The 57671-nt window shown below is 62.6% G+C and carries 52 protein-coding genes and 1 pseudogene (1 of these 53 running past the window's edge); 29 read left to right on the forward strand and 24 right to left on the reverse strand.

Annotated features, from left to right (window positions below; genetic code table 11):
- Window positions 1–187 (forward strand): annotated as a pseudogene (locus tag E8F20_RS12445) (hypothetical protein); the annotation flags it as partial.
- Between the two features lie 88 nt (window positions 188–275).
- Here E8F20_RS12445 and tyrS read toward each other — a convergent pair.
- On the reverse strand, window positions 276–1475 hold the full coding sequence (gene tyrS, locus E8F20_RS12450) for a tyrosine--tRNA ligase (RefSeq protein ID WP_280283991.1): 1200 nt from the start codon (window positions 1473–1475) through the stop codon (window positions 276–278).
- A gap of 183 nt (window positions 1476–1658) precedes the next feature.
- Here tyrS and E8F20_RS12455 point away from each other — a divergent pair, with 183 nt between their 5' ends.
- Complete coding sequence (locus tag E8F20_RS12455; RefSeq protein WP_280283992.1) at window positions 1659–3098, forward strand: peptidoglycan DD-metalloendopeptidase family protein; 1440 nt, start codon at window positions 1659–1661, stop codon at window positions 3096–3098.
- Window positions 3099–3102: 4 nt separating this feature from the next.
- Window positions 3103–4194 carry an anhydro-N-acetylmuramic acid kinase gene (locus tag E8F20_RS12460; protein WP_280283993.1) on the forward strand — a complete coding sequence of 364 codons (1092 nt, stop codon included), beginning with the start codon at window positions 3103–3105 and terminating at the stop codon, window positions 4192–4194.
- A 62-nt stretch (window positions 4195–4256) separates the two neighbouring features.
- Here E8F20_RS12460 and erpA read toward each other — a convergent pair whose 3' ends face one another.
- The gene (gene erpA, locus E8F20_RS12465; RefSeq protein WP_028631048.1) at window positions 4257–4607 is read right to left on the reverse strand and encodes an iron-sulfur cluster insertion protein ErpA; all 351 of its coding nucleotides are present in this window, start codon (window positions 4605–4607) and stop codon (window positions 4257–4259) included.
- 151 nt (window positions 4608–4758) lie between these two features.
- Complete coding sequence (argC, locus tag E8F20_RS12470; RefSeq protein WP_280283994.1) at window positions 4759–5793, reverse strand: N-acetyl-gamma-glutamyl-phosphate reductase; 1035 nt, start codon at window positions 5791–5793, stop codon at window positions 4759–4761.
- A gap of 133 nt (window positions 5794–5926) precedes the next feature.
- On the opposite strand from argC, the gene hemJ reads away from it, so the two are divergent.
- From hemJ to E8F20_RS12495, 5 genes are all read left to right on the forward strand, one after another.
- Window positions 5927–6352: a protoporphyrinogen oxidase HemJ gene (gene hemJ, locus E8F20_RS12475; protein ID WP_280283995.1), complete on the forward strand. Its 426-nt coding sequence runs from the start codon at window positions 5927–5929 to the stop codon at window positions 6350–6352.
- A 20-nt stretch (window positions 6353–6372) separates the two neighbouring features.
- Window positions 6373–7335: a nitronate monooxygenase family protein gene (locus E8F20_RS12480; RefSeq protein WP_280283996.1), complete on the forward strand. Its 963-nt coding sequence runs from the start codon at window positions 6373–6375 to the stop codon at window positions 7333–7335.
- The gene (locus E8F20_RS12485) at window positions 7332–8591 is read left to right on the forward strand and encodes an alanine racemase (RefSeq protein ID WP_280283997.1); all 1260 of its coding nucleotides are present in this window, start codon (window positions 7332–7334) and stop codon (window positions 8589–8591) included. The genes E8F20_RS12480 and E8F20_RS12485 overlap by 4 nt, the downstream gene beginning before the upstream one ends.
- Window positions 8592–8685: 94 nt before the next feature.
- On the forward strand, window positions 8686–9723 hold the full coding sequence (locus E8F20_RS12490; RefSeq protein ID WP_280283998.1) for a DUF805 domain-containing protein: 1038 nt from the start codon (window positions 8686–8688) through the stop codon (window positions 9721–9723).
- Window positions 9724–9778: 55 nt separating this feature from the next.
- Window positions 9779–10567, forward strand: coding sequence for an SDR family oxidoreductase (locus E8F20_RS12495; RefSeq protein WP_280283999.1), 789 nt, complete (start codon window positions 9779–9781; stop codon window positions 10565–10567).
- Window positions 10568–10573: 6 nt separating this feature from the next.
- Here E8F20_RS12495 and E8F20_RS12500 read toward each other — a convergent pair whose 3' ends face one another.
- Window positions 10574–12055: an AAA family ATPase gene (locus E8F20_RS12500; RefSeq protein WP_280284000.1), complete on the reverse strand. Its 1482-nt coding sequence runs from the start codon at window positions 12053–12055 to the stop codon at window positions 10574–10576.
- Window positions 12056–12145: 90 nt separating this feature from the next.
- On the opposite strand from E8F20_RS12500, the gene E8F20_RS12505 reads away from it, so the two are divergent.
- Window positions 12146–12484: a histidine triad nucleotide-binding protein gene (locus E8F20_RS12505; protein ID WP_280284001.1), complete on the forward strand. Its 339-nt coding sequence runs from the start codon at window positions 12146–12148 to the stop codon at window positions 12482–12484.
- A gap of 118 nt (window positions 12485–12602) precedes the next feature.
- Window positions 12603–13250: a 2-polyprenyl-3-methyl-6-methoxy-1,4-benzoquinone monooxygenase gene (gene coq7, locus E8F20_RS12510; RefSeq protein ID WP_280284002.1), complete on the forward strand. Its 648-nt coding sequence runs from the start codon at window positions 12603–12605 to the stop codon at window positions 13248–13250.
- Between the two features lie 61 nt (window positions 13251–13311).
- On the opposite strand, the gene speD is transcribed toward coq7, so the two are convergent.
- Together speD and E8F20_RS12520 are read right to left on the reverse strand one after the other, a co-directional pair.
- Window positions 13312–14106 (reverse strand): adenosylmethionine decarboxylase, encoded by a 795-nt coding sequence (gene speD, locus E8F20_RS12515; RefSeq protein ID WP_280284097.1) that lies wholly within the window; start codon window positions 14104–14106, stop codon window positions 13312–13314.
- Window positions 14107–14354: 248 nt separating this feature from the next.
- Entirely contained in the window at window positions 14355–14777 is a 423-nt protein-coding gene (locus E8F20_RS12520) for an OsmC family protein (protein ID WP_280284003.1), read from the reverse strand.
- Window positions 14778–15003: 226 nt separating this feature from the next.
- Here E8F20_RS12520 and crp point away from each other — a divergent pair, with 226 nt between their 5' ends.
- Window positions 15004–15648: a cAMP-activated global transcriptional regulator CRP gene (gene crp / locus E8F20_RS12525; RefSeq protein WP_028631060.1), complete on the forward strand. Its 645-nt coding sequence runs from the start codon at window positions 15004–15006 to the stop codon at window positions 15646–15648.
- A gap of 60 nt (window positions 15649–15708) precedes the next feature.
- On the opposite strand, the gene trpC is transcribed toward crp, so the two are convergent.
- The 12 genes from trpC to E8F20_RS12585 form a co-directional block, all read right to left on the reverse strand.
- The gene (trpC, locus tag E8F20_RS12530) at window positions 15709–16545 is read right to left on the reverse strand and encodes an indole-3-glycerol phosphate synthase TrpC (RefSeq protein ID WP_280284004.1); all 837 of its coding nucleotides are present in this window, start codon (window positions 16543–16545) and stop codon (window positions 15709–15711) included.
- Complete coding sequence (gene trpD, locus E8F20_RS12535; RefSeq protein WP_280284005.1) at window positions 16542–17591, reverse strand: anthranilate phosphoribosyltransferase; 1050 nt, start codon at window positions 17589–17591, stop codon at window positions 16542–16544. The genes trpC and trpD overlap by 4 nt, the downstream gene beginning before the upstream one ends.
- Window positions 17591–18184: an aminodeoxychorismate/anthranilate synthase component II gene (locus E8F20_RS12540; RefSeq protein WP_280284006.1), complete on the reverse strand. Its 594-nt coding sequence runs from the start codon at window positions 18182–18184 to the stop codon at window positions 17591–17593. Before E8F20_RS12540 ends, trpD begins: the two co-directional genes overlap by 1 nt.
- 10 nt (window positions 18185–18194) lie before the next feature.
- On the reverse strand, window positions 18195–19682 hold the full coding sequence (gene trpE, locus E8F20_RS12545; protein ID WP_280284007.1) for an anthranilate synthase component I: 1488 nt from the start codon (window positions 19680–19682) through the stop codon (window positions 18195–18197).
- 91 nt (window positions 19683–19773) lie between these two features.
- The gene (locus tag E8F20_RS12550; RefSeq protein ID WP_280284008.1) at window positions 19774–20613 is read right to left on the reverse strand and encodes a phosphoglycolate phosphatase; all 840 of its coding nucleotides are present in this window, start codon (window positions 20611–20613) and stop codon (window positions 19774–19776) included.
- A gap of 1 nt (window position 20614) precedes the next feature.
- A complete protein-coding gene (gene rpe, locus E8F20_RS12555; RefSeq protein ID WP_274800885.1) occupies window positions 20615–21283 on the reverse strand; it encodes a ribulose-phosphate 3-epimerase in 669 nt (222 codons plus the stop codon).
- Window positions 21284–21422: 139 nt separating this feature from the next.
- Complete coding sequence (locus tag E8F20_RS12560) at window positions 21423–22250, reverse strand: ABC transporter permease (protein WP_028631067.1); 828 nt, start codon at window positions 22248–22250, stop codon at window positions 21423–21425.
- 10 nt (window positions 22251–22260) lie between these two features.
- Window positions 22261–23508: an ABC transporter permease gene (locus E8F20_RS12565; protein WP_028631068.1), complete on the reverse strand. Its 1248-nt coding sequence runs from the start codon at window positions 23506–23508 to the stop codon at window positions 22261–22263.
- Window positions 23509–23621: 113 nt separating this feature from the next.
- The gene (locus E8F20_RS12570; protein WP_280284009.1) at window positions 23622–24653 is read right to left on the reverse strand and encodes an ABC transporter substrate-binding protein; all 1032 of its coding nucleotides are present in this window, start codon (window positions 24651–24653) and stop codon (window positions 23622–23624) included.
- Between the two features lie 49 nt (window positions 24654–24702).
- Window positions 24703–25812, reverse strand: coding sequence for an ABC transporter ATP-binding protein (locus E8F20_RS12575; RefSeq protein ID WP_280284010.1), 1110 nt, complete (start codon window positions 25810–25812; stop codon window positions 24703–24705).
- Between the two features lie 151 nt (window positions 25813–25963).
- Entirely contained in the window at window positions 25964–26593 is a 630-nt protein-coding gene (locus tag E8F20_RS12580; protein WP_028631071.1) for a response regulator transcription factor, read from the reverse strand.
- Window positions 26590–28980, reverse strand: a complete 2391-nt coding sequence (locus E8F20_RS12585) for a transporter substrate-binding domain-containing protein (RefSeq protein ID WP_280284011.1) — start codon at window positions 28978–28980, stop codon at window positions 26590–26592. Before E8F20_RS12585 ends, E8F20_RS12580 begins: the two co-directional genes overlap by 4 nt.
- 134 nt (window positions 28981–29114) lie before the next feature.
- On the opposite strand from E8F20_RS12585, the gene E8F20_RS12590 reads away from it, so the two are divergent.
- Window positions 29115–30134 (forward strand): alpha/beta hydrolase family protein, encoded by a 1020-nt coding sequence (locus tag E8F20_RS12590; protein ID WP_280284012.1) that lies wholly within the window; start codon window positions 29115–29117, stop codon window positions 30132–30134.
- A gap of 15 nt (window positions 30135–30149) precedes the next feature.
- Here E8F20_RS12590 and E8F20_RS12595 read toward each other — a convergent pair whose 3' ends face one another.
- The 3 genes from E8F20_RS12595 to E8F20_RS12605 are packed head-to-tail and all read right to left on the reverse strand — an operon-like array spanning window position 30150 to window position 32612.
- On the reverse strand, window positions 30150–30917 hold the full coding sequence (locus tag E8F20_RS12595) for a TerB family tellurite resistance protein (protein WP_280284013.1): 768 nt from the start codon (window positions 30915–30917) through the stop codon (window positions 30150–30152).
- A gap of 1 nt (window position 30918) precedes the next feature.
- The gene (gene murU / locus E8F20_RS12600; RefSeq protein ID WP_280284014.1) at window positions 30919–31590 is read right to left on the reverse strand and encodes an N-acetylmuramate alpha-1-phosphate uridylyltransferase MurU; all 672 of its coding nucleotides are present in this window, start codon (window positions 31588–31590) and stop codon (window positions 30919–30921) included.
- A complete protein-coding gene (locus tag E8F20_RS12605) occupies window positions 31587–32612 on the reverse strand; it encodes a phosphotransferase (RefSeq protein WP_280284098.1) in 1026 nt (341 codons plus the stop codon). The genes murU and E8F20_RS12605 overlap by 4 nt, the downstream gene beginning before the upstream one ends.
- Before the next feature lie 126 nt (window positions 32613–32738).
- On the opposite strand from E8F20_RS12605, the gene E8F20_RS12610 reads away from it, so the two are divergent.
- The 12 genes from E8F20_RS12610 (at window position 32739) to E8F20_RS12665 (ending at window position 47366) form a co-directional block, all read left to right on the forward strand.
- A complete protein-coding gene (locus E8F20_RS12610) occupies window positions 32739–35516 on the forward strand; it encodes an LPS-assembly protein LptD (RefSeq protein ID WP_280284015.1) in 2778 nt (925 codons plus the stop codon).
- On the forward strand, window positions 35497–36789 hold the full coding sequence (locus tag E8F20_RS12615; RefSeq protein ID WP_280284016.1) for a peptidylprolyl isomerase: 1293 nt from the start codon (window positions 35497–35499) through the stop codon (window positions 36787–36789). The genes E8F20_RS12610 and E8F20_RS12615 overlap by 20 nt, the downstream gene beginning before the upstream one ends.
- 74 nt (window positions 36790–36863) lie before the next feature.
- On the forward strand, window positions 36864–37862 hold the full coding sequence (pdxA, locus tag E8F20_RS12620) for a 4-hydroxythreonine-4-phosphate dehydrogenase PdxA (protein WP_280284017.1): 999 nt from the start codon (window positions 36864–36866) through the stop codon (window positions 37860–37862).
- A 123-nt stretch (window positions 37863–37985) separates the two neighbouring features.
- Window positions 37986–38792, forward strand: a complete 807-nt coding sequence (gene rsmA / locus E8F20_RS12625; RefSeq protein ID WP_137822872.1) for a 16S rRNA (adenine(1518)-N(6)/adenine(1519)-N(6))-dimethyltransferase RsmA — start codon at window positions 37986–37988, stop codon at window positions 38790–38792.
- A gap of 31 nt (window positions 38793–38823) precedes the next feature.
- Entirely contained in the window at window positions 38824–39204 is a 381-nt protein-coding gene (apaG, locus tag E8F20_RS12630) for a Co2+/Mg2+ efflux protein ApaG (protein ID WP_028631081.1), read from the forward strand.
- Between the two features lie 12 nt (window positions 39205–39216).
- Window positions 39217–40044, forward strand: coding sequence for a symmetrical bis(5'-nucleosyl)-tetraphosphatase (locus tag E8F20_RS12635; protein ID WP_280284018.1), 828 nt, complete (start codon window positions 39217–39219; stop codon window positions 40042–40044).
- Window positions 40037–40366, forward strand: coding sequence for a thiosulfate sulfurtransferase GlpE (gene glpE / locus E8F20_RS12640; RefSeq protein WP_137822874.1), 330 nt, complete (start codon window positions 40037–40039; stop codon window positions 40364–40366). The genes E8F20_RS12635 and glpE overlap by 8 nt, the downstream gene beginning before the upstream one ends.
- A 288-nt stretch (window positions 40367–40654) precedes the next feature.
- Window positions 40655–42577, forward strand: coding sequence for a PrkA family serine protein kinase (locus E8F20_RS12645; protein WP_280284019.1), 1923 nt, complete (start codon window positions 40655–40657; stop codon window positions 42575–42577).
- A 98-nt stretch (window positions 42578–42675) separates the two neighbouring features.
- A complete protein-coding gene (locus E8F20_RS12650; protein ID WP_280284020.1) occupies window positions 42676–43947 on the forward strand; it encodes a YeaH/YhbH family protein in 1272 nt (423 codons plus the stop codon).
- A gap of 13 nt (window positions 43948–43960) precedes the next feature.
- A complete protein-coding gene (locus E8F20_RS12655) occupies window positions 43961–45526 on the forward strand; it encodes a SpoVR family protein (protein ID WP_028631086.1) in 1566 nt (521 codons plus the stop codon).
- A 65-nt stretch (window positions 45527–45591) separates the two neighbouring features.
- Window positions 45592–46101 carry a DUF4136 domain-containing protein gene (locus E8F20_RS12660; protein ID WP_280284021.1) on the forward strand — a complete coding sequence of 170 codons (510 nt, stop codon included), beginning with the start codon at window positions 45592–45594 and terminating at the stop codon, window positions 46099–46101.
- A gap of 32 nt (window positions 46102–46133) precedes the next feature.
- On the forward strand, window positions 46134–47366 hold the full coding sequence (locus E8F20_RS12665; RefSeq protein ID WP_280284022.1) for a multifunctional CCA addition/repair protein: 1233 nt from the start codon (window positions 46134–46136) through the stop codon (window positions 47364–47366).
- Here the strand turns inward: E8F20_RS12665 and folK are convergent.
- Together folK and folB are read right to left on the reverse strand one after the other, a co-directional pair.
- On the reverse strand, window positions 47339–47881 hold the full coding sequence (gene folK, locus E8F20_RS12670; RefSeq protein ID WP_280284023.1) for a 2-amino-4-hydroxy-6-hydroxymethyldihydropteridine diphosphokinase: 543 nt from the start codon (window positions 47879–47881) through the stop codon (window positions 47339–47341). The genes E8F20_RS12665 and folK overlap by 28 nt on opposite strands.
- Window positions 47872–48225: a dihydroneopterin aldolase gene (gene folB, locus E8F20_RS12675; protein WP_028631090.1), complete on the reverse strand. Its 354-nt coding sequence runs from the start codon at window positions 48223–48225 to the stop codon at window positions 47872–47874. Before folB ends, folK begins: the two co-directional genes overlap by 10 nt.
- 51 nt (window positions 48226–48276) lie before the next feature.
- On the opposite strand from folB, the gene plsY reads away from it, so the two are divergent.
- Entirely contained in the window at window positions 48277–48846 is a 570-nt protein-coding gene (gene plsY, locus E8F20_RS12680) for a glycerol-3-phosphate 1-O-acyltransferase PlsY (protein WP_028631091.1), read from the forward strand.
- Window positions 48847–48877: 31 nt separating this feature from the next.
- Here plsY and tsaD read toward each other — a convergent pair whose 3' ends face one another.
- Window positions 48878–49903 (reverse strand): tRNA (adenosine(37)-N6)-threonylcarbamoyltransferase complex transferase subunit TsaD, encoded by a 1026-nt coding sequence (gene tsaD, locus E8F20_RS12685; protein ID WP_280284024.1) that lies wholly within the window; start codon window positions 49901–49903, stop codon window positions 48878–48880.
- A 206-nt stretch (window positions 49904–50109) separates the two neighbouring features.
- Here tsaD and rpsU point away from each other — a divergent pair, with 206 nt between their 5' ends.
- The 4 genes from rpsU to E8F20_RS12705 all read left to right on the forward strand — a co-directional run.
- The gene (rpsU, locus tag E8F20_RS12690) at window positions 50110–50325 is read left to right on the forward strand and encodes a 30S ribosomal protein S21 (protein ID WP_010795989.1); all 216 of its coding nucleotides are present in this window, start codon (window positions 50110–50112) and stop codon (window positions 50323–50325) included.
- Window positions 50326–50514: 189 nt separating this feature from the next.
- Entirely contained in the window at window positions 50515–52503 is a 1989-nt protein-coding gene (dnaG, locus tag E8F20_RS12695; protein ID WP_280284025.1) for a DNA primase, read from the forward strand.
- 66 nt (window positions 52504–52569) lie between these two features.
- Window positions 52570–54423, forward strand: a complete 1854-nt coding sequence (rpoD, locus tag E8F20_RS12700; protein WP_280284026.1) for an RNA polymerase sigma factor RpoD — start codon at window positions 52570–52572, stop codon at window positions 54421–54423.
- A 141-nt stretch (window positions 54424–54564) separates the two neighbouring features.
- Window positions 54565–57671, forward strand: the 5' portion of a protein-coding gene (locus tag E8F20_RS12705; protein WP_280284027.1) for an EAL domain-containing protein. Its footprint extends 631 nt past the window's final position; 3107 of the gene's 3738 nt are visible here — the first part of the coding sequence; its start codon is at window positions 54565–54567; its stop codon lies off the right edge, out of view.

Below are 57671 nucleotides of genomic sequence, written 5' to 3' on the forward strand. Positions count from 1 at the left end.
TTTTTCGAAAATCTCTTTTCTACTCAACCGCTTGCGCCTTCGATCCGATCTCTCTTCTCGTCAGCGGGAGGCGCATTCTACAGCGCTCAATCACGCTGTCAACACCTCCTTTCCAACTTCATTCGCCACCGGCGAACCTTGCGAAGCGGAACCTCCCGACACCTTCGCCAACCGCTTAACTCATTGATCTACAAGGAGTTTTGCTTGGCGACTGCGCCGGAAGAGGTGCGCATTATAGGGATGCAGATTTTGCCGTCAACACTTATTTGAAGACTTTACTCGACAGCCAGGGATACGCGAGCAAATGCCTTCTTGCCGGCCTGTAGCACATGAGTTGCACCCAGCTTGAAGGTAAAAGCACGATCCACAACCTGACCATCCACACGCACACCGCCAGAGCCAAGAAGGTCACGGGCAACCGCTGCATTCTTCGCCAGGCCAGCCTTATTAAGGACGGAGGCGATGGGCATGTCTTCAGCGGAGAACAGCTGAACCTCCGGTAGATCCATCGGCAGTTCGCCCTCCTTCATGCGATTGCCGGCGGAGCGGTGAGCGGTGGCCGCAGCTTCCTCACCATGGAAACGAGCGACGATCTCCTCAGCCAGCTTGATCTTGATGTCGCGAGGATTGGCGCCCGCCACTACGTCGCACTTGAACTGCTCGATTTCCTCCATGGAACGGAAGCTAAGGAGCTCAAAGTAACGCCACATCAATTGATCCGGGATGGACACCAGCTTGTTGTACATGACACCCGGCGCCTCCTGGATACCCACGTAGTTACCCAGGGACTTGGACATCTTCTTCACACCATCCAGACCTTCCAGCAATGGCATGGTCAGGATGCACTGGGACTCCTGCCCGTAGGCGCGCTGTAGCTCACGCCCCATCAGCAGGTTGAACTTCTGATCAGTACCACCCAACTCGACATCCGCGCGCAGCGCTACGGAGTCGTACCCCTGCACCAGCGGATAGAGGAACTCATGGATAGCAATAGGCTGATTGGTGCCGTAGCGCTTGCTGAAGTCATCGCGCTCGAGCATGCGGGCGACGGTGTACTGGGACGCCAGGCGAATAAAGTCCGCAGGCGTAAGCCGGTCCATCCAGGTCGAGTTGAACGCCACCTCGGTCTTGGCCGGATCAAGAATCTTGAACACCTGAGCCTTGTAGGTCTCAGCATTCTCTAGAACCTGCTCACGAGTCAGCGGCGGGCGAGTGGCGCTCTTGCCGCTGGGGTCGCCGATCATCCCGGTGAAGTCACCGATCAGGAAGATCACCTGATGCCCCAGCTCCTGAAACTGCCGCAGCTTATTAATAAGGACGGTGTGCCCCAGGTGAAGATCAGGGGCGGTCGGATCGAATCCTGCCTTGATACGCAGCGGCTGGCCACGCTTGAGCTTTTCGACCAGCTCGGACTCGACCAGAACCTCTTCCGCACCGCGCTTGATCAGCGCCAGCTGCTCTTCAACCGACTTCATGACAGGACTCGTAGACCGTTGGATGGACAAAAGGGGAACCAACCATACAAGATCGCGAACTAATTACAAGTTTTGAGCCCAGCCCCGTGCCAGTCAGCGGAAGGCTGCACTCCAAGGTTGCCTAGGGCGGATTTTGATTATATTTTAGGCAGTTAGTTCATATTCCAAAAAACACCACACGCCATGACGCACTCAGTACCCAAAGCGCCGCCCTATCCGAAGAGCCACCTGTTGGCTGCTAGCGGTGTGGCTGCGCTGCTCAGCCTGGCCCTGCTGGTGTTCCCGTCTCGCGAAGTCGAGGCGAAGAAGACCTACATAAACCTGGAGCTCGAGAACAGCTCGGAGATGGTAATCCAGGAGAAGGACGACCTCCGACCAGGTTCCATCACCGGGGATGAGGGTTTCTCGCCATTCACCAAGATCGAGAACCCTGCCGAAAACCAGAACAGCGCCGGAAAAGACGCGGATAAGAAGAAAGAAGAAGCTACTGACCTCGTTGCAACTCAGAAGCCTGCCGATCCCAGCCTCAAGGCCGTGACCGTGGGCAACGGCGATACTTTGTCTACAGTGTTCGCCAAGGTTGGTCTGTCCGCCAATGTCCTGCACGACGTCCTGAACAGCAGCAAGGACGCCAAGCAACTCAGCCGCCTGAAGGTTGGCCAGAACTTCGAGTTCAAGCTCACGCCCAGCGGTGAGCTCGAAAAAATCAGCACCAAGGTGAGCGGTCTCGAGAGCGTTCACCTGGAAAAGACCCCCAAGGGCTATGCGTTCAAGCGTGATGTGATCAAGCCGGAGCTGCGCTCAGCGTACGCCCGCGGTGTGATCGACAGCTCGCTGTTCCTGTCCGCTAAACGCGCCGGCCTTTCCCACGATCTGGCCATGGATCTTGCAAATATCTTCGGCTACGACATCGATTTTGCCCTAGACATCCGTGAAGGCGACGAATTCGAGATGATCTACGAAGAAAAGGTGGTCGAAGGCAAGAAAGTAGGTAGCGGGGAAATCCTCGCCGCACGCTTTATCAACCGCGGCAAGACCTTCTCTGCGGTCCGCTATGTCGACAAACAGGGTATTGCCAGTTACTTGCGCGGCGACGGCACAGCTATGCGCAAGGCCTTCATCCGCACGCCAGTGGACTTCGCCCGAATCAGCTCGCGCTTTTCCAACGGTCGCCGCCACCCAGTCCTGAACAAGATTCGCGCTCACAAAGGTGTGGATTACGCTGCTCCCCGCGGTACTCCGATCAAGGCCACCGGTGACGGCAAGATCGTCCTGGCAGGCCGCCGCGGCGGTTACGGCAACGCGGTGATCATCCAGCACGGCAGCAAATACAAGACGCTGTACGGCCACATGCAAGGCTTTGCCAAGGGCATTCGTACCGGCGGCAGCGTAAAGCAGGGCCAGATCATCGGTTATGTGGGTACTACCGGTCTGTCCACCGGCCCGCACCTGCACTACGAGTTCCAGGTCAACGGTGTGCATGTCGACCCGCTGGGCGTGAAACTGCCGATGGCTGATCCGCTGATCGCCAGCGAGAAGAAGCGCTTCCTGCGGATGAGCCAGCCGCTGATGGCACGCATGGATCGGGAAAAGGCCAGCATGCTGGCCTTGAACAAGCGCTGATCGCATGCAGCGCTATCTGGGGGTGATGTCTGGGACCAGCCTTGATGGCCTGGACATTGCCCTGGTCGAACAAACCGATCGAATCACCCTCCTCGACACCCACTACATCCCTATGCCCGGCCCGCTACGTGGCGAGCTGCTGGCGCTCTGCTCCTCGGGCCCTGACGAACTCGCCCGCGCAGCACTGGCGGAGAACGGTTGGGTCGAGCTGGCCGCCGCGGGTATCAACGCCTTGCTGGTTCGTAACAACCTGGGCGCCAGGGACATTCGCGCCATCGGAAGCCACGGACAAACCGTGCGCCACGAACCCGCGCGTGGTTTTACCATCCAGATTGGCAATCCCGCCCTGCTTGCTGAGCTCACCGGCATCACCGTGGTTGGCGATTTCCGAAGACGTGACGTCGCTGCTGGTGGACAGGGCGCGCCTCTCGTACCCGCTTTCCATGAGTCGTTGTTCGGCGACGCCAACAGCAATCGCGCCGTGCTCAATGTTGGCGGTTTCAGCAATCTGAGCCTGATCGAGCCGGGCAAAGCGGTGCATGGATTCGACTGTGGTCCTGGCAACGTTCTGCTGGACGCTTGGATTCATCTTCAGCGCGGCGAGAGCTACGACCGAAATGGTGACTGGGCCGCCAGCGGAACCCTGCAGCAGCGGCTGCTGGATGCTCTATACGGTGACACCTTCTTCACCACCCAAGGGCCCAAGAGCACTGGCCGCGAGCTATTCAACCTCGGTTGGCTGCAATCACGGCTGGCGCGCCTGCCGCTCTTCAAGCCCGAAGATGTACAGGCCTCCTTGCTGGAGCTCACTGCCCGCAGCATCACGGAAGCCCTCCGCGCCGCGCAGTCGAAGACTGACGCCCTGCTGGTCTGCGGCGGCGGCGTCCACAATCAACAGCTGATGCAGCGTCTCGCTGCCCTTTTGCCTGGCACTCGCGTGTGCAGTACTGCCGACTTTGGCGTGGACCCTGACTGGGTCGAGGCCATGGCGTTTGCCTGGCTGGCCCACTGCTGCCTGGAAGGTATTCCCACCAACCGCCCCAGCGTCACCGGCGCCCGTGGCCTGCGCATCCTCGGCGCCATTTACCCCGCCTGAACGAAGTCAGCAGAAACTAAAACGCCGTGCATATGCACGGCGTTCGCTGGACGAGCTGAAAATCAGATCGAGAACGAAGACCCACAGCCACAGGTGGTGGTGGCATTCGGATTCTTGATCACGAAACGCGACCCTTCGAGACCTTCCTGATAATCAACCTCGGCACCCGCCAGGTACTGGAAGCTCATCGGGTCGACCACAAGGCTGACGCCGTCGCGTTCGACGATGGTGTCGTCGTCCGCCACGTCTTCATCGAAGGTGAAGCCGTACTGGAATCCCGAGCAGCCGCCGCCGGTCACGAAGACACGAAGCTTCAGGCGCGGATTGCCCTCTTCATCGATCAGGTTCTTCACCTTGCTGGCCGCGCCCTCGGTGAACATCAGGGCTGAAGGGGTGAAGGTTTCGACGCTCATGCTGCAACTCTCCCGGCTTGACGCCGCCATACTGCGCTAAGGCGAGGCATTATCCGCTTACCCTAGAAAACTGGTCAACTATTAAGCGATTCGACCCTGCCAATGGATCGAAGTGCGGTGCCGGGACACGAATCTCCGGCACCGCCTGACATCACGGCAGCAGAGCAGCATGCGAAAGGCCAAGGCGCTCATCAAGACCGAACATGATGTTCAGGTTCTGTACCGCCTGACCGGACGCGCCCTTCACCAGGTTGTCGATCACCGAGAGCACCACCACCAGGTCGCCGCCCTGGGGACGGTGAACCGCGATGCGGCATACGTTGGCGCCGCGCACACTGCGGGTTTCCGGATGGCTGCCGGCCGGCATTACATCGACGAAGGGTTCGTTGGCGTAGCGCTTCTCGTAAAGCGACTGCAGATCGACGCTCTTGTCCACGACGTTCGCATAGAGGGTGGCGTGGATACCGCGGATCATCGGAGTCAGGTGCGGTACGAAAGTCAGGCCTACCGGGCCGCCGGCGGCGCGGCGCAGGCCCTGGCTGATTTCCGGTAGATGCCGATGCCCCTTCACCGAGTAAGCCATCATGCTTTCGCCTGCCTCGCAGAACAGTGAACCCACCTTCGCACCACGACCGGCACCACTGACACCGGACTTGCAGTCAGCGATCAGTTGATGCGTATCGGCCAGGCCGGCTTCCAGCAGCGGGATGAAACCGAGCTGCGCCGCAGTCGGATAGCAACCGGGAACGGCGATCAGGCGTGCGCCCTTGATGGCTTCACGATTCACTTCTGGCAGACCGTAAACAGCCTCCGGCAACAATGCCGGCGCGCCATGGGGCTGGCCGTACCACTTGGCCCATTCCTCGGCGTCTTGCAAGCGGAAGTCCGCGGACAGATCAATGACGCGGGTTCCGGCCGCCAGCAACTCACCAGCCAGCGCATGGGCTACGCCATGGGGCGTGGCGAAGAAGACCACGTCGCACGCTCCCAAGGTTGCGGCGTCAGGCACGCTGAATGCGAGGCTGTCGTAGTGGCCGCGCAGGTTCGGATACATGTCGGCGACCTTGACCCCGGCCTCGGATCGCGAGGTGATCACCGCGACCTCTGCCTGCGGATGCTGAGCCAGCAGACGCAGCAATTCGACACCGGTATAGCCTGTGCCGCCGACGATTCCGACCTTGACCATCACTTGCCCCTCAATGAACCGATTGGAAAGCTGCCGATGATAAGGCCGCATCGGCCAGGGGCCAACCGCTGAGGTGACGTGCGGCCGCTCAAGCCTCTACTATCCGGACCATCTGTCCGATGGAAATCTTCCCATGCTCTATCTGTGGCTCAAGGCCCTGCATATCATCGCCGTCGTCTGCTGGTTCGCGGGCCTGTTCTACCTTCCGCGACTCTTCGTCTATCACGCCCAGGCCGAGGACGAGCCCAGTCGCGAACGCTTCAAGGTCATGGAGCGCAAGCTCTACCGCGGCATCATGGGCCCCTCGATGATCGCCACCCTGGTCCTGGGAATCTGGATGCTCTATCTCAACTCGGGCTGGCTGAGCCAGGGCTGGCTGCACGCCAAACTCACTCTGGTGGTCTTACTGATCGGCTATCACCACGCCTGCGGCTCCCTGCTCAAGCGTTTTGCCCGGGGCGAAAATCGCCGGGGCCATGTGTTCTACCGCTGGTTCAACGAAGTCCCGGTGCTATTCCTGATCGCCATCGTCATTCTGGTGGTGGTCAAGCCCTTCTGAACTGACAAGAGGAACTCCAGATGTCCCTGCCTGCCCTGCTCGATCAACGCCTGCGCTTGCCGGTGGTGGCCGCACCAATGTTCCTGGTGTCCAACCCCAAACTGGTCCTGGCCTGCTGCAACAACGGTATCGTTGGCAGCTTTCCCGCCCTCAACCAGCGCGAAAGCAGCGGCTTTCGCGCCTGGCTGGATGAGATCGAGGCGGGCCTTAGGGCAGACGCTGCGCCCTTCGCGGTGAACCTCATCGTTCACCACAGCAACCCGAGACTTTCGGCCGACCTTGCCATCTGCGTCGACAAGCGTGTCCCCATCGTCATCACCAGCCTCGGAGCAGTGAAGGAAGTCGTTGACGCTGTGCACAGCTACGGCGGCCTCGTATTCCACGACGTGACCACACGCCGCCACGCCGAGAAGGCCGCAGAGGCAGGTGTGGATGGCCTGATCGCGGTAGCGGCGGGCGCTGGCGGCCATGCCGGCACCTGGAGCCCCTTTGCGTTGATCGCCGAAATCCGCCAGTTCTTCGACAAGACCCTGCTGCTCGCTGGCTGCCTGAACCACGGTCATGAAATCTTTGCCGCGCAGATGCTCGGCGCCGATCTGGCCTACCTCGGCACCCGCTTCATCGCCACTCAGCAGAGCGATGCCGAAACCCGCTACAAGCAAATGATCCTCGATGCCCGCGCAGCCGACATCATCCACACTCCGGCCGTTTCCGGCGTACCTGCTAGCTTCATGCGCCAAAGCCTGGAGGCGGCCGGCTACGACCTGAAGCGCCTCGCCGACAAGGGCGATATCAACTATGGCGAGAAGTTGAAACCCGTCAGCGATGAAGCCAAGGCCTGGAAGACCGTTTGGTCTGCCGGCCAGGGGGTGGGCAACATTCGCGACCTGCCCACTGTGGACGAGTTGATCACCCGTCTTGACCAGGAGTATCGCGCCGCCCGCGACAAGGCCGGGCAACTGGGTCAACGCTGGGCTCAATGAGGCGGCGCACCCTGCTCGGGCTCGGAGCGCTCGGCGCCCTGGGCCTGTGGGCCGCGCGCCCGACGGATCACGGCCGCCCCCACGATGCCTACTTCAAGGACCTCAACCAGTTGTTGCAGCGGGACGGAGGAGGGATTCCGCAACTGATCATCGACCTCGACCGCCTGGACGCCAATGCCGACCTGCTCGCCACCAGGCTCGGTCCACGTCCTTTGCGACTGGTGGCCAAATCACTCGCATCTGGCGGACTGCTCGAGTATCTGGCGCGGCGCCTGAATTGCTCGCGTTTCATGGCATTCCATCAACCACAGCTGAATCAACTGGTACGGCTTTTCCCTGGGGCGGACCTCCTGCTGGGCAAACCCTTGCCCGCCGCGGCGGCACTGGCCTTCTATCAGCAGCTACCTCATCACCTGGGCTTCGAACCCAGCCGCCAGGTCACCTGGCTAGTGGACAGTCCTCAGCGTCTGCAGGCTTACGCCGAGCTGGGCCGCGGCCTGGGCCAGCCATTGCAGATTGCGCTGGAGATCGACATCGGTCTCGCCCGCGGAGGATTCCCCACACCCGAAGCGCTAGGTAGCGCTCTGCAGCAAATGGCAGCCAGTCCGTCGACGCTGCAACTGCGCGGACTGATGGGTTACGACGCGCAGGTCGCGCACGCGCCGTTCTGGGTAGGTCGGGAGCGCGCCCTGGTCGAGAGCAACGCGCGCTACCAGGCATTCATCCAGGTCGCCCAAGCGTCCCGGCTTTGGCCAAAGTCTCCGCTGCTCAATGGTGGCGGCAGCCAGACCTATCCACTACACGCCAACGGCAAGGGGCCCTTGAACGAGGTCGCCGTGGGCTCCGCCCTGCTCAAACCAGCTGGTTTCGACAGTGACCTGCTCCACGAGCACCAACCGGCCCTGTGGATAGCCACCCCCGTACTCAAGGTGCTCGATGGCGCCCTGCCCTACCTGAAAGGCGCGCAAGGTGTGCTGCAGGGCTGGAATCCCAATCGCCAGCGCGCCCATTACCTCTATGGAGGTAACTGGCAAGCCACCCCGACTTCCCCGGCTGGACTCGCCTATGACCACCTCTACGGTCGCAGCGCCAACCAGGAGCGTTTGGTCGGCTCCGACGCTACAGGGCTCGCCGTAGACGACTGGGTCTTCCTGCGTCCGACGCACTCTGAAGGCACCCTAGGCGAGTTCGCTGATCTGCGCCTGCTGCGCCGCAGAAGCCTGGTCGGACGCTGGAACCCGCTCGGCCTCGCCTGAACCCTGCTTTTTGTGCGCCAGCCCGCTTGTGCCGCGGGCCAGAGCGCAATTACGCTGTGCCATCATTTTTTCTGTCGCTGACAAGGATGCTCGCATGACCGAAGCCCGCTACAAGATCGTCTTCGACGGAGAACCCATGCCCGGTGTGTCGCTGGACACCGTCAAGGAAAACCTCGCCCGCCTGTTCAAGAGCGATGCCAGTATGATCGACAGCCTGTTCGGCGGCCGCAGTGTCGCCCTCAAGCGCGACCTGGTAGAAGCCGAGGCGGACAAATACCTCGCCGCGCTGCAACGCGCTGGCGCCAAAGTGCGCAAGGAGCACGACCTGGCGGCAGTCCTGAGTCTGGTGACCACGGATGATCACCCGGAGCCCAGCGCCCCTGCAGCCGAAGTAGCCCCGACAAATGACAGCATGAGCTGCCCGAAATGCGGCCATGAACAACCGAAATCGACTGAGTGCCAGGCCTGCGGGATCATCATCGACAAATACCTGGCCCGCCAGACGCAACTCTCGGAAGACGCCGCCCTGGTGAAAGCCTCAATCACCAACAGCGAACCCACATCGCCCTATGCTCCGCCCCAGGCCCAGGTCGGCGAGCAGTTGCCTGAGTTCGGCGAGCTGAAGGTGTTGGGCACCAACGGCCGCATCGGCCGGGTGCGCTACCTCGGCTGGAGCATGGCGTTGATGCTTGCCTTCCTGCCGATCGGCGGTGTCATCCTGGGCAGCTTTGTGCTTTCCGAGACTCTCGCCGGGCTGCTGACTCTGGTCGCAAGCCTGGCGCTCGTTGTGGTCAGTGTCTGCATCGGCGTACAGCGCCTGCACGACATCGGCTGGTCCGGGTGGCTCTGGCTATTGAACTTCGTCCCCATCGTCGGCAGCGTTTTCGCGCTTCTGATGCTCTTCGTCCCCGGCACTGGCGGCCCGAACCGCTACGGCCCGCCACCGCCGCCAAACAGTCGTGCAGTAAAAGTATTGGCCTGGCTGATCATTCTGGTGCCGGTAATCGGTATAGTCGCCGCCATTTCGATTCCGGCCTATCAGGACTACCTGATGCGCGCGCAAATGGACGCTGCCGCCAGCTTCGAGCAACCGGCCGATGTGCCCGCTCTCGAAGGCGAGTCCGCCGAATAAGCAACCTCCCGGGGCCGGCGTTGTCCAACCCGGCCCCGTTACGGAGAACCTCCAGATGCCCCGTTATGCCTTGATCACCGGCGCCTCCAGCGGTATTGGCCTGGCCCTGGCCGAGGCCCTGGCGAGGCGGGGGCGCCACTTGTTGCTGGTGGCCCGACAGCGGGACGTGCTGGAGAGCATCGCCTGCGAGTTGACCCAGCGCTTCGGCGTCGAGGTGCTGTTCCGCTACTGCGACCTCGCCGAACCCTTGCAGGTATCCGGCCTGCTGATGGACCTGGAACAGGGTGAGCGGGAAATCGACCTGCTGGTGAACAACGCAGGCATCGGTGCCTCCGGCGCCTTCGTCGACCAGGACTGGGGCCGCGAGCAGGAGCTGATCGAGTTGAACATCCTCGCCCTGGCCCGGCTCTGCCATGGCATTGGCGGCCTGATGGCACGCCAGGGTGGCGGGCAGATTCTCAACGTCGCCTCAGTGGCGGGCTTCCAGCCCGGCCCCTGGATGAGCAACTACTACGCCAGCAAGGCCTACGTATTGAACCTCTCCGAAGGCCTGCGAGAAGAACTGCGCCCTCGCGGCGTGAATGTCTCGGTGCTGTGCCCTGGCCCAACCCGCACCGCCTTCTTCCGCGGCGCCCATCTGCAGATCGACAGCCTGGAAGGCAGCAAGCTGATGATGAGCCCCGAGGAAGTGGCGCTGATCGCCGTACGCGCCCTGGAAAAGAACCGCGCCATCATCATCCCCGGCTGGCGCAACCGGCTCGCCGCCCTGCTCCCCAAACTGGCCCCGCGCTGGCTGGTGCGCCGCCTGCTGGGCCGGGTCATTCGCCGCTTCGCCCAACCCTGAGGGGCCTCACTCCGCTTTCACGCAGCGCCCGTTCGCCCATGCCCGCAAGTTTGCCAGCTGCTCGGCCATCAGCACCGACAATGGCGCGGTACCTTTGATCTCACGCAGCAGCAGAGCCTGGTCGGCCGGGCGTTGCTGGGCCTGGGCAGCGTAGAGCATGCCTACCACAGCCTGCTCGATCTCAGCGCCGGAGAAACCATCACTGGCACCCACCAGTTGATGCAGGTCGAACTGCGCCGGGTCCAACTCGCGTCGGCCCAAGTGAATACGGAAGATTTCGGCACGAACTTCAGGCTGCGGCAAGTCGACGAAGAACAGCTCATCAAAGCGTCCCTTGCGGAGCAGCTCTGGCGGTAGACGGTCAATGGCATTGGCGGTCGCCACCATGAACACCGGTGCCTTGCGTTCGGCCATCCAGGTCAGCAAGGTCCCCAGCACGCGCTGGCTGACACCGCCATCATGGTCGCCGCTCGCCAGGCCTTTCTCCACCTCATCCATCCATAGCACGCAAGGGGCCATCTGCTCTGCCAGCTTCAGCGCTTCGCGCAGGTTGCGCTCGGTTTCACCAAAGAATTTGTTGTACAGGCAAGCGAAGTCGAGGCGCAGCAGCGGCAACCCCCAAAGGCCGGCTACGGCCTTGGCCGCGAGGCTCTTGCCTCCCCCTTGCACACCGACCAGCAACACCCCCTTGGGTCGATCCAGGCCTTTTTCATCCAGCAACGCAGACTGACGCTCGGCCAGCCAACGCTTGAGGTTGACCAGCCCCCCCACCTCAGCAAAACGAGCCGTCTCGTACTCGAAACTGAGCACGCCCTCCAAATCCAATAGTTGGAACTTCGCCTTGTTCAGTTCCGGAAGGTCTTCCTGGGTAATGGCGCCGTCGTCGCAGATCACATTGCGCGCCAGGGCCCGGGCTTCGCCATGACTCATGCCACGCAGATTCTTCACCACCTGCTGCAAGGTGCGGTTGTCAGTACGGACCCGCGCGCCACGATTGCGCTCGCTCCAGCGCGAGGCCTCTTCGCGGACGATGCTCAGCAGCTCATCCTCACTGGGTAGCGCCAGATCAAAGCGCGCCGCGTAGCGCTGCACTTCCGGCGGCAGCTTGAGTGCATGGGACACGAGCACCAGGGTGGGCTTGTGGGTGCCCTCGGCCATGGCCACTTCCTTGAGCAGCCTTACCACCTTGGGGTTGTCGCTCAGAAAGGGATGCAGATCGCACATCACATACAGGTTTGGTTGCGGATCGGCCTTGATCAACTTGAGCGCCGTTTCCGGCTCGCGACTGTCACCTTCGCCCATGCTGTCACCACCGAAACCCAGGCGCTGCAGCCCTTCGCTGACCGCCCAGGTGAAGAGTCCGAGACCGCGTTTGACGGCCAGGCTGGTGAGGGTTTCAAGTACCCGGCGCTCATCCCAGGACTCGATCAGGACCAGCTTGACCCGCGAGTCCAGCACCAAGCCGAGGTCGTGGATATCGTTCTTCACAGGGGCTCCTTGTGAGCATCGGCCGATGCTGGCCGGGGAAATCACTCGCCGTTAAACTCGGTCTTTCTTATAACAGGCCGGAGAATTCCCGTGGACTGTCTGTTCTGCAAAATCGCTGCCGGGGAAATTCCCGCGCGCAAGCTCTATGAGGACGACCAGGTCGTCGCCTTCCACGACATTGCGCCGCAGGCTCCGGTGCACTTCCTGGTGATCCCGAAGAAGCACGTGCGCACGCTCACCGACCTCACCGAGGACGACAAGGCGCTGGTAGGCCATATCGCCTACACCGCCCAGCGCCTGGCGATGGAACAAGGCTGCGACGAAGGCTTCCGCGTGGTGATGAACTGCAACGAACAGGGTGGCCAGACCGTCTACCACATCCACATGCACGTGCTCGGCCAGCGCCAGATGCACTGGCCGCCGGGCTGATCCGGCCTCGCACCAAGGGCGGGAAACCCTCCCGCCCACCGACCACCGTCTGACTCCGGTCAAACCTTGGTCATCCCCTTGCGGTAGAATGCCTGCCGACGTCCTACGGAGGTGCCGCATGGCCAGCGAACGTTCCTACTCCCCCGCCGACCGCCTGCTGCTGCAGGCCGATGCCGCACTGCGCACCCTGCTGCCATTTACCGGTCAGCCATTCCGCCCCTCTCCGGCCGATGGCCAACCCGATGCCGAACTCAAGGCCGAAGACGCCCGCCACATCGCCGGGCTGATGCGCATCAACCACACCGGCGAAGTCTGCGCCCAGGCGCTTTACCAGGGACAGGCGCTGACCGCGAAGCTGCCGGAAGTTCGCGAAGCCATGGAGCACGCCGCCGAGGAAGAGGTCGACCACCTGGCCTGGTGCGAACAGCGTATCCGCGAGCTTGGCAGCCGCCCGAGTGTCCTCAATCCGATTTTCTATGGCTTGTCGTTTGGCGTCGGCGCCGTGGCCGGCCTGATCAGCGACCGAGTGAGCCTGGGTTTCGTCGCGGCCACTGAAGACCAGGTGTGCAAGCACCTCGACGAGCACCTGGAACAGTTGCCCGCCGAAGACGCCAAGTCCCGCGCCATCCTCGAGCAGATGCGTACCGACGAAGAACAACACGCCACCAGCGCCATTGAGGCCGGCGGCCTACGCTTCCCCGCTCCGGTAAAGTTTGGCATGACACTGCTGTCGAAGGTCATGACCAAGAGCACCTACCGGGTCTGAACACACGCACACGAAAAAGGGCGCTATCAGCGCCCTTTTTCGTTTCTAGCGGAAAGCTTCCTCAATGAGGCATGTTCCGCGCGTAGAAGATTTCCAGCATTTCGTGACGCACACGCTCTTCGACTTCCTTGCGCTGCTCTGCTGTCAGATTGCTGGTGGCATCGCCGAACAGGTAATTGTCCAGTTCGAAGTTCTTGAGCAGCATCTTGGTGTGGAACATGTTCTCCTGGTACACGTTGACGTCCGTCATCTGATAGGCGTCCTGGGTGTCGTCGGAGAGGTAGTTCTGGATCGAGTTGATCTCATGGTCGATGAAGTGCTTCTTACCTTCCACGTCACGGGTGAAGCCGCGCACGCGATAGTCGACGGTGACGATGTCTGAGTCGAACTGGTGGATCAGGTAGTTGAGCGCCTTCAGCGGAGAAATCACGCCGCAGGTCGAAACATCGATGTCCACCCGGAAGGTGGCGATACCCGACACCGGATGGATTTCCGGATAGGTGTGAACGGTGATGTGGCTTTTATCGAGGTGCGCCAGGATGGTCTCCGGCAGCGGGCCCGGAGATTCCTCGATCTGGCTGTCGGTAGGGGTCACCGGCTGCTCGGAGATCAGGATGGTCACACTCGCGCCCTGGGGGTCATAGTCCTGGCGGGCAATGTTGAGGATGTTGGCACCGATGATGTCCACCACGTCGGTGAGGATCTGGGTCAGGCGCTCGGCGTCGTACTCTTCGTCGATGTACTGGACGTAGGCCTGCTGATCCTCGGGGGTCTCCGCGTAGCAGATGTCATAGATGTTGAAGCTCAAGGTCTTTGTCAGGTTGTTGAACCCGTGGAGCTTGAGTTTGCTTTTCACCGTTGAGAACTCTCTGTGCATATGCGGCTCTGCCGCGTGGTTGAGCATGCCCGTCAGAAGCGCACGACACTTCTGCGTAGGACGGTTTACACCTCTTCGCGTTGGCGATTGTGGTCGTAGGTTCGGGGCCCGACGCCCCGGAAATTGGAAGGGGGCGAATTATGCAGACGACGGGCGCCGTCTGCCAGAGTTTGCCGCGCAATTATGATGGCCGGATGTCGTTATCCGGCCATCCATCAGGACTGGGCTCAGCCCAGCTCGACGATTTCATAATCATGGGTGATCTCGACGCCTGCGCGGCCGAGCATGATCGATGCCGAGCAGTACTTCTCCGCAGACAGTTCCACCGCGCGCTTGACCTGGGCGTCCTTGAGTCCGCGCCCCTTCACCACGAAGTGCACGTGGATCTTGGTGAAGACCTTGGGGTCCTCGCTGGCGCGCTCGGCTTCCATGAAGGCTTCGCAGCTTTCCACCGGCTGGCGGGATTTCTTCAGGATGCTCACCACGTCAAAGTTGGTGCAACCGCCAAGTCCGATCAGCATCATTTCCATGGGACGCACGCCCAGGTTGCGACCGCCAGCCTCGGGCGGGCCATCCATCACGACCGCGTGGCCGCTGCCGGACTCGCCAAGGAACAGGGCTTCGCCCGCCCATTGGATGCGTGCTTTCATCGCCTGGAACTCCGCTCGGAAAAAGGTGCGGTAGCTTATCACAGCGCGTTTTCCATGCCGGGCTGCAAATAGTTCCGGAGCAGGTGTTAGGTGCGTCGCAAAATCACGTTGTCGAATCAGGGGCCTCTGTTAAGCTGGCGCCGGATTACTGGCACACTTGGCCGGACAACTATTAGAAAATTGCCTGTTGGACAAAGGCTTACCTTCTCTATTTCGGGACTCGGGCATGGTCGCAATTACCCTTACACCAAAAATAAAGAGCCTGGACAAGATTCTCGCGCATTGTCACCGCCGCCGTTACACGGCCAAGAGCACCATCATCTATGCGGGCGATCGCTGCGAAACCCTCTTCTTCATCATCAAGGGCTCCGTCACCATCCTGATCGAGGATGACGACGGTCGCGAAATGATCATCGCCTACCTCAACGCCGGCGACTTTTTCGGCGAGATGGGCCTGTTCGAAAAGGAAGGTGCGGAGAAGGAGCGCAGCGCCTGGGTCCGCGCCAAGACCGAGTGCGAAGTGGCCGAGCTGAGCTACGCCAAGTTCCGCGAGCTCACTCAGCAGGATCCGGAAATCCTCTACGCCCTCGGCAGCCAGATGGCCGATCGCCTGCGCAACACCACGCGCAAGGTAGGCGACTTGGCCTTCCTCGACGTGACTGGCCGCGTAGCACGCACCCTGCTCGACCTGTGCAAACAGCCGGACGCCATGACTCACCCGGACGGCATGCAGATCAAGATCACCCGCCAGGAGATCGGCCGTATCGTTGGCTGCTCCCGCGAAATGGTCGGCCGCGTGCTCAAGAGCCTGGAGGAACAGGGCCTGGTGCATGTAAAGGGCAAGACCATGGTGGTCTTCGGCACCCGCTGAAGCCGCAAACGAAAAAGCCGGCGCAAGCCGGCTTTTTCATGCCTGAAGCAAGGGCCTTGCTCAGTCCGGGTCGATGCCCGCCACCACGCGATTACGCTCGGGGAAGAACAGGCGGCTCAGTTCGGTGCCCGGTTCTTCGGCGCGCATGAAGGCTTCGCCCACCAGGAAGGCATACACGCCGCTGACTTCCATCAGTTCCACATCGGCACGATTGAGAATACCGCTCTCGGTTACCACCAGGCGGTCACGCGGAATGCGCGGCAGCAGGTCGAGGGTGTTTTCCAAGCTGACTTCGAAGGTGTGCAGGTTACGGTTATTGATGCCCAATAGCGGGGTATCCAGGCAGTTCAGCGCACGATCCAGTTCCTCGCCGTCATGCACTTCCACCAGCACATCGAGGCCGACGTCCTTGGCGGTGGCCGCCAGCTCCTTCATCCGCGCATCTTCCAGCGCGGAGACGATCAGTAGAATGCAGTCAGCACCGAGCGCGCGGGCTTCGACTACCTGGTACGGATCAATCAGGAAGTCTTTGCGGATCACCGGCAACGAACAGGCCGCCCGCGCTTCCTGCAGGTAAGCATCGGCGCCCTGGAAGAAGTCCACATCGGTCAGCACCGAAAGGCAGGCGGCACCGCCGGCTTCGTAACTTTTGGCAATCTGCGCCGGAATGAAGTTCTCGCGCAGCACGCCCTTGCTCGGGGAGGCCTTCTTCACTTCGGCGATTACTGCTGGCTCGTGGCGCTCGACACGCTCCAGCAGCGCCCGGGCGAAACCACGAGGGCCGTCGGCGGCGCGGGCCAATGCTTCGACTTCGGCCAGTGAGACTCGGGCACGGCGATCAGCCACTTCCTCGGCCTTGCGCGCCAGGATCTTCTCAAGAACGGTTGGGATGCTCACGCTTCATTCTCCACTCGGAACACCGCGGTAAAGGAGGCCAGCTCGTCCAGTTTTTCGCGGGCCAGACCAGTGTGCAGAGCGTCCTGCGCCAGACGCACACCTTCTTTCAGGCTGGACGCCAAGTCGGCAGCATAAAGCGCCGCGCCGGCGTTCAGCACGATCATGTCGGCGGCCTTCTGGCCGTTTTCCGTCTTGCGCCTGCCCAGGGCGTCGCGGATCAGCTCCAGCGACTCCTGCGGACTGCCGACGGTCAGGCCGATCAGGCTTTGGCTCCTGATGCCGAAGTCCTCAGGCTGGATCTGGTACTCGGTCACTTCGCCGTCCTTCAGTTCGGCGACATGGGTCGGCGCGGCCAGGCTCACTTCGTCCAGGCCATCACGGGAGTGGACCACCAGGATGTGCTCACTGCCCAGGCGCTTGAGCACCTCGGCCAGCGGGCGACACAGGGCCTGGCTGAATACGCCGACCACCTGGTGCTTCACCCCGGCCGGATTCGTAAGCGGGCCGAGCATGTTGAACAGGGTGCGCAGGCCCAGTTCGCGACGCGGGCTGGCGGCGTATTTCATGGCCTTGTGATGCACCTGGGCGAACATGAAGCCGACACCGATGCTTTCGATGCAGCGCGCCACCTGCTCCGGCTTGAGGTCCAGGTAGATGCCGGCGGCTTCCAGTACGTCAGCGCTGCCGGTCTTGCCAGACACCGCACGGTTGCCATGCTTGGCCACTTTGCCGCCTGCCGCTGCGACCACGAAGGTGGCGGCGGAAGAAACATTGAAGATGTTGGCGCCATCACCACCGGTACCGACCACGTCCACCACATGCTTGAGGCTGGAAAGCTCGACACGAGTCGCCAGCTCACGCATTACCGAAACGGCACCGACGATCTCTTCGATCGTCTCGCTCTTCATGCGCATGCCCATGAGGAAGGCGCCGATCTGTGCGTCGGTGCACTGGCCGGTCATGATCAGGCGCATCACGTCCTGCATTTCTTCGGTGGTCAGGTCCAGTTGGTTGACCACCCGGTTCAGGGCTTCCTTGATGTCCATCAGCGCACTCCACCGGTTTGCTTGAGGAAGTTGGCCAGCAATTCATGGCCCTGTTCGGTAAGGATGGACTCCGGATGGAACTGCACACCCTCGATGTTCAGCGTCTTGTGACGCAACCCCATGATTTCGTCTACCGAACCGTCGGCGTGCTGGGTCCAGGCGGTAACTTCCAGCTCGTCGGGCAGGGTTTCCAGCTTCACCACAAGGGAGTGATAGCGGGTGACGGTCAGTGGGTGGTTCAGGCCTTCGAACACGCCCTGGTCCTTGTGGAATACCGGGCTCGTCTTGCCGTGCATGGCCTGACGCGCACGCACGACGTCACCGCCGAAGGCCTGGCCGATACTCTGGTGGCCGAGGCAGACACCGAGGATCGGCAGCTTGCCGGCGAAATGGCGGATCACCTCCAGCGACACACCCGCTTCGTTGGGCGTACAGGGGCCGGGGGATACCACGATGCGTTCCGGGTTCAGCGCCTCGATCTCGGCGATGGAGAGCTCGTCGTTGCGGATCACATGCACGTCCGAGCCCAGCTCACCGAGGTACTGCACCACGTTGTAGGTAAAGGAATCGTAGTTGTCGATCATCAGCAGCATGGTGCAATCCTCAAGCGTCGGTCTTGGCGGTCTGTTCGGCGAGAGTCACGGCCCGGAACATCGCCCGGCGCTTGTTCAGCGTCTCTTCCCATTCCAGGGCCGGGACCGAGTCGGCGACGATGCCGGCGCCGGCCTGTACGTGAAGTTCGCCATCCTTGATGACCGCCGTACGGATCGCGATGGCCGTGTCCATGTTGCCGTTCCAGGCCAGGTAGCCCACGGCACCGCCGTAGACACCACGCTTGACCGGTTCGAGTTGGTCGATGATTTCCATCGCGCGAATCTTCGGCGCACCGGAAAGCGTTCCGGCCGGCAGGATGGCGCGCAGCGCTTCCATTGCTGAAATACCTTCCTTGAGCTGTCCGGTAACGTTGGAAACGATGTGCATCACGTTGGAGTAGCGCTCGATCACCATCTTCTCGGTGACCTTGACGCTGCCCGTGCTGGCGACGCGGCCTACGTCATTGCGGCCGAGATCGATCAGCATCAGGTGTTCTGCCAGCTCCTTGGCGTCGGAGAGCAGGTCTTCTTCCAGGGCACGGTCGGCCTCCTCGGTCGCACCACGTGGGCGGGTGCCGGCGATCGGGCGCACGGTGACCAGGCCATCCTCGACACGCACCAGCACCTCCGGCGAGCTGCCCACCACGTGGAAGTCGCCAAAGTTGAAGAAGTACATGTAGGGAGTGGGGTTGAAGCAGCGCAGGGCGCGGTACAGGTCAATAGGAGCGGCCTGGAAGGGAATCGACATGCGCTGGGAAATCACCACCTGCATGCAGTCGCCGGCCAGGATGTATTCCTTGATCTCGCGTACGGCCTGCTCATAGTCCTCGCGGGTGAAGCTGGAGCGGAACTCCGGCTCGCCACCGACAGGCATGCTCGGATCCACCCCCAGGCGCGGCACTACCGGCTGGCGCAGCTTCTGCCGCAGTTCGATCAGGCGTGCCTGCCCCTTTTCGTAGGCCTCGGGCTGGGTCGGGTCGACCAGGACGATGGCGTGCAGCTTGCCGGCGAGGTTGTCGAACACGATCACCGCGTCCGAGACCATCAGCAGGATGTCCGGGGTGCCCAGCGGATCAGGATTCGGACAGTTGGCCAGACGCTTCTCGACGTAGCGCACGCAGTCATAGCCGAAGTAACCCACCAGACCGCCGTTGAAACGCGGCAAGCCGGCGATGGGCGCCACCTGGTAGCGCTCCTTGAAGTCTTCGACGAAAGCCAGCGGGTCTTCGCAATCGTGGGATTCCACCTCGACATCGTCGACGCTGACACTGACCTTCAGGCCGTGGGCGCGCAGCACAGTGCGGCTCTGCAGGCCGATGATGGAGTACCGCCCCCACTTCTCACCGCCCTGCACGGACTCCAGCAGGTAGGAGTATGGCGTGTCGGCAAGCTTCAGGTAGAGGGACAGGGGCGTGTCGAAATCCGCCAGGGTTTCGAACGCAAGCGGAATGCGGTTATAGCCTTCGGCGGCCAAACGCAGGAATTCTTCGCGGGTCATGATCAGCCTCGTGGGCAAGGAGCCCATTGAGGACTCCTGGAGATTAGAACGTCGGTGTGCAAGCGCGCCGGAGCATCCGGCCAGAATGAATTCAGGCGCGCCAGCGCCAACGGGCGACGGCCTTGATGATCTTCATTCCGGCTCGTTCGAGCCGATGCTTGCAGTGAACCACCACGTTTCTGTCTCGTTGAGGCGGATTGTCGGAGGAGTCCGGCGACATTAGCGCAGCACCGTGAGCGGCGCAACCGCCAGGCAACAGCTCGCGCAGGTCATCCACCACCAGGGCCGGTTCCTCCTCGCTAATGGGGCGGCCATGGTTGTAACCGTAGCTCAGCGCCACGCATTGCACCCCGGCAGCCTTGGCTGCCAGCACATCGTTGCGCGAGTCACCGACGAACAGCGCATCGGTACGACTGACCCCGGTCATGTGCATCACATGGAGCAGCGCGGCCGGGTCGGGCTTTTGCTGCGGCAGGGTGTCGCCAGCGATGATCAGCGGGAAATAGCGCCCAAGCTTCATCTCGTCCAGCAGGGGGGCGACGAAGCGTTCCGGCTTGTTCGTGATCAGCGCCAGCTCCACGCCCTTTTTCTTCAGCCACTTTAGGGTTTCCGCCACGCCCGGGTAGACGGTGGTCAAGGCGTGACTTTCAGCATAGGCGTCCATGAACAGCGCCAGACCACGCTCGGCATCGCTGTCATGCACTGCGGAATGATCGATGTCCCCGGCCAGGGCGCGGCGCACCAGCACCCGAGCGCCGTTGCCGACCCACTCGCGAACCCGCTCCACTCCGGCGGCAGGACGGCCAAGGGCAAGCAACATGCTGTCGACAGCGGCCGCCAGGTCGGGAACTGAATCCACCAGAGTGCCATCCAGGTCAAACATCACCAGGCGTGGCAGGCGCCCGTCGAAGAGCCGCTGTAGCGCGCTCATATCAAACCAGGGCCAGCTCGGCGCGCATGGCGGCGATGACTTCGGCGTAGTCCGGGGTATTGAAGATGGCCGAGCCGGCAACGAAGGTGTCAGCGCCCGCAGCTGCGATCTCGCGAATGTTCTTCACGTTGACACCGCCATCGATCTCCAGGCGGATGTCACGGCCGGAGGCGTCGATCAGGGCACGCGCCTCGCGCAGCTTGTCGAGGGTGCCGGGAATGAACTTCTGTCCGCCGAAACCGGGGTTGACGCTCATCAGCAGGATCATGTCGACCTTGTCCATCACGTACTTCAGCACGTCCAGCGGAGTCGCCGGATTGAACACCAGGCCGGACTTGGCGCCGCCGTCGCGAATCAGTTGCAGGGAACGGTCGACGTGCTCGGAGGCTTCCGGATGGAAGGTCACGTAGGTGGCACCCGCCTCGATGAAGTCACCAATGATGCGATCCACCGGCTTGACCATCAGATGCGCGTCGATCGGCGCGGTGATGCCGTACTTGCGCAGCGCCGAGCAGACCATCGGGCCAATGGTCAGGTTGGGCACATAGTGGTTATCCATCACGTCGAAGTGAACGATGTCAGCGCCGGCGGCGAGGACGTTCTCCACTTCTTCGCCAAGGCGGGCGAAATCGGCGGACAGGATCGACGGTGCGATGGCGAAAGGCTGCATGGCGGACCTCAGGGCAGAATCACGGTGGCGCGGATTGTAGCCGGGATGAATGGCGCGCGGGGATTCGACCGATGACTGAGGTGAGGCGGAAAAGAACCTGCCCGCGATGGGGGCGCGGGCAGGCGAAGGTTGAAGAGGCTCACTCCGGCATGGAGGTGCGCATGCGCTCACTGCGACCGCGCAGCCATTCCAGCACCAGCAACAGCGCGACGGAGAAACCGATCAGCAACGTCGCGGCTGCGGCGATGGTGGGACTGAGGTTCTCGCGGATACCACTGAACATCTGCCGCGGCAGGGTGGCCTGCTCGGGGCCGGCGAGGAACAGGGTCACGACCACTTCGTCGAAGGAGGTGGCGAAGGCGAAGAGCGCTCCGGAGATAACCCCCGGCGCGATCAGCGGCAGAGTCACCTTGAAGAAGGCGGTCAGTGGCGGCGCTCCCAGGCTGGCGGCGGCGCGCACGAGGTTGTAGTTGAAGCCCTGCAGGGTGGCCGACACCGTGATGATCACGAAGGGCACCCCCAGCACCGCGTGCACCAGGATCAGCGACAGATAGCTGTTGCCAAGCCCCAATGGTGCGAAGAACAGGTAGCTGGCGACACCGATGATCACCACCGGTACCACCATCGGCGAGATCAACAGGCTCATCACCAGCGCCTTGCCACGGAACTCGCCCCGGGTCAGGCCGATGGAGGCCAGAGTGCCGAAGACCATGGCCAGCACGGTGGCGGCCGGGGCGACGATCATGCTGTTGGCCAGCGAGCGCATCCACTCCGCCGAGCCGAAGAAATCGGCATACCAGCGCAAAGAGAAGCCCTGCAGCGGATAGACCAGGAAGGTGCCGGAGTTGAACGACAGCGGGATGATCACCAGCACCGGCAGGATCAGGAACAGCAGCACCAGGCCACAGAGGCCGCGCAGGGTGAAGTACCACAGGCGCTCGACCGGGGACATGTAGGGACTCAGCATTTTTATCTCCTCAACCCAGACGCAGGCGGCCAGCGCCCACCAGCCAGCTGTACACCACATAGAGAATCAGGGTGGCGAACAGCAGCATGCCGCCCAGGGCCGTGGCCATACCCCAGTTGATGGTGGTGTTGGTGAAGAAGGCGACGAAGTAGCTCACCATCTGGTCGTTCGGGCTGCCCAGCAGTGCCGGGGTGATGTAGTAGCCGATGGACAGGATGAACACCAGCAGGCACCCGGCACCAACGCCGGCCACGGTCTGCGGGAAGTACACCCGCCAGAAGCTGGCGAAGGGGTGGCAGCCGAGGGAGATCGCCGCCCGCATGTAACTCGGAGAGATGCCCTTCATCACGCTGTAGATCGGCAGAATCATGAACGGCAGCATGATGTGCACCATGGCGATGTAGACGCCGGTGCGGTTGAACACCAGTTGCAGCGGCTGGTCAATCAGGCCGAGCTTGATCAGCGCGCCGTTGATCAGGCCGCCAGACTGCAGCAGCACGATCCAGGCGGCGACGCGCACCAGGATGGAGGTCCAGAACGGCAGCAGCACCAGGATCATCAGCAGGTTGCTCTGCCGGGTCGGGAGGTTGGCCAGCAAGTAGGCCAGCGGGTAGGCCAGTAGCAGGCAGATCACCGTGATCACGGCACCCATCCAGAAGGTGCGGGCGAAAATGTCCAGATAGATCGCCTGGTCCGGAGTGGCCGGGGCAACTTCTCCCAGATCATCGATGCGATGGTCGAGGGCCGCCAGCAGGTAATAGGGTGTCAGTTCACTGGCGTTGCGGCGGATCGCCTGCCAGTAGGCCGGGTCGCCCCAGCGTTCATCCAGACTTTCCAGGGCATCTTTATACGAGGCTGGCTCGGTCTTGAACGGCAGGGCACGGGCAGTCTTGGCCATCAAGCTGCGGTAGCCGGCCAGTTCCATGTTCAGGCGCTTGGAAAGGTCGCCGATAGTCTGGTTTTTGCGCGCCGCGGCGAGGTCTTCAGCCAGGGCCTTGTAAACCGGTTCGTCGGGCAGCGCCTTGCCGTCCCAACTGGAAATGGCGTCGACGGTGCGCGGCATGGAGCCGACCACTTCCGGGTTGTTTACGCTCCTGTAGAGCAGCGCGCCAATCGGCACCAGGAAGGTCAGCAGAAGGAAAATCAGCAGCGGTAGGATCAGCGCCTGGGACTTCAGGCGATTCATCCGCTCGGCACGGGCGAGGCGCTGCTTCAGGCTGGGGCCGGCGACCTCGGTAAGGGGCACTGCAGTGGCCATGACGAACTCCGTTGGAACAGGGTTGGACTTTCAGCCCGTTAGGGCCGAGGTGAGGAAGGACTTCCCTCCCCCCCCAGCCCCTCTCCCGGAGGGAGAGGGGAATAGCGGCAGCCTTACTTGGCCGCCCAGGAGTTGAAGCGCTGCTCCAGTTGCTCGCCGTAGTCAGCCCAGAAGGTGACGTCCATGGCGACCTGGTCCTTGATGTTCTCCGGGGTGGTCGGCATGTCTTTGAGCAGGGCCTTGTCCAGCAGCGGCACCGCCTGGGTATTGGCCGGGCCGTAGGCGATGTTCTCGGAGTAGACCTTCTGTTGCTCGGGCTTGACCGAGAAGGCGATGAATTCCTTGGCCTTGTCGATATCCTTGGCGCCCTTCGGAATCGCCCAGGAGTCGAAGTCGTAGATACCGCCGGTCCACACGACTTTCAGGTTGCTTTCCTTCTGCACGGCAGCGATACGGCCGTTGTAGGCGGAGCTCATGACAACGTCGCCGGAAGCGAGGAACTGCGGCGGCTGGGCGCCGGCTTCCCACCACTGGATGCTCGGTTTGATCTCGTCGAGCTTCTTGAAGGCGCGGTCCTGGCCTTCCTTGGTGGCGAGCACGCTGTAGACCTCTTTCGGCGCGACGCCATCAGCCATCAGGGCGAACTCCAGGGTGTACTTGGCACCCTTGCGCAGGCCGCGTTTGCCGGGGAATTTCTTCACATCCCAGAAATCAGCCCAGCTGGTGGGCGCGCTCTGCAGCTTGTCGGCGTTGTAGGCCAGCACGGTGGACCAGACGAAGAAGCCGACGCCGCAGGGCTGGATGGCACCGGGGACGAAGTCTTCGGACTTGCCGAACTGGGCGGCGTCGAGCTCTTCGAACATGCCTTCGTCGCAGCCTCGGGAAAGCTCAGGCGACTCCACTTCCACCAGGTTCCAGGACACGCTGTTGGTGTCGACCATGGCTTTCACCTTGGCCATTTCGCCGTTGTACTCACCGGCGATGATCTTGTTGCCGGTGCTCTGCTGGTAGGGCTCGTAGAACGCCTTGACCTGAGCATTCTTGTTGGCGCCGCCAAAGGACACCACGGTCAGGTCGGCAGCCATCGCCTGGGAGGCGCAGGCCAGCCCGAGAGCGATGGCGGTGAGTTTCAGGGATTTCGACATTGTTATTTTCTCCACAGTGCAGGGTTGCTAATGCCTTGGCGCCGCCGCGTCATTCCGCCAGAAGCGGGTCCAGTGCGCGGACGTGCTCCACTTGCCAGCCGAGCGGCACCACATCGCCTACCGCCAGTGCGGGGTCGAGCTCAGCAATAGGTTGCTTGACGAAGAAATCGGGCTTGCCACACACCTCCATGCGGATACGCACGTGATCGCCCAGGTAGATGAACTCGGCAACGCGCCCGGAAAAGCGATTCACGCAACTCTCGCTGTGGCCATTCAGGCGTACGCGCTCCGGACGGATCGACAAGGTCACCGACTCACCCGGCTTGCCGACGTTGATCGCCAGCGCCTCGATCTTCTCGCCACGGGCCAGACGCACCACGCAGCGATCGCCGTCGTGGGTTTCCAGCTGGCCGTTCAAGCGGTTGTTCTCACCGATGAAGTTCGCCACGAAGGTGTTGCGCGGCAGCTCGTAGAGCTCACGTGGCGGGGCGATCTGCTGGATCTCACCCTGGTGGAACACGGCCACGCGGTCGGACATGGTCAGGGCTTCGCCCTGGTCGTGCGTCACGTAGACCACGGTCACGCCGAGCCGTTGATGGATGTGCTTGATCTCCATCTGCATGTGTTCACGCAGTTGCTTGTCCAGTGCGCCGAGAGGTTCGTCCATCAGCACCAGCTGAGGTTCGAACACCAGGGCGCGGGCCAGGGCGACACGCTGCTGCTGACCGCCGGAGAGCTGGCCCGGGTAGCGGTTGCGGAAGGCGTCGAGCTGGACCATGGAGAGCGCACGCTTGACCCGCTCGCTGGCGTCGGTCTTGCTCATGCCGCGCACCGAGAGCGGGAACGCGAGGTTCTCGGCCACCGTCATGTGCGGGAACAGCGCGTAGTTCTGGAACACCATGCCGATGTCGCGTTTGTGCGGGGGCACGTTATTGATGGAGCGACCGGCTAGGAGGATCTCGCCGCTGGTGGGGGTTTCAAACCCGGCGAGCATCATCAGGCTGGTGGTCTTGCCGGAGCCGGACGGCCCGAGCAGGGTCAGGAACTCGCCTTTGCGAATGTCCAGGTTGAGGTCTTTGACGATCAGGGTCTCGCCGTCGTAGCTCTTCTGCACGCCGCGAAAGCTGACCAGGATGTCGTTGCCTTGTGTCTCGGCCATAACCGCACCTTTGTTTTTGTGTCTGCCGTAGACAAAAGCCTAGAGAAGGCAGCAGGTCACGCAAATCGGGCGGTATGAGAGATTGCTATAAGGCTTAGAGAGGATTTCTTGTAGGGATCGCCCTACAAGTCAGAGCGCTATTGTCGGACATTCACAGGAGCTTGTGCTCCACGGCGTATTTCACCAGATCCGCCACGGAATGCAGCCCCAGTTTCTGCATCAGGCGGGCCTTGTGGGTGCTTATCGTCTTGCTGCTGACCGCCAGTTGCTGGGCGATTTCATTCACCCCTTCGCCCCGCACCAGGCGCTCGAACACCGAAAACTCCCGCTCCGAGAGCAAGGTATGGGCGGGGCGGGCATCGGTCAGCCCCACCTCGAAGACCATGCGGTCGGCCAGGTCAGGATCGATGTAACGCCCACCCGAAGCCACCTTACGAATGGCAGTGAGCAGCAGCGCCGGGTCGCTGTCCTTGGTGGCATAGCCGGCCGCGCCGATCTTCAGCGCCCGCGCAGCCATCTGCGCTTCGTCGTGCATGGACAGCACCAGTACCGCAGGCGGATTTGTCAGGGCGCGGATGCGCGGTATGGCTTCCAGGCCGTTGACGCCGGGCATGGAGATATCCAGCAGCACCACTTCGCAGGGCGTCTGGCGCAGGGTTTCCATCAACTGCTCACCATTGCCGGCTTCACCCACCACACAAAGGTCCTTGGCCAACCCGATCAGTTGCTTGATGCCCTCGCGGACGATGGTGTGGTCTTCGGCCACCAGTACTCGAATCACGCTACTTTCTCCTTATCCAATGCCACGCGTACACAGAGGGTGGTGCCCTCCCCTGGTTGGCTCTCTATCTGCAGGCTGCCGCCCAGCATCAGCACCCGCTCGCGCATGCCCACCAGGCCGAAGGAGCTGCCACGCGCAGCTTGAGTGTCGAACCCTCGACCGTCATCGCTGATCCGCAGGCTGAGCATGCCGTCCTCCTCGCAGAGACGAACCGCGACAGTATGCGCTTGGGCATGACGCATGACGTTGGTCAACGCCTCCTGAAGCACCCGGAACAGCCCCACCGCCTTGGCATCGGACAGCTGCGGCAGTTGCTCGGGCACTTCCACCAGGCAGGGAATATGAGTGCGCGCCTCGAAACGCCGTGCCTGCCATTCGATGGCCGAGGCGATACCTGCATCCAGGATGGGTGGCCGCAGCGCGGTGGCGACATCGCGCACCAACTGGAAGAGCTGAGCGATCAACCGTTTCATGCTATCCAGACGCTCGCGCAGGCCCGCATCGAGCCCTGCAAACGCCAGCTCGCACATGGACGTTTCCAGCTTGAGCACCGTGAGTACCTGGCCGAGTTCGTCATGCACTTCGCGAGCGATACGCGCCTTCTCTTCTTCGCGCACGCTTTCCAGGTGCGCTGAGAGGTCGCGCAACTGGGCACGGGATGCGGCCAGTTCCAGCTCGATCTGCTTATTTCCGGTGATGTCCCAGACCACGCCGTCCCAGACCGCACGGCCGTCGTCGAAGACCCGCGCACTGGCCTTGATATCGGCCCAGCGCAGTTCGCCATCACGGGTAAGGATTCGCCCTTGCCAGTGCCAATCACGGTCAGCGTCCAGTGCCTGCGTCTGGCTGTCCCAGTAGCCATCGCGGTCTTCCGGATGGACCAGGCCACGAATGCCACGCCCGGTATCCAGCAACTCGCTTGCGCTGTAGCCCACCAGTCCCTCGCTACCTTCGCCGATGAACGCAAATTTCGACGGCGCGCCGGCCTCCGGTCGCTCCAGCCGGAACACCAGCCCGGGAACGTTGGAAGCGATGCCCTTGAGGCGCGCTTCGCTTTCCTCCAACGCCTCACGGGCGCGACGGCGCTCGGTGGCATCGGAGAGGAAGACCACCAGGTACTCCGAGGAACCGAAGCGCAGGAAGCTCAGCGACACATCCGCCGGCAGCCAGCTGCCGTCCGGCCGCAGGCTGCGCGTCTCGAAGCTCAGAGGGCCCTCGTCGCTATTGCGCGCGCGGCGCCAGAGGTTCAGCCAGCGGTCCATGTTCAGTTCGGGCTGGAAGTCCGCCAGGGGCCGGTCCGCCAGGCTACCCGGCGTATAGCCCAGCATCTGTTCGGCGGCTCGGTTGGCATAACGCACATGGCTGTCCCAGTTCACCCAGAGAATGCCGAGTGTGCTGTGGTCAATGGAGAACTGGGTGAGGCGCAGGGCTTCCTCGGCCGCTTCGCGCAGCTGCAGCGCCTGGCGGGCATCGAGCAGTTGCCGCTCAAGTCCGCGCCGCTGTCGACGCAGCCAGGTGATGATGGCCGCAGCGGCCAATAGCAGTACGCCGAGCAGCAGGCTGAGGTTCTGCCAGAAGCCGGCGGACTCACCCAGGCGGGGGTACTTGGGTTGCAGCCAGCGCTCGTGGAGTTGGTCGAGGTCTTTGGCTGGCAGGCTGCGCAGGGCGATATCGACGATGGACGCCAGTTCCGGCCAATCGCGCCGCGACGCCACTCGCAGCAGCTGCGGAAAACCAATGTCCGCCACCACGGCGAGCCCGGCGAACTCCTGTTCACGGGACAATCGACTGAGCTGGGCCTCGTCCAGCACGGCATAACGCACCTGCTCGGCGAGCAATGCCTGCAAGGCCTGCCGTTCGCTCGCCACGGGCTTGAGGTTGAGGTTGGAGTATGTGGCTCGCAGGTAGTCGGCCACCGCGCTGGGCTCGCGCAGGGCAACCGGGGAGGTGGCGTCCAGCTGCTCTAGGTCCACCGCCGCGCTGCCCTCTCGCTCCCCAACCATCAATTGCGAGACCCGCATATACGGGTCGGAAAATAGCCACAAGCGCAGACCAGCTGGTGTCTGGCCAAGGCCCGGAGCCAAATCGATCTGCCCGGCACGCAAGGCCTGCTCCAGCTCACCCAGGCTGTCGTAGGTACGCCAGACCAGCTCCACCCCCATGGATGTGGCCAGCCAGTTCATCAACTCGACGTTGGCCCCCGAGAGCTGTTGCAGGCGACGGTCCAACTGGACATAGGGCGCCTGCAACACGGCACCAACGCGGAGTTGGCTATGGTTCTCGAGCCATTGTCGCTGGCTCTCTTCCAGCGGCAGCCGGGCAGGTGCCGCCGATACGGGTATCGCCAGGCAGCAAACAAACAACAGGGAAAGGAGCGCACGCATCATCGAAGGCCAACCGCAACGAGGAGAACAGCCGACATACCTTACTCCAGCCTCGACGAACCATGCGAAGGCACAGCCTGACAAAGATCCATCGAGCCATTAGGCTCCTGCTTTCCAGCTCGACCAGGAACTCCCAGATGCCCCGCGTCTTTCGCCCGACCCTTGCGGCCCTTTGCCTCGCCCTGTTGCCCGCGTCTCCCGCCCTGCTGGCGGAAGAAGAGGCCGCAACCATGCCCAAGGAATCCGCACCAACGCTAGAGCGTGCGCCCCTGGTGGAGCGCAGCCAGGAGGAAGCCGCCAACCTGGAGCGGCGGCTCCCGAGCCGGGAGCAACAACCGCTCATGGCCGGTGAAGAGGCGTTCCTTGCACTCTGGCAGCCGGCCAATGTGAGCAATCCAAACGGCCTGGTAATCCTCCTGCCCGGCGACGGCGAAAGTGCCGATTGGCCAGAAGCCATAGGCCCGCTGCGGCGTCAGCTTCCGAACGCTGGCTGGAGCACCCTCGCACTGACCCTGCCGGACCCCAGCGGCAACCCGCCGCCACCGCGTCCGGTGAAAACCGAAGAACCGACCAAGGCGGAACCCGCGGTAAGCCCGGAGAAGGCGCAGGAGGAAGGCCCGGCCAATACCGAACAAGCCGGCAGCGCCGAGCCCAATACCGACCCGGCACCTCCAGCACTGTCTCGCGACGCCATTCAGAAGGCCCAGACCGATCGGGTATTCGCCCGCATCGAAGCGGCCCTGGCCTTCGCCCGCCAGCAGAAGCCGAAGTCCATCGTTCTGCTCGGGCACGGCAGCGGCGCCTACTGGGCAACGCAATTCCTCGCTGCCCATGAACCGAAGGACGTACGCAACCTCTTGCTGGTTGCAGCAGAGCGGCCCACCGGCTATGAACCGGCGTTGGAAGATTCGTTGCCTGAACTGAAACTGGCTACCGGCGACTTCTACTACAAGGACCAGCCCACGGACCGCGATGCCGCTCTGCGACGCCTCCAGGCGAGCAAACGACAGCAACACCCGGCCTACATCCAGATCGCCATGAAGGCGCTGCCGGCCGATCCCAACACCGAGCAGGAACAACTGATCCGGCGCATTCGCGGGTGGCTGAGCCTGCATCTGGAAGCGGACAGCGGCAAGTCCCCGGCCGGGAACGATTGAGCGACGAACGAACAATCAACGAAAGCCGTGACGCTCGCGAATCAAGTTGTACGCACTGTGCAATTCGCGAGTGCGGTCAGTGGCGGCGCGCACCACGGCCTGGCTGGCGCCTGACCCGGCAAGCTTGTCGGGGTGGTTTTGGCTGAGCAGGCGGCGGTAGGCTCGCTTGATCACGGCGGGTTCGCAATCGGCAGTCACGCCCAACAGGGTCAACGCCTCTTTGTAGCTGTTGCTGCGTTTGAGCCGCAGCCCCTGAGGCGTGTCATAGCCAGCGCCAAGGGTCTCCACCCGGGACGCCGAGAAACCAAGCCAGCGCCCCCATTGCAGGATGAGTTCACGCTCGCGCTGGCCGATCCGGCCATCGGCCGCTGCCATCTGCCAGCAACTGCGCAGCAGGCGCTCGACCGTCAGGCGTTCGTCCTTCAACTTGCACAGGCAGGGATACAGGTTGTCGCCGCCCGCTTTGCCCCGGTTGAAAGCGGCAATCGCGCGGCGAATACCGGCCTCGTCCAACCCAAGACGCTTCATTTCGGATCGCGCCTGCTGGATATGAGCTTCTTGCACCCGGCCATCGCTCTTGGCCAGGCGACCGAGCAGGATAAACAGCAGGTCCTGCTGGTCAATGGCAGGATCGCCACGCAGCTTGGTGCGCAGGGCGCTCCAGGAATCCAGCGCCAGGCGGCGATCGAGCACATGCCCCAGGAGCCCGCCAAGCATGGCCCCTGGAATGCTCGCCAAGGCGAATCCGGCGGCGGCGCCGATCAGGGTGGCTGGCCAGACCAACTCAGGCCTCCGCCAGCAACAGGCTTTCGACTTCTGCCAGGCGCTCGTGGGTGCCGACATCTACCCAGCGCCCGCGGAAATGCTCGCCGCTCACCTGGCCGGCAATCATCGCCTGCCTCAGCAGCGGCGCCAGCTTGAAGGCCCCCGCTTGGCAGCCCTCGAACAGGCGCGGATGGAGCACGGCGATACCGCTGTAGGTAAGGCTCGCTTCCCCGTCCACGGCATCACTCACCCGGCCGCCGTCCAGGCGGAAGTCACCGCGCGGGTGATGCGCGGGATTATCCACCAGCACCAGATGGGCCAGGCCATCCAGCGGCCGGCGCAGGTGGTTGAAGTCGAAGTCGGTCCAGACATCGCCGTTGACCACCAGGAAGGGCTCGTCCCCCAGCAGCGGTAACGCGCGGAAGATGCCACCTCCGGTTTCCAGCGGCTCCCCTTCAGCGGAATAGCGGATGGACAGGCCGAAGCGTGCGCCATCTCCCAGGTGATCCTCGATCTGCTGGCCCAGCCAGGCATGATTGATCACCAGCTCACGGAAACCGGCCTGCTCCAGGGCGCGGAGATGGAACTCGATCAGCGGAGTGCCCGCGGCACGGACCAGAGGCTTTGGGGTATGCAAGGTCAGCGGGCGCATGCGCTCGCCCTTGCCAGCGGCAAGAATCATGGCCTTCACGGGTGACTGACCTCGTCTCGGGGCAGGCTGGCCAGCAGGTCACTCAGCTCGGCCAGCTCGGGGCGGCGTTCGATCACTGCCTTTATATAGGCGAAAAATCGCGGCACATCGCCCAGGTACTTGGGCTTGCCGTCGCGGTGGCAGATACGCGCGAAGATGCCGATGACCTTGAGATGGCGCTGCACACCCATCAGGTCGCTGGCGCGATGGAACTCGGCCAAATCCTCCTGGACGGGAATACCCTGCTCGCGGGCCTGTCTCCAGTAACGCTCCAACCAACCGGCGACGCGCTCCTCCGGCCAACTGAGAAATGCGTCCTTGAACAGGCAGGTAACGTCGTAGGTGACCGGACCATAGACCGCATCCTGGAAATCCAGCACGCCGGGGTTAGGCGCGCTGAGCATCAGGTTGCGCGGCATGTAGTCACGGTGCACCAGCACCTTGGGTTGGGCGAGGGCGCTATCGATCAGCAAGTCGGAGATGCGCTGCCAGGCGGCCAGGCGCTCACCTTCCAGCTCGACGCCTAGATGGTGCTGCAGGTACCACTCGGGGAAGAGCTGCAGCTCACGGCGCAGCAAAGCGTCATCATAGCTGGGCATGGGCGCGTCGAGACTGCGCTTCTGGAAAGTCAGCAGCGCCTGCAGGGCGTCATCGAACAACTGATCAGCGTTGTCGCTGTTGATCACCTCGAGGTAGGTCTGGCGCCCGAGATCGTCGAGAACAAGGAAGCCTTGCTCGACATCCGCCGCCAGGATGCGCGGGACATGCACACCCGCTTCGGCGAGCATTCCGGCCACCTTGACGAAGGGCCGGCAGTCCTCGCGCGGCGGCGGGGCATCCATCAGGATCAGGGTGCGACCTTCGGCCTCCCAGCGGAAATAACGACGAAAGCTGGCATCGCTGCTGGCTGGCACCAGCTCGGCGGCAGGCACGGTGCCCCAGCCCTGGGCAGCGAACAGGGTCGGCAACTGCTGGTCAAGCCATTGGCTCAGCTGCTGAAGGCGAAGGTCTTCATGGTGCATCAGGTGGTCTCCGGCGGCGCTAGCCGTTGTGCGGGTCATGCTTTATTATCCAGCATCTTTTTCAGCCCATCGAGAGGCGTGCGGCCCCAGCGGGCCGAAGGCGCGCAGGAAGCCCGGACTAACAAGATGGCAGTAAGATCCCCCGCGTTTCGTAGAAAGTTCCCTCTGCTGGTGACCGGCAGCCTGCTGGCCCTTCAGCCAGTAGCCACTTCATTCGTCGTCGCCGCCGAGCAGTTCGACTGCCAGGCTTCCGCGACTGGGAGCTGGGCGTGCGCGCCCAAAGCCAGCGCCGAGAGCCTGCCGCCACGCCCTGTTCACAGCGGCAGCGCCGTGAGTTCGACCGCTGGCGGTGCTACCCAGGCCTCCGAAGGCGGCGAAGCTGAAGGCAGCAAGGCCACCCTGGTGACCGAGGCCGAAGGCAAGGGGCTGACCTCCCGCAGTGCCGACTACAGTCACCTGGACTGGGTGCCGCGCGACAAACTCTCCCCTGCGCAGCTGGCCGAAGCAGGTCCCTATTGCGCCGGCGCTTATATAGAGCCGCCGCGTCCTGGCATGGACGATGACACGCCCATGGAGGATGCGCCCACCTATATCTCTGCCAAGGCCTCGCGCTACGAGCAGGAAAAGCAGATCGCCACCCTCGCCGGTGATGTCGTGCTTCGCCAGGGCAGCATGCAGGTAGAGGCCGACGAAGCCAACCTGCACCAGGCGGAAAACCGCGGTGAACTGGTCGGAAACGTCAAGCTGCGTGACAAAGGCGCCCTGGTAGTCGGCGATCACGCCGAGCTGCAACTGGACAACGGCGAAGCCAAGGTCGACAACGCCGAGTACGTCCTGCACCAGTCGCACACTCGCGGTAGCGCGCTCTACGCCAAGCGCCAGGAAGACGCCATTATTCGCCTGAAGGACGGCACCTACACCCGCTGCGAACCGGGTGACAATGCCTGGCACCTGAAAGGCAACAACATCAAGCTGAACCCGGCTACCGGCTTCGGCACCGCCACCAACGTCACCCTGCGGGTCAAAGACATTCCGGTGTTCTATACCCCGTACATCTATTTCCCGATCGATGACCGTCGCCAGTCCGGCTTCCTGCCACCGACCATCGGCAGCAGCACCGACACCGGTTTCCTGCTGGTCACGCCCTACTACTTCAACCTGGCGCCGAACTACGACGCCACCCTGTACCCGCGCTACATGTCCAAGCGCGGCATGCTGGTTGAAGGCGAGTTCCGCTACCTGACCCACAGCAGCGAAGGCCAACTGGGTGCTGCCTATCTCGATGATCAGGAAGACGAGCGCAAGCTCATGTCCGAGTACGAGAAGAAGCGCTGGCTGTACTCCTGGAAACACACCGGCGGCCTCGACTCCCGCCTGCTGGCCGAAGTCGACTACACCGACATCAGCGACCCGTACTACTTCGACGACCTGGATACCGACCTGGGTGTGGACACCCCCACCTACGTCAACCAGCGCGGCACCCTGACCTATCGTGGCGACAGCTACACCGCGAAACTGAACGCCCATGCCTACGAACTGGCGACCATCTCCGATATCACGCCGTATGATCGCCTGCCGCAAATCACCCTGGATGGTGCACTGCCCTTCCAGCCTGCCGGCCTGAACTTCGCCTACAGCACCGAGTTCGTGCGTTTCGACCGCAACTTGCGTGACGGCCTGTTCACTGACGTCGACGGTGTCACCTCGAACTGGAACGACAACAACCTCCGCGGCCTGGCGCGCGCCAATGGCGATCGCACCCACCTGGAGCCTGGCGTCAGCCTGCCGATGAACTGGACTTGGGGCTTCCTCAAGCCGCAGGTCAAGTACGCCTATACCCAGTACGATCTGGACCTCGACCAGCAAGGCAAGAACACCCTGCTGGCCGAGCAGACCTTCCATGGCAGCCAGGATCGCCAGGTGCCGATCTACAGCGTCGACAGCGGCCTGTATTTCGACCGCAAGACCCAGTTTTTTGGCAAGGACTACACGCAGACCCTGGAACCGCGCCTGTTCTACCTCTACGTGCCGGAAGAGGACCAGACGGATATCCCGCTGTTCGACACGGGCGAATCCACCTTCAACTACTCGTCGCTGTGGCGTGACAACCGTTTCTCCGGTCGTGACCGCATCGGCGACGCCAACCAGATATCCCTGGGTGCGACCAACCGCTGGATCGAGTCGAACGGTTTCGAACGCCAGCGCTTCAGCATCGGCCAGGCGTTCTACTTTGAAGACCGCAAGGTGCAGCTTCCTGGTATCGACTACCGGGACCGTGCCGACGCCCAGGCCTCGACCTCACCGTACGCGCTGGAGTACATGTACCGCTTCAATCGCGACTGGCGCATCAACTCGGACTTCAACTGGGATCCGGACGCCCATCGCACTCGCTCCGGCAGCGCGATGTTCCATTACCAGCCTGAAGACAACCCGAACAAGGTGGTCAACGCCGGCTATCGCTACCGTAACGACACTATCCGCTTCGACCAGTCCACCGGTACTTGGAACGTCGGCGGCGGTGACTTCGGAACCCCGGGCACTCCTGGCTTCATCAAGGACTACTACAAGATCAGCCAGCACGACTTCTCGGTCATCTGGCCGATCGTTCCGCAATGGAGCGCACTGGCCCGCTGGCAGTATGACTACAGCCAGAACCGTACCCTGGAAGCCTTCGGCGGCTTCGAGTACGACAACTGCTGCTGGAAGCTGCGCCTGATCAACCGCTACTGGGTGGACTACGACGAGTTCGACCAGACGCCGGATACAACCAACGAAAGCGGCGACCGCGGGATCTTCCTGCAGATCGTCCTGAAGGGCCTCGGCGGCATCGTGGGCAACAAGGCCGAAGGCTTCCTGGAAAAAGGCATTCAAGGTTACCGTGAACGTGAAGACCAAGCTCTCTGATTGTCTGCGCCCGCTGTTGCTGGGCGCCCTACTCCTCGGCAGCGTTGCGCACGCCGAGGTTCGCTCCATCGACCGTGTGGTCGCGATTGTCGACAACGACGTAATCATGCAGAGCCAGCTCGATCAGCGCCTGCGTGAAGTGCAGCAGACCATCGCCAAGCGCGGTGCCTCGCTGCCACCTGAGCATGTGCTCAACCAGCAAGTGCTGGAGCGGCTGATCATCGAGAATATCCAACTGCAGATCGGTGATCGTTCCGGCATCCGCATTGCCGACGAAGAACTGAATCAGGCCATCGAAGCCATTGCCCAGCGCAATGGCATGACGATCGACCAGTTCCGCGGCGCCCTATCCCGCGACGGCCTGTCCTACGACGACGCCCGCGACCAGGTGCGCCGCGAGATGGTCATCAGCCGTGTGCGTCAGCGCCGCGTGGCCGAGCGCATTCAGGTCACCGACCAGGAAGTGCAGAACTTCCTGGCCTCCGACATGGGCAAGATCCAGCTGTCCGAAGAGTTCCGCCTGGCCAACATCCTGATCCCGGTCCCGGAAGGCTCGTCTCCCAGCACCATTCAGGCTGCTGAACGCCAGGCCCAGGAGTTGTACCAGCAGCTGCAGCAAGGCGCCGACTTCGCCCAACTGGCCATCTCTCGCTCCGCCGGTGAAACAGCACTGGAAGGCGGCGAAATCGGCTGGCGCAAGGCCGCTCAGCTGCCGCCCCCTTTTGACGGCATGATCAGCGCACTGCAACCCGGCCAGGTTACTGAGCCGGTTCGCACTCCAGGCGGCTTCATCATCCTGAAGCTGCTTGACAAGCGCGGCGGCGAAACCCTGGTTCGCGACGAAGTGCATGTTCGCCACATTCTGCTCAAGCCGAGCGAGATTCGTAGCGAAGCGGATACCAAGCGTCTGGCCGAGCGCCTCTACGAGCGCATCCAGTCCGGCGAAGACTTCGCCGAACTGGCGAAGAGCTTCTCCGAAGACCCTGGCTCTGCTCTCAACGGCGGTGATCTGAACTGGATCGACCCCAATGCACTGGTGCCGGAGTTCCGCGAAGTCATGAGCCAGACCCAGGCAGGTAAACTCTCCAAGCCGTTCAAGAGTCCCTACGGCTGGCATGTACTGGAAGTGCTGGGCCGCCGCGCCACGGACAGCAGCGAGCAGTTCCGCGAGCAGCAGGCCTTGAACATCCTGCGCAATCGCAAGTACGACGAGGAACTGCAGGCCTGGCTGCGCCAGATCCGCGACGAGGCCTACGTCGAAACCAAGCTGTAATCACACGGGTCGCAGGACAGCGTGCTGGCGGTACAATCACCGCCAACGCGCTGGACACCACGCAAGGACCCGGAATGAACCCTCTCCGCTTCGCCCTCACCCCAGGTGAACCTGCCGGCATCGGCCCCGACCTCTGCCTGCTCCTCTCCCGCTCCGCCCAGCCCCACGCCCTGATCGCCATCGCCAGTAGCAGCCTGCTTGAACAGCGCGCTACTGAATTGGGCCTATCCATCCAGCTGATTGACGTCGATCCCACCCGGCTTCCGGACGCCCCCGCCCCTGCCGGCAGCCTTTTTGTCTGGGATACGCCACTGCGAGCGGCGGTAAAACCAGGCCAACTGTCACCGGAGAACGCGGAGTATGTGCTGGCGACCCTGACCCGCGCCGGACAAGGTTGCCTCGACGGTCTCTTCGCCGGGATGATCACCGCGCCGGTGCATAAAGGTGTGATCAACGAAGCTGGCATCGGATTTTCCGGCCACACCGAGTTCCTCGCCGATCTGACCGCTACCCGCCAAGTGGTGATGATGCTCGCCACCCGGGGCCTGCGCGTCGCCCTGGTCACCACCCACCTGCCGCTCAAGGACGTCGCCGCTGCCATCACCCCGGAGCGACTGCAACGGGTCAGCCGCATCCTGAATGCCGACCTGGTGAACAAGTTCGGTATTGCCCAGCCGCGCATTCTGGTTTGCGGCCTCAACCCCCATGCGGGAGAAGGTGGCCATCTGGGCAGGGAGGAACTGGAAGTCATCGAGCCGACCCTGAAAGGCCTGCGTGCCGAAGGCCTGGACCTCATCGGCCCACTGCCGGCCGACACCCTGTTCACGCCGAAGCACCTCGAGCATTGCGACGCCGTGCTTGCCATGTACCACGACCAGGGGCTGCCGGTACTCAAATACAAGGGATTCGGCGCCGCCGTGAACGTCACTCTCGGCCTGCCGATCATCCGTACCTCGGTGGATCACGGCACTGCCCTGGATCTGGCTGGTACCGGCCGAATCGACTGCGGTAGCCTGGAAGTCGCGCTGGAAACCGCCTACCAGATGGCCACCGCGCAGCAACGCAATCAGTGAGCAGCCCCTCCTGCGACGCTTTCTCGGCCATGCCTTAGGCGGCGCGGGCTGACGCCTGATAAACTGCGCGATCTACGTTTCCACGCCAGGCTCGCCGCCTGGCCCCAAGGCCTGGAGCCTTCGATGTCCGAACACTACCAACACCGCGCGCGCAAGCGTTTCGGCCAGAACTTCCTGCACGACGCTGGCGTGATTCATCGCATCCTGCGCAGCATCTACGCCCGCCCGGGCGAGCGCCTACTGGAGATCGGCCCAGGCCAGGGCGCCCTTACCGAAGGCCTGCTAGCCAGCGGCGCGCAACTGGATGTGGTCGAACTGGACCTGGACCTCATCCCTATCCTGCAGCACAAGTTCGGCCAGTTGCCGAACTTTCGCCTCAACCAGGGTGATGCGCTGAAGTTCGACTTCCGCCAGCTAGACGCTGAACCGCACAGCCTTCGGGTGGTGGGCAACCTGCCATACAACATCTCCACCCCGCTGATTTTCCACCTCCTGGACCACGCAGACCTGATTCGCGACATGCACTTCATGCTGCAGAAGGAGGTGGTCGAGCGCCTGGCCGCCGAGCCTGGTGGCGGCGATTGGGGCCGGCTGTCGATCATGGTCCAGTACCATTGCCGGGTGGAGCACCTGTTCAATGTCGGCCCCGGTGCCTTCAACCCGCCGCCCAAGGTGGATTCCGCCATCGTCCGGCTGGTGCCCCACGACGTGTTGCCGCATCCCGCGAAGGACCCTGCACTGCTGGAACGCGTGGTACGCGAAGCCTTCAACCAGCGGCGCAAGACCTTACGCAATACCCTCAAGGGTCTGCTGGACGCCGCCGCCATCGAAGCCGCGGGCGTCGACGGCGGCCTGCGCCCAGAACAACTCGACCTGGCCGCCTTTGTCCGCCTGGCCGATCAACTGGCCGTGGCCAGCCCCAGGCCCTAGACTCCAATCCCAGCTACTCGAGAGCTTTCGCGTGTCCGATTCCCGCTATAAGGTCGACGTCAGCGTCGTCACCCGCTTCCTCCCGGAACAGTCACAGCCGGACGAGAATCGCTTTGCCTTCGCCTACACCGTGACCATCCAGAACAACGGTGAACTGCCAGCCAAACTGCTCACCCGCCACTGGGTGATCACCGACGGCGACGGTCACGTCCAGGAAGTCCGCGGTGCTGGCGTGGTCGGCCAACAGCCCCTGATCGAGGCCGGCGCCAGCCACACCTACACCAGCGGCACAGTGATGGCCACGCGAGTCGGCAGCATGCAGGGCAGCTATCAGATGGTCGCCGACGACGGCAAACGCTTCGACGCCATCATCGCCCCCTTCCGCCTCGCCGTTCCCGGCTCGCTGCACTGAGGGGGGGCTAGCATGACGGCTTATGCGGTTGGCGATATCCAGGGATGTCTGGATCAGCTGAAATGCCTGCTGGAGCAAGTCCGCTTCGACCCGACCAGGGACCAGCTCTGGCTGGTAGGTGATCTGGTCAATCGTGGCCCCAAATCCCTGGAAACCCTGCGCTTCCTCTATTCCATCCGCGAATCGGTAGTGTGCGTACTCGGCAACCACGACCTGCACCTTCTGGCCGTCGCCAACAACATCGAGCGACTGCGCAAGGCCGACACCCTGCGCGAGATCCTCGACGCGCCGGACTGCGCCGACCTGCTGGATTGGCTGCGCCGACAGAAGCTGCTGCATTACGACGAGAAGCGGGACATCGCCCTGGTCCACGCCGGCATCCCGCCACAGTGGTCGCTGAGGAAGGCCCTCAAGCGCGCCGCTGAAGTCGAAGAAGCGCTGCAGGATGACGCCCGCCTACCGCTGTTCCTCGACGGCATGTATGGCAACGAGCCCGCCAAGTGGGACAGCGACCTGCACGGCGTCACCCGCCTGCGCGTCATCACCAATTACTTCACCCGCATGCGCTTCTGTCGCGCCGACGGCACCCTGGACCTCAAGTCCAAGGAAGGCCTGGGCACCGCTCCGCCCGGCTTCGCCCCCTGGTTCAGCTTCCCCGAGCGCAAGACCCGTGGGCAGAAGATCATCTTCGGCCACTGGGCGTCCCTGGAAGGCAAATGTGACGAACCCGGCCTGTTCGCCCTGGACACTGGCTGTGTCTGGGGCGGCGCCATGACCCTGATGAACATCGACAGCCGCGAACGCATCAGCTGCAGCTGTGAGGAGAATCGCCATGAGTGAGTTCCAGCGCATCCCCCCCGAACAGGCCCAGGCCCTGCGCGAGCAAGGCGCAGTGGTGGTGGACATCCGCGACCCGCAGAGTTTCGCCCTGAGCCACATCAGCGGCTCGCACCACCTGGACAACTACTCCCTTGCCGATTTCATCGCCCATGCCGACTTCGACAAGCCCCTGATCGTTTCCTGCTACCACGGCAACTCGAGCCAGGGCGCGGCGGCCTATCTCGCCCATCAGGGCTTTGCCGAGGTCTACAGCCTGGACGGGGGTTTCGAGCTCTGGCGTAGCGTCTATCCCGGCGAAGTCACCCAGGGCAGCGTCGATTAAAAATTTTTTCGGTGAGGCGCAACCCCGCGCCACCACTGGCTTAGCGCCTCCCACCCGACGAACGGTAATCCCCTGTTATCGTTCCGTCATGCTTGACCTTGCCGATAACGAACTACTCTTAGCTCAGGCCATCCAAAAAAGGGGAGAGCCGGTCCACCGGTTCCGGGCCATCGGCAGCGACCATTCAGGTGTTCTGGGGGACTTTCATCGGCCGACCTTCTTCGGCTGACTGCCCGCACCCGCACAACCGACCCCGCGCCGGCTTCCTGTTTCCAGCGAGGTGACGTCATGAGCATTTTCAGCCACTTCCAACAACGCTTCGAAGCGACCCGCCAGGAGGAATATTCCCTTCAGGAATATCTCGACCTGTGCAAGCAGGACCGTAGTGCCTATGCCAGCGCGGCGGAACGCATGCTCTTGGCAATCGGCGATCCGGAACTGCTGGATACCTCGCTTGACCCGCGGCTTTCGCGGATTTTCTCCAACAAGGTGATCCGTCGCTATCCGGCATTTGCGGACTTCCACGGCATGGAGGAATGCATCGACCAGATAGTCGCCTACTTCCGCCATGCCGCCCAAGGTCTGGAAGAGAAGAAGCAGATCCTCTACCTGCTGGGTCCGGTCGGCGGCGGCAAATCGTCCCTGGCAGAGAAACTGAAGCAACTGATGGAGCGCGTGCCCTTCTACGCCATCAAGGGCTCTCCCGTGTTCGAGTCGCCCCTCGGGCTGTTCAATGCCGACGAGGATGGCGCCATCCTCGAGGAAGAGTACGGCATCCCGCGACGCTACCTGCGTACGGTGATCTCGCCTTGGGCGACCAAGCGCCTCAATGAGTTTGGGGGCGACATCAGCAAATTCCGCGTGGTCAAGCTCTACCCCTCGGTCCTCAACCAGATCGCTATCGCCAAGACCGAACCAGGCGACGAAAACAACCAGGACATCTCCGCCCTGGTGGGCAAGGTGGATATCCGCAAGCTGGAGGAGTTCCCGCAGAACGATGCCGACGCCTACAGCTACTCGGGCGCGCTGTGCCGGGCCAACCAGGGCCTGATGGAGTTCGTCGAGATGTTCAAGGCGCCGATCAAGGTGCTGCACCCACTGCTGACCGCCACTCAGGAAGGCAACTACAACAGTACTGAAGGGCTGGGCGGCCTGCCCTTCAGCGGCATCATCCTGGCCCACTCCAACGAATCGGAATGGCACAGCTTCCGTAACAACAAGAACAACGAGGCCTTCATCGACCGGATCTACATCGTCAAAGTGCCCTACTGCTTGCGGGTCGCCGACGAGATCAAGATCTACGACAAACTGCTTGTCGGCAGTTCCCTGGCCCACGCCCACTGCGCACCAGACACACTGCGCATGCTGGCGCAGTTCTCCGCACTGTCGCGCCTGAAGGAGCCGGAAAACTCGAACATCTACTCGAAGATGCGCGTCTACGATGGCGAGAATCTCAAGGATACCGATCCGAAGGCCAAGTCCATCCAGGAATACCGCGACTCCGCCGGCGTGGACGAAGGCATGAACGGGCTATCCACCCGCTTCGCCTTCAAGATTCTTTCCAAGGTGTTCAACTTCGATCCGCACGAAGTGGCGGCCAACCCGGTCCACCTGCTCTATGTGCTGGAACAGCAAATCGAGCAGGAGCAGTTCCCGGCTGAAGTGCGCGAACGCTACCTGCGCTTCATCAAGGAGTACCTGGCGCCGCGCTACATCGAGTTTATCGGCAAGGAAATCCAGACCGCCTATCTGGAGTCCTACAGCGAGTACGGCCAGAACATCTTCGACCGCTATGTGCTGTACGCAGACTTCTGGATCCAGGATCAGGAATACCGCGATCCGGAAACCGGCGAAATCCTCAACCGGGTGGCCCTGAACGAGGAACTGGAAAAGATCGAGAAGCCGGCCGGCATCAGCAACCCGAAGGACTTCCGCAACGAGATCGTCAACTTCGTTCTCCGCGCCCGGGCCAACAACAACGGCAAGAACCCCAGTTGGCTCAGCTACGAGAAGTTGCGGGTGGTCATCGAGAAGAAAATGTTCTCCAACACCGAAGACCTTCTGCCGGTCATCAGCTTCAACGCCAAGGGCAGCAAGGAGGAACAGCAGAAACACAACGACTTCGTCAAACGCATGGTCGAACGCGGCTATACGGAGAAACAGGTACGCCTGCTGTCCGAATGGTACCTGCGGGTACGCAAGTCGCAGTAAAACAGTCTCAAGCTGCAAGCCAGGAATACGCTAGCCGGAGGCGCCGTCTCGTACGGCGTCCTCCGCGTCTTGCAGCCTGAAGCTCCCCGGAGGGGTCTATGAGCTATGTCATCGACAGGCGTTTGAACGGCAAGAACAAGAGCACGGTGAACCGCCAGCGGTTCCTGCGGCGCTACCGCGAGCACATCAAGAAGGCCGTGGAGGAGGCCGTGAGCCGCCGTTCCATCACCGACATGGAGCATGGCGAACAGATCAGCATCCCTGGCCGCGACATCGACGAGCCCGTCCTGCACCACGGCCGTGGCGGTCGGCAGACCATCGTCCATCCCGGCAACAAGGAATTCACCACCGGTGATCGCATTCCGCGCCCACAGGGCGGGGGGGGTGGCCGGGGCGGCGGCAAGGCCAGCAATCAGGGCGAAGGCATGGACGACTTCGTCTTCCAGATAACCCAGGAAGAATTCCTCGACTTCATGTTCGAGGACCTCGAATTACCCAACCTGGTCAAACGTCACCTCACCGGTGCCGATACCTTCAAGACCGTGCGCGCCGGCATTAGCAACGAAGGCAATCCTTCGCGCATCAATATCGTCCGCACCCTGCGCTCGGCCCACGCCCGGCGCATCGCCTTGTCCGGCAGCAGCCGCGGCAAACTGAAGGTAGCGAAAGAGGAACTGGAACGCCTGAAGCGCGATGAGCCGGATAACTTCGGCGATATACAGGAACTTGAAGCAGAAATCGCAAAACTTCGCGCCAGGATCGAACGCGTACCCTTCCTCGACACGTTCGACCTCAAGTACAACCTGCTGGTCAAGCAGCCCAATCCCTCCTCCAAGGCAGTGATGTTCTGCCTGATGGACGTCTCCGGCTCCATGACCCAGGCCACCAAGGACATCGCCAAGCGCTTCTTCATCCTCCTGTACCTGTTCCTCAAGCGGAATTACGACAAGATCGAGGTCGTGTTCATCCGCCACCACACCAGCGCCCGCGAGGTCGACGAGGAAGAGTTCTTCTATTCCCGGGAAACCGGCGGCACCATCGTCTCCAGTGCGCTCAAGTTGATGCAGGAGATCATGGCCGAGCGCTACCCCATCAACGAATGGAACATTTATGCCGCCCAGGCCTCGGACGGCGACAACTGGAACGACGATTCACCCATCTGCCGGGATATCCTGATCAAGCAGATCATGCCGTTCGTGCAGTACTACACCTACGTCGAGATCACTCCGCGCGAGCACCAGGCGCTGTGGTACGAGTACGAGCAAGTCTGCGATACGTTCGGCGATACCTTCGCCCAGCAGCAGATCGTCTCGGCGGCGGATATCTACCCGGTGTTCCGCGAGCTGTTCCAACGCAGGCTCGTGACCTGAGGGGAGGCGTGAAATGACTGCCAGCAAGAAGGAACGCAAGCCCATCTCCACGGGGTCGGAATGGACCTTCGACCTGATCCGTACCTATGACCGCGAGATCAGCCGGATCGCCGAGCGCTATGCGCTGGACACCTACCCGAACCAGATCGAAGTGATCAGCGCCGAACAGATGATGGATGCCTACGCCTCTGTCGGCATGCCCATCGGCTACCACCACTGGTCCTACGGCAAGCACTTTCTCGCCACCGAGAAAGGCTATTCGCGCGGCCAGATGGGCCTGGCCTACGAGATCGTGATCAACTCAGATCCCTGCATCGCCTACCTGATGGAGGAGAACACCATCACCATGCAGGCCTTAGTCATCGCTCACGCCTGCTACGGCCACAACAGCTTCTTCAAGGGCAACTACCTGTTCCGCACCTGGACTGACGCCAGTTCCATCATCGACTACCTGGTGTTTGCCAAGCAGTACATCATGCAGTGCGAGGAACGCCATGGCATCGATGCAGTAGAAGATCTGCTGGACTCCTGCCATGCCCTGATGAACTACGGCGTGGACCGCTACAAGCGCCCCTACCCGATCTCCGCCGAGGAAGAACGGCGCCGCCAGAAAGAGCGCGAAGAGCACCTGCAGAAACAGATCAACGACCTCTGGCGCACCATTCCCAAGGGGGCCGGCAAGGGTGGCGAGCGGGACAACCAGCGCTTCCCCGCCGAACCACAGGAAAACATCCTCTACTTCATTGAAAAGCACGCCCCCCTGCTCGAACCCTGGCAGCGGGAAGTGGTGCGCATCGTGCGCAAGATCGCCCAGTACTTCTACCCGCAACGCCAGACTCAGGTGATGAACGAAGGCTGGGCCACCTTCTGGCATTACACCATTCTCAACGATCTGTACGACGAAGGCCTGGTCACCGACGGCTTCATGATGGAGTTCCTGCAGTCGCACACCAGCGTGGTCTACCAGCCGCCTTTCGACAGCCCCTATTACAGCGGCATCAACCCCTATGCCCTGGGCTTTGCCATGTATCGCGACATCCGCCGCATCTGCGAGGAGCCAACGGAGGAAGACAGGTACTGGTTCCCGGACATTGCCGGCAGCGATTGGTTGTCCACGCTCAAGTTCGCCATGAATAGCTTCAAGGACGAGAGCTTCATCCTGCAGTTCCTCTCACCCAAAGTGATTCGCGACTTCAAGCTGTTCAGCATCCTCGACGACGACCAGAAGGACGAATTGCTTGTTCCGGCCATTCATGACGAGCAGGGCTACCGCCTGATCCGCGAAACCCTGGCGGCCCAGTACAACCTGGGCAACCGCGAGCCCAACGTACAGATCTGGAGCGTCGATCGCCGAGGTGACCGCTCGCTCACCCTGCGCCACCAGCAGCACGACCGAAAACCTTTGGGCGAATCCACCGAGGAGGTACTCAAGCACCTGCACCGCCTCTGGGGTTTCGACATTCACCTGGAGACCCGACACGGCGAACAGATTACCGGGAGCCACCACGTTCCCCCAAAGGGGGAACGCACTGAGGACGGGGAATACCCGCGCCTGGACCTGATCATTCCACCCATTTGATCGGTTGACCGCATGCCCGGTGCACGCCGAGCATGCGGCTCACCCTCTATGGGAGCCGCCCTCAGATGCGTCTGTTCCTCGTCCTGCTGCTGTGCCTGGCCCTGGCCACCTGTTCCACCCCCGTGCCCCAGATCCGCATCCTGCAGCCGGCCACTGCCGAACTGGCTGGGCACATCCGCTTTGAACTGGTTTCACCGGAGCACGCAGTAAATGGAGAGCTGCCGTACCAGGAGCGCTATGCCCAGGTTGCACCATTGATCCGCCAGGGCCTGGAAGCACGCGGCTACCGCGCCACCCGCGATGCACAGTTTCGGGTCTACTACTGGCTGGCGGTGAACGACCAGCCGCTGGAATTCAAGGTCGACCCGGCACCACCCAGCCCCCTCGGCCCCTACCAGGCCATCCACCGATTGCGCGATGAAACCGGCACCTTGCGCCTGCGCTTGACCGACACTACCGGCAATGTGCTTTGGGAAGGCTTGGCCAGCACCGGCCTCAGCCCCTCCTGGGACAGCGCCAAACTGCTGGAAAGCGCGGTTCACGCGCTGGTCGAGCAGATCCCTGCGGCCCGTTAGACTGCTATCCTCCGCAGCCACGGAGGCAAGCCATGCAGATATACAAAGTGGGCGGAGCAGTACGCGACCGCCTGTTGGGTCGCACAGTGACCGAGAATGACTGGGTCGTGGTGGGAGCCACCGCCGAGGAAATGCTCGAAAAGGGCTACCGCCCGGTGGGCACCGACTTCCCGGTGTTCCTCCACCCGGAGACCGGCGAGGAATATGCACTGGCGCGAACCGAGCGCAAGAGCGGACGCGGCTACGGCGGATTCACCTTCCATGCCAGCCCGGACGTGACGCTCGAGCAAGACCTGATCCGCCGCGACCTTACGGTCAATGCCATGGCCGAGGATGACCACGGGCACCTGATCGACCCCTACGGCGGCCAGGAAGACCTGAAAGCCCGGCTACTACGCCACGTATCCCCGGCATTCGCCGAAGACCCCCTGCGCGTGTTGCGGGTGGCGCGCTTCGCAGCACGCTATGCGCCGCTGGGCTTCACAGTTGCCAAGGAAACCCTCGCGCTAATGCAACAGATCGCCGAGTCCGGCGAACTGGACGCACTGACGCCGGAGCGTAGCTGGAAGGAAATCTCCCGCGCCCTGATGGAGCCGCGTCCGGATGTGTTCATTCAGGTGCTGCGCGACAGCGGCGCCCTCGCAGCCTGGTTGCCGGAAGTGGACCGTCTGTTCGGCGTTCCGCAGCCGGAAAAGCACCATCCCGAGGTGGACTCCGGCGTGCATGTACTGGCCGTGTTGCGCCAGTGCGCCGAGCACGACCAACCGCTGACGGTGCGCTGGGCCAGCCTGCTGCATGACCTGGGCAAGGGGCTTACTCCGGAAGAGGAGTGGCCACAGCACATCGCCCACGAAACGCGTGGACTGAAGTTGATCCGGACGGTGAACGAGCGCTGCAAGGCACCTCGTGGCTGTCAGGAACTGGCGCTGCTGGTGGGCGAATATCACACCCATGCCCATCGCGCCCTGGAACTGCGCGCCTCGACCTTGTTTGAACTGCTACAGAGCTTCGACGTCTATCGCCGGCCGCAACGTTTCGAAGAGTTCGTTGCTGCCAGCGAAATGGATGCCCGCGGCAGGACCGGTCTCGAACGGCGTGACTATCCCCAGGCTGCCTATCTCCTGGGCGCAGCCGCAGTCGCCCGCGGCGTGGCAGTGCAGCCGCTGCTGGCGAAGGGACTCAAAGGCGCAGAGTTGGGTGAAGCGCTCAAGGGCGAACGCCTCAAAGCGCTCAAGGCTTACAAAGAAAGTCGCGGAAAAGCCTGAATCAGGTCTGGCGGCGTCAACTCGACGCCGCCCCAGGAGAAGGACGCAGGCCAGAGCGCCTGTTGGATGGCGGCGTTTTCCCAGAGTTCAGCGAAGGTGCGGTTCTCAGCCGGGTGTCTTACCTCAGGCGCCAGCAGCGCCAGGGGCCAGAGCACAAAGGCATTCTTCAACACCTCGGGGCGCGGCAGGACCAGGCCATCGAAGTTGCCCACGCGGTCGCCATAGAGCAACACGTCGATATCCAGCGGCAGGCCCTTTCGGCCCGGTGCATACCGACCGTTGTCGGCCTCGATTTCCTTCAGCCGGCGATCCAGCTCGTGCAAGGACAACTCGGTGCGGGCGGCCACTACGAAATTGAAGAAATTCCCGCTCTTGATACCCACGGGAAGACTCTCGAACACCGGCGAACAACGGATGTCCTGCAGGAAGCCACCCAAGGCCTCGAGCCCAGCCGTCAGGTTGCGCTCGCGCTCGATGTTACTGCCGAGGCCAAGGTAGATAGGGGTCAGCGACATCCGCGCTCGATCTCCACGCCAACGCTGCTGGCCGCCGGTACGGCGCCAGGCTTGTGCAATTTCAGACGGACCCACGGGATGTTGAACTCGGTCATCAACACGGCAACCAGCCGCTCGGCGAACGTCTCCACCAACAGGAACTGCGCTTCGGCGGCGAAGGCCTGGATGCGCTGGGACACAGCCGCGTAATCGAGCGCCTTGTCCAGATCATCGCCCTCGGCGGCGGGGCGATTGTCCCAGCCCAGTTGCAGATCCAGGCGCAGGCACTGGCGAATACTGCGTTCCCAGTCATAGGCACCGATTACGGTGTCGACCTCCAGACCCTCGATGAAAACCGTGTCCACGTCAGTGCTGCCCCGCTAGAATCGGGACTTCCTCGCCCCGGAATGGATACCATGTTTTGGCTGCTGGCGACTCTCGCCTACCTGCTCGGATCGTTGTCCTTCGCCATTCTGCTCAGCCGTGTGTTCGGCACGGGCGACCCACGTGCCCAGGGCTCCGGCAACCCTGGCGCCACCAACATGCTGCGGGTGGCTGGAAAGAAGCTGGCGATCCTGACCCTGCTCGGCGACCTGCTCAAGGGACTGCTGCCCGTATTGGTCGCCCATCTCTGCGGCCTCGAAGTCCAGCAGCAGGCCTGGGTTGGCCTTGCCGCAGTGCTCGGGCACCTCTATCCCCTGTACTTCCGCTTCCGAGGCGGCAAGGGCGTCGCCACCGCCGCCGGCATGCTGCTGGGGCTATACCCCCCGGCCGCACTGCTGGCTGTTTGTGTCTGGCTGCTGACCTTCCATCTGACTCGTACCAGCTCGCTGGCGGCGCTGATCGCTACGCCGCTGACCCTGCCATTACTGGCCTGGCAGCAACCCGGTGCGCTCTTGCCAATGACGGTACTGACCGGACTCATCGTCTGGCGCCATCGCGGCAATCTACGCGACCTTTTTGCCGGACGCGAACGGCATTTCTGAACACCTTGAGCGAAAACGACTCAAGCCGCCATCAGATCGCGGGAAGCTGTTCCATCGGCCAACGTGCCTGAACCGCAATTGCGGGACCGTCATGCTGTCCCGCCAGCAGTCGCTGGCATCCGGCGTAGGCAATCATCGCGCCGTTGTCGGTGCAAAAGCGCGGCCGCGCGTAGAACACATCGCCCTTGAGATCACCCAGCATCTTGCCCAGGGACTGGCGCAGCGATTGGTTGGCGCTGACACCGCCCGCGATCACCAGGCGATTCAGGCCGGTCTGCTTGAGAGCACGCTTGCACTTGATGGTGAGAGTCTCCACCACCGCCTGCTCGAAGGCCAGAGCGATGTCGCAACGGGTTTGCTCGCCGTCGTCCCCAGCATCGCGGCACTGCTGCCAGGTGTTGAGAGCGAAGGTTTTGAGGCCACTGAAGCTGAAATCCAGGCCAGGGCGATCAGTCATCGGACGGGGAAAGGTGAAACGACCCGGCGTACCGCTCAGGGCCAGGCGGGCGATCTCCGGGCCACCGGGGTAACCGAGGCCGATCAGCTTCGCGGTCTTGTCGAAGGCCTCGCCAGCAGCGTCATCCACCGATTCGCCGAGCAGTTGGTAACGACCAATGCCGTCTACCCGGACCAGTTGGGTATGACCACCGGAAACCAACAACGCGACGAACGGAAACGCCGGCGGCTGCTCTTCCAGCATGGGCGCCAGCAGGTGGCCTTCCATGTGGTGCACGCCGAGCGCTGGCACGCCCCAGGCAAAGGCCAGCGCCTGGGCGCAGGACGCGCCCACCAGCAGCGCGCCCACCAGGCCGGGGCCGGCGGTGTAGGCGATGCCGTCTATATCCTCGGGTTTGCGCCCGGCCTGCTCCAGCACCTCGCGCAGCAACGGCAGCATGCGCTTGACGTGGTCGCGGGAGGCCAGCTCGGGGACAACGCCGCCGTAGACCCGATGCAGGTCAATCTGACTGAACAGCGCGTCGGCTAGCAGGCCGCGCTCACTGTCGTATAGAGCGACGCCGGTTTCGTCGCAGGAGGTTTCCAACCCCAGCACTAGCATGGGTACGAGCCCTTCTGGCCTGGCAAAAGAAGAAGGCGCGAATCATAATCGTCGCCCCCTGTGCCGACCAGCGGTTTTCGACTGAAGGCTTTGCATTCCGAGCCTTGAGGCGTTAATATCCGCAGCCCTTGAAATCCGACGCGCCACCGAGCCTGCTTTTGCCGGAATGCGTCGACCATTCGGTAATTGATGAAGGTACGACCTGGATGCCAGCCGTCAAAGTTAAAGAGAACGAACCCTTCGACGTAGCCCTGCGTCGTTTCAAGCGCTCCTGCGAGAAAGCCGGCGTACTGGCTGAAGTCCGTAGCCGTGAGTTCTACGAGAAGCCCACTTCCGAGCGCAAGCGCAAAGCCGCAGCAGCGGTCAAGCGTCATGCCAAGAAAGTGCAGCGCGAGCAGCGCCGCCGCGAGCGCCTGTACTGAGTTAACAGGCACCGCCGCACGCTCAAGCTTCGCCCGGCCCCGGCCGGGCGAGTGCATCCTGAGCACACAAGAAACTCCGCTTCGCCCCGGCGACTAGCGGAGTTTTTTGCTTTCCAGCGCTCACCTCCCGCCTGTCGTCACCGACCTGGCGCGAGTATGCTTTGAACCTTCCCGCGCCCCGAGCACCCTATGGCTGGCCTGATCCCCCAAGGCTTCATCGACGACCTGCTGAACCGCACCGACATAGTCGAAGTGATCGGCGCGCGCGTGCAGCTGAAAAAGGCCGGCAAGAACTACACCGCTCGCTGCCCCTTCCATAACGAGAAGACGCCGTCGTTCAGCGTCAGCCCGGACAAGCAGTTCTATTACTGCTTCGGCTGCGGCGCTGGCGGCAATGCCCTTGGCTTCGTCATGGACCACGACCACCTGGACTTCCCCCAAGCGGTCGAGGATCTGGCCAAGCGAGCCGGCCTGGAAGTCCCGCGGGAAGAAGGCGGCCGCAGCAGCGCCCACCGCCAGCCGACCGACTCCCCGCTCTATGCCCTGCTCACCGCCGCGTCGGACTACTACCGCCACGCACTGAAGCAGCATCCGACGCGCAAAGCTGCGGTCGAATACCTGAAAGGTCGCGGACTGACCGGCGAAATCGCCCGTGACTTCGCCCTGGGCTTCTCCCCGCCGGGCTGGGACAACCTGCTCAAACATATGGGCGGCGACAGCCTGCAACAGAAGCATATGATCGACGCGGGCCTGCTGATCGAGAACGCCGAGACCGGCAAGCGCTACGACCGCTTTCGCGACCGAGTGATGTTCCCGATCCGCGACAGCCGCGGACGCATCATCGCCTTCGGTGGCCGCGTACTGGGCGACGACAAACCCAAGTACCTCAACTCCCCGGAGACCCCGGTATTCCACAAGGGCCAGGAACTCTACGGGCTGTTTGAGGCACGCAAACACAATCGCAATCTCGACGAAATCATGGTCGTCGAAGGCTACATGGACGTCATAGCCCTCGCCCAACAAGGCCTGCGCAATGCCGTCGCCACCCTGGGCACCGCCACCAGTGAAGAGCACATCCGTCGCCTGTTCCGACTGGTACCGAGCATCCTCTTCTGCTTCGACGGCGACCAAGCCGGACGCAAGGCTGCCTGGCGCGCCCTGGAAGCCACGCTCCCAAGCCTCGAAGACGGCCGCCGTGCGCGCTTCCTCTTCCTACCTGAAGGCGAGGACCCGGACAGCCTGGTTCGCAAGGAAGGCACCGACGCCTTCCGCGCGCGCATCACCCAGCATGCGCAACCCCTGGCCGACTATTTCTTCCAGCAATTGACCCAGGAAGCCGACCCCTCATCCCTGGAAGGCAAGGCCCACCTGGCCACCCTGGCGGCGCCTCTGATCGAGCGCGTTCCCGGCGCCAACCTGAAAGTCCTGATGCGCCAACGCCTTGCCGAAATTACCGGCCTCAATGGCGATGCCCTCAGCCAGTTCGCCCGCAGCGCACCGGTCAGCAGCGAGAGCCACGAATATTCGGACGACGCCTACTACGAATCCTTCTCCGGCTACGGCGACCAGCAGTACGAGCCTGAGCCCGCGCACTACTTCGAGCAGCCAGCCGCGCAGCAGGGCAACTGGCAGAAAGACGAGCGGCGCAAAGAGAGCTGGAAAAAGGACGACTGGAAAAAAGACGGCAAGAAGTGGAACAAGCAAGGCCGCGATGACTTCAAGCGTCCGCCACGCACCGAAGTCAAGGTGGAGTCCCCCACCCTCACCGCACTACGCACCCTGCTGCACCATCCGTCGCTTGCACAGAAAGTCGAGGATGCCAGCCATTTCGCCGCAGAAGACGACACGTACGCCCAGCTCATGGTGGCACTGGTAGAGGCCGTGCAAAAGAACCCGAAACTGCGCTCACTGCAGCTGATCGCCCGCTGGCATGGCACTGATCAGGGCCGGCTGTTACGGGCCCTGGCGGAAAAGGAATGGCTGATTTCCGACGACAACCTTGAACAACAGTTTTTCGACACTATAACTAGGTTGTCGGCACGCCAGCGGGAACGCCGCCTGGAGAATCTGCTGCGCAAAGCGCGGCAAAGTGAACTCAGCGCAGAGGAAAAAGTTCAGCTGCGCGACCTACTCAGCCGCAACACGTCTTCCCTGACTCCGACCTCAACTGGCGCGTAAGGCCCAGGATCAGGTATAATCCTCGGCTTGTTTTTAGCCCGCCAAGACCTAAGTGGATAGGGTGCTATGTCCGGAAAAGCGCAACAGCAGTCTCGCCTCAAAGAGTTGATCGCCCGCGGTCGTGAGCAGGGATACCTGACTTACGCGGAGGTCAACGACCACCTGCCGGAGGATATTTCCGATCCGGAACAGGTGGAAGACATCATCCGCATGATCAACGACATGGGGATCAACGTATTCGAGAGTGCCCCGGATGCGGACGCCCTATTGCTGGCCGAAGCCGACACCGACGAAGCCGCAGCAGAGGAAGCCGCTGCCGCCCTGGCCGCAGTGGAGACCGATATCGGTCGCACCACCGACCCAGTGCGCATGTACATGCGTGAAATGGGCACCGTGGAACTGCTGACTCGCGAAGGCGAAATCGAAATCGCCAAACGCATCGAGGAAGGCATCCGCGAGGTGATGAGTGCCATCGCCCACTTCCCCGGTGCCGTCGACGGCATTCTCGCCGAATACCAGCGCGTCACCACCGAAGGTGGCCGCCTGTCCGACGTTCTCAGCGGCTACATCGACCCGGATGACGGCACCGTGCCAGCTGAAGAAGTCGAGCCTGTCGAGCTTAAATCCGATACCGCCGCGGCCAAGGACAAGGACGAAGACGAAGAGGAAGAAGGCGAAAGCGACGACGCCGAAGAAGAAGGCGACGGCGGTCCTGACCCGGAAGAGGCCCTGCGCCGCTTCACAGCGGTCTCCGACCAGCTCGACAAGGCCAAGAAGGCCCTGAAGAAGCATGGCCGCAGCAGCAAACAGGCTGTGGAAGAGCTGCTGGCCCTGGCCGAGCTGTTCATGCCGATCAAGCTGGTGCCGAAGCAGTTCGACGCCCTGGTGGAAAAAGTCCGCAGCGCCCTGGACCGTGTCCGCGCTCAGGAACGCGCCATCATGCAGCTCTGCGTACGTGATGCCCGCATGCCGCGTGCCGACTTCCTGCGCCTGTTCCCGGGCAACGAAGTCGACCTCGACTGGGCCGACGGCCTGGCCAAGGGCAAGGCCAAGTACGCCGAAGCCATCGGCAAGCTGGTTGGCGACATCAAGCGCAACCAGCAGAAGCTGGTGGATCTTGAGCAGGAAGTCGAACTGACTGTCAACGAGATCAAGGACGTCAACCGCCGCATGTCCATCGGTGAAGCCAAGGCTCGCCGGGCGAAGAAAGAGATGGTTGAGGCCAACCTGCGTCTCGTGATCTCCATCGCCAAGAAGTACACCAACCGCGGTCTGCAATTCCTCGACCTGATCCAGGAAGGCAACATCGGCCTGATGAAGGCGGTGGACAAGTTCGAATACCGTCGCGGCTACAAGTTCTCGACCTACGCTACCTGGTGGATCCGCCAGGCGATCACTCGCTCGATCGCCGACCAGGCGCGCACCATCCGTATTCCGGTGCACATGATCGAGACCATCAACAAGCTCAACCGCATCTCCCGTCAGATGCTGCAGGAAATGGGCCGCGAACCCACTCCGGAAGAGCTTGGCGAGCGCATGGAGATGCCTGAGGACAAGATCCGCAAGGTTCTTAAGATCGCCAAAGAGCCGATCTCCATGGAAACCCCGATCGGCGACGATGAAGACTCGCACCTGGGTGACTTCATCGAGGACAGCACCATGCAGTCCCCGATCGACGTGGCCACGGTGGAAAGCCTCAAGGAAGCCACTCGCGAAGTCCTGGCAGGCCTCACCGCCCGCGAAGCCAAGGTCCTGCGTATGCGCTTCGGCATCGACATGAACACCGACCACACCCTCGAGGAAGTCGGCAAGCAGTTCGATGTAACCCGCGAGCGTATCCGCCAGATCGAAGCCAAGGCGCTGCGCAAGCTGCGTCACCCGTCGCGAAGCGAGCACCTGCGCTCGTTCCTGGACGAGTAAGCGATACAAAGAACCCCCGGCCAGTCCGGGGGTTTTCTTTTGTGCCTCAGCAAGGCCGCAGCCGCGTGCTTTTCTCTTCCAGGCGACAGGCGGCCACGTCTACACTTCGGTCTGACATCCCTACCAGGAACGAGGCCGCCAATGGCGCGAGCGCGGGCCCTACTGATGCTCTGGCTGGCACTCTGGACCTTCCCGGCCGGCGCCCTGACGCTCACCCCGGAAGAACGGGCCTGGCTCGACAATCACGGCGAGCTGCGCCTCGGCATCGACACCTCCTGGCCACCCTTCGAATTTCGCGACGCCCAAGGTACCCACCAGGGCCTGGCCGCTGACTACATCGACCAGGTCCGCCGCCGCCTCGGCGTGAAACTCACAGCCGTCGAACCCAGCAGCTGGACCGAAGTGCTGCAACGCGCCCGCGACGGCGACCTCGACCTGCTGCCCGGCATCATGTCCACCCCGGAGCGCCAGAAGTACCTGAACTTCACGCGCCCCTACCTCGACTTCCCCATCGTCATCCTGTCCCAAAGCCGAGGCCCACAGTCGTCCAGTATCGACGACCTCTACGGCCTGCGCGTCGGCGTGGTAGCCGACTACGCCCCCCACGAGCTGCTGCGCAACCAGCACCCCGACCTGAGCCTGCAGGCCTATCCCTCTGTCGCCGCGGCCCTCCAGGCCCTGGCCACCGGACAGGTAGACGCCTTCGTCGGCGACCTCGCCTCCAGCGTCTGGAGCCAGCGCCAACTCAAGCTCGACGGCATCAGCATCAGCGGCGAAACGCCCTACCGCTACCAGCTGGCCATGGCGACGCCGAAGAACCACCCAATGCTGGCCAGCATCCTCGACAAAGTCTTCGCCGAGATCACCCCCGAAGAAGCAGCCGCCATCCAGGAACGCTGGGTGGGCGGCGCCCTCTACCGAAAGCCTGACTGGGGCCGAATCCTGCTCTACGGCCTGCCGGCCCTGCTGTTACTGGCTGGCGTGCTGGCCTTCGTCCTGCGCGTCAACCGCCGGCTCAGCAACGAAATGGCCAGCCGCGCCGCCCTGCAGGACGAACTGCGCAGCAGTGAGCAGCACTACCGCGGCCTGGTGGAAAGCCTGAACGCCATCGCCTGGGAAATGCGCGTCGACGACTACTGCTACACCTACGTCTCCCCGCATGCCGAGCGTTTGCTCGGCTACCCCCTGAGCGACTGGCTGGAGCCAGGCTTCTGGCGCCGCACCCTGCATCCCGACGATACAGCCTGGGCCAATGCCTTCTGTGAAGCGGAAACCATCGCCGGCCGGGACCACAGCCTCGACTACCGCATGATTGCCGCCGACGGCCGGGTGCTCTGGGTGCGGGACATCATCACCCTCATCCCCCACGGTGAGACCCAGATGATGCGCGGCCTGATGATCGACATCACCGAGGCCAAGCACACCGAGCACGCCCTGCGCCTGTCCGAACAGAAGTTCGCCTCGGTGTTCCACAACTGCCCGGACATCATCGTTATCGCCCGCCGCACCGACGGCAGCCTGCTGGCCATCAACCACACCTTCGAGCAGCAGATTGGCCTCAAGGCCAGCGAAGCCCTTGGCCGCACCGCCACCGAACTCGACATCTGGGGTATTCCCGGCATCGGGCCGAAACTCCTGCAGCGCCTGCAACAGGGCAATCCGCTGCACAACCTGGAAATGCCCTTCCGCCGCGCCAATGGCGAAACCTTCATCGGCCTGATCTCCGCCCAGACCATCGATCTGGACGACACGCCCGCCCTGGTGGTGGTGGTCCGCGACATCACCCAGCTCAAGGAAACCCAGCAACTGCTGCAGGTCTCCGAAGAAAAGTTCGCCAGCGCCTTCCACGCCTCCCCGGATGGCCTGCTCATCACCCGCATCAGCGACGGACTGCTGCTGGAGGCCAACGACGGTTTCAGCCGCATCACCGGCTACAGCCAGCCTGAAGTCGCTGAGCGCTCCACCCTTGAACTCGGCCTATGGGCCAATCCGGCGGATCGTCAGCACATGATCCAGCTCATCCGCGACCAGGGCAGCCTGCACCACTTCACTGCAGCCATCCACACCAAGAGCGGCCAGGTACGCATTTGCGAGCTCTCCGCCCAGCCGATCCCCATCGGCGGCGAACCCTGCTTGCTGACCATCGCTCGCGACGTGACCGAGCGCCAGCAGATGCAGGAAAAACTGCTGCAGGCCGCCACCGTCTTCGAAAGCACCGCCGAAGGCGTGATGATCACCGACACCGAACAACGCATTACCGCCGTCAACCGGGCCTTCAGCGAAATCACCGGCTACAGCGAAAGCGAGGCACTCGGCCATTCACCGCGCCTGCTCGCGTCCGGCCAACATGACAGCGCCTTCTACGCCGCCATGTGGCACCAGCTGGAACGTGAAGGGCACTGGCAGGGCGAAATCTGGAATCGCCGCAAGAACGGCGAGCCCTACCCCGAATGGCTCACCATCAGTGCCGTGCGCGACCGCTACCGCCAAGTCACACACTACGTCGGCGTATTCGCCGACATCTCACCGCTCAAGCACGCCCAAGCGCGGCTCGACTACCAGGCCCACCACGACCCACTCACCGGCCTGCCCAACCGCCTGCTCTTCGAAAGCCGCCTGCAACTGGCCCTGGTCGACGCCGCCAACGACAACCACCACGGCGCCGTCCTGTTCATCGACCTGGACCGCTTCAAGCACATCAACGACAGCCTCGGCCACCCAGTGGGTGACCTGCTGCTCAAAGGCATCGCCGCCCGCCTGCGCGAACAACTGCGCGATGTCGACACCGTCGCGCGCCTCGGCGGCGACGAATTCATCATCCTGCTACCCGGCCTGCACAGCGCCAACGACGCACAATCCGTCGCCACCAAACTGCTGACTTGCTTCGAAGCCCCCGTCCCCGCCGGCCAGCACGAATTCTTCATGAGCGCCAGCATCGGCATCAGCCTGTTCCCGGAACATGGCCTGGACGTCGCCACCCTGGTGAAGAACGCCGACGCCGCCATGTACCGGGCCAAGGCCCGAGGTCGCAACCGCATCGAGTTCTACACCCACGACCTGACCAGCCAGGCCACCGAACGCATGGCCCTGGAAACCGAACTGCGCCGAGCCCTGGAGCGCAACCAACTATCGCTCGCCTACCAACCCAAGTTCAGCCTGCAATATCAAACCCTGGTGGGCGCCGAAGCCTTGGTGCGCTGGAACCACCCACAGTTCGGCGAAATCCCACCGGAGCGCTTCATCCCCCT

The sequence above is a fragment of the Pseudomonas sp. BN415 genome, assembly GCF_029871195.1.
GTDB lineage: Bacteria > Pseudomonadota > Gammaproteobacteria > Pseudomonadales > Pseudomonadaceae > Metapseudomonas > Metapseudomonas resinovorans.

What these genes read in the sequence shown, in the direction of transcription:
- pdxA (WP_280284017.1), top strand. Translation starts at nt 36,864, where the DNA reads ATGAACCCTCTCCGCTTCGCCCTCACCCCAGGTGAACCTGCCGGCATC.
- E8F20_RS12540 (WP_280284006.1), bottom strand. Translation starts at nt 18,184, where the DNA reads ATGCTGCTGATGATCGACAACTACGATTCCTTTACCTACAACGTGGTG.
- E8F20_RS12665 (WP_280284022.1), top strand. Translation starts at nt 46,134, where the DNA reads ATGCAGATATACAAAGTGGGCGGAGCAGTACGCGACCGCCTGTTGGGT.
- E8F20_RS12570 (WP_280284009.1), bottom strand. Translation starts at nt 24,653, where the DNA reads ATGTCGAAATCCCTGAAACTCACCGCCATCGCTCTCGGGCTGGCCTGC.
- tyrS (WP_280283991.1), bottom strand. Translation starts at nt 1,475, where the DNA reads ATGAAGTCGGTTGAAGAGCAGCTGGCGCTGATCAAGCGCGGTGCGGAA.
- E8F20_RS12635 (WP_280284018.1), top strand. Translation starts at nt 39,217, where the DNA reads ATGACGGCTTATGCGGTTGGCGATATCCAGGGATGTCTGGATCAGCTG.
- E8F20_RS12575 (WP_280284010.1), bottom strand. Translation starts at nt 25,812, where the DNA reads ATGGCCGAGACACAAGGCAACGACATCCTGGTCAGCTTTCGCGGCGTG.
- hemJ (WP_280283995.1), top strand. Translation starts at nt 5,927, where the DNA reads ATGCTCTATCTGTGGCTCAAGGCCCTGCATATCATCGCCGTCGTCTGC.
- glpE (WP_137822874.1), top strand. Translation starts at nt 40,037, where the DNA reads ATGAGTGAGTTCCAGCGCATCCCCCCCGAACAGGCCCAGGCCCTGCGC.
- rpsU (WP_010795989.1), top strand. Translation starts at nt 50,110, where the DNA reads ATGCCAGCCGTCAAAGTTAAAGAGAACGAACCCTTCGACGTAGCCCTG.
- E8F20_RS12560 (WP_028631067.1), bottom strand. Translation starts at nt 22,250, where the DNA reads ATGCTGAGTCCCTACATGTCCCCGGTCGAGCGCCTGTGGTACTTCACC.
- E8F20_RS12655 (WP_028631086.1), top strand. Translation starts at nt 43,961, where the DNA reads ATGACTGCCAGCAAGAAGGAACGCAAGCCCATCTCCACGGGGTCGGAA.
- tsaD (WP_280284024.1), bottom strand. Translation starts at nt 49,903, where the DNA reads ATGCTAGTGCTGGGGTTGGAAACCTCCTGCGACGAAACCGGCGTCGCT.
- E8F20_RS12480 (WP_280283996.1), top strand. Translation starts at nt 6,373, where the DNA reads ATGTCCCTGCCTGCCCTGCTCGATCAACGCCTGCGCTTGCCGGTGGTG.
- dnaG (WP_280284025.1), top strand. Translation starts at nt 50,515, where the DNA reads ATGGCTGGCCTGATCCCCCAAGGCTTCATCGACGACCTGCTGAACCGC.
- rsmA (WP_137822872.1), top strand. Translation starts at nt 37,986, where the DNA reads ATGTCCGAACACTACCAACACCGCGCGCGCAAGCGTTTCGGCCAGAAC.
- E8F20_RS12455 (WP_280283992.1), top strand. Translation starts at nt 1,659, where the DNA reads ATGACGCACTCAGTACCCAAAGCGCCGCCCTATCCGAAGAGCCACCTG.
- E8F20_RS12565 (WP_028631068.1), bottom strand. Translation starts at nt 23,508, where the DNA reads ATGGCCACTGCAGTGCCCCTTACCGAGGTCGCCGGCCCCAGCCTGAAG.
- folK (WP_280284023.1), bottom strand. Translation starts at nt 47,881, where the DNA reads ATGTCGCTGACCCCTATCTACCTTGGCCTCGGCAGTAACATCGAGCGC.
- E8F20_RS12660 (WP_280284021.1), top strand. Translation starts at nt 45,592, where the DNA reads ATGCGTCTGTTCCTCGTCCTGCTGCTGTGCCTGGCCCTGGCCACCTGT.
- E8F20_RS12520 (WP_280284003.1), bottom strand. Translation starts at nt 14,777, where the DNA reads ATGAAAGCACGCATCCAATGGGCGGGCGAAGCCCTGTTCCTTGGCGAG.
- E8F20_RS12650 (WP_280284020.1), top strand. Translation starts at nt 42,676, where the DNA reads ATGAGCTATGTCATCGACAGGCGTTTGAACGGCAAGAACAAGAGCACG.
- crp (WP_028631060.1), top strand. Translation starts at nt 15,004, where the DNA reads ATGGTCGCAATTACCCTTACACCAAAAATAAAGAGCCTGGACAAGATT.
- argC (WP_280283994.1), bottom strand. Translation starts at nt 5,793, where the DNA reads ATGGTCAAGGTCGGAATCGTCGGCGGCACAGGCTATACCGGTGTCGAA.
- E8F20_RS12610 (WP_280284015.1), top strand. Translation starts at nt 32,739, where the DNA reads ATGGCAGTAAGATCCCCCGCGTTTCGTAGAAAGTTCCCTCTGCTGGTG.
- trpD (WP_280284005.1), bottom strand. Translation starts at nt 17,591, where the DNA reads ATGGACATCAAGGAAGCCCTGAACCGGGTGGTCAACCAACTGGACCTG.
- erpA (WP_028631048.1), bottom strand. Translation starts at nt 4,607, where the DNA reads ATGAGCGTCGAAACCTTCACCCCTTCAGCCCTGATGTTCACCGAGGGC.
- E8F20_RS12460 (WP_280283993.1), top strand. Translation starts at nt 3,103, where the DNA reads ATGCAGCGCTATCTGGGGGTGATGTCTGGGACCAGCCTTGATGGCCTG.
- E8F20_RS12605 (WP_280284098.1), bottom strand. Translation starts at nt 32,612, where the DNA reads ATGCACCATGAAGACCTTCGCCTTCAGCAGCTGAGCCAATGGCTTGAC.
- plsY (WP_028631091.1), top strand. Translation starts at nt 48,277, where the DNA reads ATGTTTTGGCTGCTGGCGACTCTCGCCTACCTGCTCGGATCGTTGTCC.
- rpoD (WP_280284026.1), top strand. Translation starts at nt 52,570, where the DNA reads ATGTCCGGAAAAGCGCAACAGCAGTCTCGCCTCAAAGAGTTGATCGCC.
- E8F20_RS12550 (WP_280284008.1), bottom strand. Translation starts at nt 20,613, where the DNA reads ATGAGCGCGCTACAGCGGCTCTTCGACGGGCGCCTGCCACGCCTGGTG.
- E8F20_RS12485 (WP_280283997.1), top strand. Translation starts at nt 7,332, where the DNA reads ATGAGGCGGCGCACCCTGCTCGGGCTCGGAGCGCTCGGCGCCCTGGGC.
- coq7 (WP_280284002.1), top strand. Translation starts at nt 12,603, where the DNA reads ATGGCCAGCGAACGTTCCTACTCCCCCGCCGACCGCCTGCTGCTGCAG.
- E8F20_RS12590 (WP_280284012.1), top strand. Translation starts at nt 29,115, where the DNA reads ATGCCCCGCGTCTTTCGCCCGACCCTTGCGGCCCTTTGCCTCGCCCTG.
- rpe (WP_274800885.1), bottom strand. Translation starts at nt 21,283, where the DNA reads ATGCAGCCTTTCGCCATCGCACCGTCGATCCTGTCCGCCGATTTCGCC.
- E8F20_RS12495 (WP_280283999.1), top strand. Translation starts at nt 9,779, where the DNA reads ATGCCCCGTTATGCCTTGATCACCGGCGCCTCCAGCGGTATTGGCCTG.
- E8F20_RS12585 (WP_280284011.1), bottom strand. Translation starts at nt 28,980, where the DNA reads ATGATGCGTGCGCTCCTTTCCCTGTTGTTTGTTTGCTGCCTGGCGATA.
- trpE (WP_280284007.1), bottom strand. Translation starts at nt 19,682, where the DNA reads ATGACCCGCGAAGAATTCCTGCGTTTGGCCGCCGAAGGCTATAACCGC.
- E8F20_RS12490 (WP_280283998.1), top strand. Translation starts at nt 8,686, where the DNA reads ATGACCGAAGCCCGCTACAAGATCGTCTTCGACGGAGAACCCATGCCC.
- E8F20_RS12645 (WP_280284019.1), top strand. Translation starts at nt 40,655, where the DNA reads ATGAGCATTTTCAGCCACTTCCAACAACGCTTCGAAGCGACCCGCCAG.